This is a genomic window from Streptomyces sp. NPDC048483 (assembly GCF_040651455.1).
Classification (GTDB): domain Bacteria; phylum Actinomycetota; class Actinomycetes; order Streptomycetales; family Streptomycetaceae; genus Streptomyces.
The window spans coordinates 1-49,919 of sequence record NZ_JBEZJZ010000061.1; the positions used below are offsets into that span (position 1 = coordinate 1).

Annotated in this window: 50 protein-coding genes and 5 pseudogenes; 32 read left to right on the forward strand and 23 right to left on the reverse strand. The window is 71.3% G+C overall.

Annotated features, from left to right (window positions below):
• Window positions 1–247: 247 nt before the first annotated feature.
• Entirely contained in the window at window positions 248–925 is a 678-nt protein-coding gene (locus AB0D04_RS26625) for a GntR family transcriptional regulator (RefSeq protein WP_362708006.1), read from the reverse strand.
• 190 nt (window positions 926–1,115) lie between these two features.
• On the opposite strand from AB0D04_RS26625, the gene AB0D04_RS26630 reads away from it, so the two are divergent.
• The 6 genes and pseudogenes from AB0D04_RS26630 (at window position 1,116) to fdhD (ending at window position 3,019) form a co-directional block, all read left to right on the forward strand.
• On the forward strand, window positions 1,116–1,256 hold the full coding sequence (locus AB0D04_RS26630) for a hypothetical protein (RefSeq protein WP_362708008.1): 141 nt from the start codon (window positions 1,116–1,118) through the stop codon (window positions 1,254–1,256).
• Entirely contained in the window at window positions 1,231–1,443 is a 213-nt protein-coding gene (locus tag AB0D04_RS26635; protein WP_362708011.1) for a hypothetical protein, read from the forward strand. Before AB0D04_RS26630 ends, AB0D04_RS26635 begins: the two co-directional genes overlap by 26 nt.
• A 29-nt stretch (window positions 1,444–1,472) precedes the next feature.
• A pseudogene (locus AB0D04_RS26640) lies at window positions 1,473–1,610 on the forward strand (FAD-dependent monooxygenase); the annotation flags it as partial.
• A gap of 22 nt (window positions 1,611–1,632) precedes the next feature.
• Entirely contained in the window at window positions 1,633–1,830 is a 198-nt protein-coding gene (locus AB0D04_RS26645) for a hypothetical protein (RefSeq protein ID WP_362708118.1), read from the forward strand.
• 123 nt (window positions 1,831–1,953) lie between these two features.
• A pseudogene (locus tag AB0D04_RS26650) lies at window positions 1,954–2,127 on the forward strand (Fe-S-binding domain-containing protein); the annotation flags it as partial.
• A gap of 37 nt (window positions 2,128–2,164) precedes the next feature.
• Window positions 2,165–3,019: a formate dehydrogenase accessory sulfurtransferase FdhD gene (gene fdhD, locus AB0D04_RS26655; RefSeq protein ID WP_362708013.1), complete on the forward strand. Its 855-nt coding sequence runs from the start codon at window positions 2,165–2,167 to the stop codon at window positions 3,017–3,019.
• 19 nt (window positions 3,020–3,038) lie between these two features.
• On the opposite strand, the gene AB0D04_RS26660 is transcribed toward fdhD, so the two are convergent.
• The gene (locus AB0D04_RS26660; RefSeq protein ID WP_362708015.1) at window positions 3,039–3,482 is read right to left on the reverse strand and encodes a MarR family winged helix-turn-helix transcriptional regulator; all 444 of its coding nucleotides are present in this window, start codon (window positions 3,480–3,482) and stop codon (window positions 3,039–3,041) included.
• A gap of 164 nt (window positions 3,483–3,646) precedes the next feature.
• Here AB0D04_RS26660 and AB0D04_RS26665 point away from each other — a divergent pair, with 164 nt between their 5' ends.
• From AB0D04_RS26665 to AB0D04_RS26675, 3 genes are all read left to right on the forward strand, one after another.
• Window positions 3,647–4,588 (forward strand): zinc-binding dehydrogenase, encoded by a 942-nt coding sequence (locus tag AB0D04_RS26665; RefSeq protein WP_362708017.1) that lies wholly within the window; start codon window positions 3,647–3,649, stop codon window positions 4,586–4,588.
• Between the two features lie 265 nt (window positions 4,589–4,853).
• A complete protein-coding gene (locus AB0D04_RS26670) occupies window positions 4,854–6,830 on the forward strand; it encodes a sialidase family protein (RefSeq protein WP_362708019.1) in 1,977 nt (658 codons plus the stop codon).
• A 48-nt stretch (window positions 6,831–6,878) separates the two neighbouring features.
• Window positions 6,879–7,499: an SMI1/KNR4 family protein gene (locus tag AB0D04_RS26675; RefSeq protein ID WP_362708021.1), complete on the forward strand. Its 621-nt coding sequence runs from the start codon at window positions 6,879–6,881 to the stop codon at window positions 7,497–7,499.
• Window positions 7,500–7,526: 27 nt separating this feature from the next.
• On the opposite strand, the gene AB0D04_RS26680 is transcribed toward AB0D04_RS26675, so the two are convergent.
• Entirely contained in the window at window positions 7,527–8,606 is a 1,080-nt protein-coding gene (locus AB0D04_RS26680) for a bile acid:sodium symporter family protein (RefSeq protein ID WP_362708024.1), read from the reverse strand.
• 260 nt (window positions 8,607–8,866) lie between these two features.
• Here AB0D04_RS26680 and AB0D04_RS26685 point away from each other — a divergent pair, with 260 nt between their 5' ends.
• From AB0D04_RS26685 to AB0D04_RS26695, 3 genes and pseudogenes are all read left to right on the forward strand, one after another.
• Window positions 8,867–9,730, forward strand: coding sequence for a LysR substrate-binding domain-containing protein (locus AB0D04_RS26685; protein WP_362708026.1), 864 nt, complete (start codon window positions 8,867–8,869; stop codon window positions 9,728–9,730).
• A gap of 234 nt (window positions 9,731–9,964) precedes the next feature.
• Entirely contained in the window at window positions 9,965–11,791 is a 1,827-nt protein-coding gene (locus AB0D04_RS26690; protein WP_362708029.1) for an AMP-binding protein, read from the forward strand.
• A gap of 222 nt (window positions 11,792–12,013) precedes the next feature.
• Window positions 12,014–12,952 (forward strand): annotated as a pseudogene (locus AB0D04_RS26695) (IS110 family transposase); the annotation flags it as partial.
• Window positions 12,953–12,972: 20 nt separating this feature from the next.
• Here AB0D04_RS26695 and AB0D04_RS26700 read toward each other — a convergent pair.
• The 9 genes and pseudogenes from AB0D04_RS26700 to tgmA all read right to left on the reverse strand — a co-directional run.
• Window positions 12,973–13,331, reverse strand: a pseudogene (locus tag AB0D04_RS26700) (transposase); the annotation flags it as partial.
• A gap of 97 nt (window positions 13,332–13,428) precedes the next feature.
• The gene (locus AB0D04_RS26705; RefSeq protein WP_362708032.1) at window positions 13,429–15,639 is read right to left on the reverse strand and encodes a WD40 repeat domain-containing protein; all 2,211 of its coding nucleotides are present in this window, start codon (window positions 15,637–15,639) and stop codon (window positions 13,429–13,431) included.
• A 497-nt stretch (window positions 15,640–16,136) separates the two neighbouring features.
• Entirely contained in the window at window positions 16,137–16,757 is a 621-nt protein-coding gene (locus tag AB0D04_RS26710; RefSeq protein WP_362708034.1) for a DDE-type integrase/transposase/recombinase, read from the reverse strand.
• Window positions 16,758–16,848: 91 nt separating this feature from the next.
• The gene (locus AB0D04_RS26715; RefSeq protein WP_362708036.1) at window positions 16,849–17,976 is read right to left on the reverse strand and encodes a tetratricopeptide repeat protein; all 1,128 of its coding nucleotides are present in this window, start codon (window positions 17,974–17,976) and stop codon (window positions 16,849–16,851) included.
• Window positions 17,973–19,367 carry a tetratricopeptide repeat protein gene (locus AB0D04_RS26720; protein ID WP_362708039.1) on the reverse strand — a complete coding sequence of 465 codons (1,395 nt, stop codon included), beginning with the start codon at window positions 19,365–19,367 and terminating at the stop codon, window positions 17,973–17,975. The genes AB0D04_RS26715 and AB0D04_RS26720 overlap by 4 nt, the downstream gene beginning before the upstream one ends.
• 137 nt (window positions 19,368–19,504) lie before the next feature.
• A complete protein-coding gene (locus AB0D04_RS26725) occupies window positions 19,505–20,263 on the reverse strand; it encodes a hypothetical protein (RefSeq protein WP_362708041.1) in 759 nt (252 codons plus the stop codon).
• The gene (locus AB0D04_RS26730; RefSeq protein ID WP_362708043.1) at window positions 20,247–20,633 is read right to left on the reverse strand and encodes a helix-turn-helix domain-containing protein; all 387 of its coding nucleotides are present in this window, start codon (window positions 20,631–20,633) and stop codon (window positions 20,247–20,249) included. The genes AB0D04_RS26725 and AB0D04_RS26730 overlap by 17 nt, the downstream gene beginning before the upstream one ends.
• Before the next feature lie 465 nt (window positions 20,634–21,098).
• Window positions 21,099–22,049 carry an ATP-grasp ribosomal peptide maturase gene (tgmB, locus tag AB0D04_RS26735; RefSeq protein WP_362708045.1) on the reverse strand — a complete coding sequence of 317 codons (951 nt, stop codon included), beginning with the start codon at window positions 22,047–22,049 and terminating at the stop codon, window positions 21,099–21,101.
• A gap of 25 nt (window positions 22,050–22,074) precedes the next feature.
• The gene (gene tgmA, locus AB0D04_RS26740; RefSeq protein ID WP_362708047.1) at window positions 22,075–22,329 is read right to left on the reverse strand and encodes a putative ATP-grasp-modified RiPP; all 255 of its coding nucleotides are present in this window, start codon (window positions 22,327–22,329) and stop codon (window positions 22,075–22,077) included.
• Window positions 22,330–23,335: 1,006 nt separating this feature from the next.
• On the opposite strand from tgmA, the gene AB0D04_RS26745 reads away from it, so the two are divergent.
• The 5 genes from AB0D04_RS26745 (at window position 23,336) to AB0D04_RS26765 (ending at window position 25,261) form a co-directional block, all read left to right on the forward strand.
• Window positions 23,336–23,518 (forward strand): hypothetical protein, encoded by a 183-nt coding sequence (locus AB0D04_RS26745; RefSeq protein WP_362708049.1) that lies wholly within the window; start codon window positions 23,336–23,338, stop codon window positions 23,516–23,518.
• Window positions 23,519–23,597: 79 nt separating this feature from the next.
• Complete coding sequence (locus AB0D04_RS26750) at window positions 23,598–24,023, forward strand: major capsid protein (protein WP_362708115.1); 426 nt, start codon at window positions 23,598–23,600, stop codon at window positions 24,021–24,023.
• 82 nt (window positions 24,024–24,105) lie between these two features.
• Window positions 24,106–24,570: a major capsid protein gene (locus AB0D04_RS26755; RefSeq protein ID WP_362708051.1), complete on the forward strand. Its 465-nt coding sequence runs from the start codon at window positions 24,106–24,108 to the stop codon at window positions 24,568–24,570.
• Between the two features lie 72 nt (window positions 24,571–24,642).
• Entirely contained in the window at window positions 24,643–24,783 is a 141-nt protein-coding gene (locus AB0D04_RS26760; RefSeq protein ID WP_362708053.1) for a hypothetical protein, read from the forward strand.
• Window positions 24,784–24,853: 70 nt separating this feature from the next.
• Window positions 24,854–25,261, forward strand: coding sequence for a hypothetical protein (locus tag AB0D04_RS26765; protein WP_362708055.1), 408 nt, complete (start codon window positions 24,854–24,856; stop codon window positions 25,259–25,261).
• A gap of 42 nt (window positions 25,262–25,303) precedes the next feature.
• Here AB0D04_RS26765 and AB0D04_RS26770 read toward each other — a convergent pair whose 3' ends face one another.
• On the reverse strand, window positions 25,304–26,329 hold the full coding sequence (locus AB0D04_RS26770) for a hypothetical protein (RefSeq protein WP_362708058.1): 1,026 nt from the start codon (window positions 26,327–26,329) through the stop codon (window positions 25,304–25,306).
• 138 nt (window positions 26,330–26,467) lie between these two features.
• Window positions 26,468–26,722, reverse strand: coding sequence for a hypothetical protein (locus tag AB0D04_RS26775; RefSeq protein ID WP_362708061.1), 255 nt, complete (start codon window positions 26,720–26,722; stop codon window positions 26,468–26,470).
• Window positions 26,723–27,050: 328 nt separating this feature from the next.
• On the opposite strand from AB0D04_RS26775, the gene AB0D04_RS26780 reads away from it, so the two are divergent.
• The 6 genes and pseudogenes from AB0D04_RS26780 (at window position 27,051) to AB0D04_RS26805 (ending at window position 31,845) form a co-directional block, all read left to right on the forward strand.
• Complete coding sequence (locus tag AB0D04_RS26780) at window positions 27,051–28,112, forward strand: ALF repeat-containing protein (protein ID WP_362708063.1); 1,062 nt, start codon at window positions 27,051–27,053, stop codon at window positions 28,110–28,112.
• Window positions 28,113–28,252: 140 nt separating this feature from the next.
• On the forward strand, window positions 28,253–28,678 hold the full coding sequence (locus AB0D04_RS26785; protein ID WP_362708065.1) for a hypothetical protein: 426 nt from the start codon (window positions 28,253–28,255) through the stop codon (window positions 28,676–28,678).
• A gap of 312 nt (window positions 28,679–28,990) precedes the next feature.
• Complete coding sequence (locus tag AB0D04_RS26790) at window positions 28,991–29,143, forward strand: hypothetical protein (RefSeq protein WP_362708068.1); 153 nt, start codon at window positions 28,991–28,993, stop codon at window positions 29,141–29,143.
• Between the two features lie 51 nt (window positions 29,144–29,194).
• Entirely contained in the window at window positions 29,195–30,427 is a 1,233-nt protein-coding gene (locus AB0D04_RS26795) for a hypothetical protein (RefSeq protein WP_362708071.1), read from the forward strand.
• 366 nt (window positions 30,428–30,793) lie between these two features.
• A pseudogene (locus AB0D04_RS26800) lies at window positions 30,794–30,934 on the forward strand (aldo/keto reductase); the annotation flags it as partial.
• 113 nt (window positions 30,935–31,047) lie between these two features.
• A complete protein-coding gene (locus tag AB0D04_RS26805) occupies window positions 31,048–31,845 on the forward strand; it encodes a VOC family protein (protein WP_362708073.1) in 798 nt (265 codons plus the stop codon).
• Window positions 31,846–31,923: 78 nt separating this feature from the next.
• Here the strand turns inward: AB0D04_RS26805 and AB0D04_RS26810 are convergent, their stop codons facing one another.
• Complete coding sequence (locus tag AB0D04_RS26810) at window positions 31,924–32,523, reverse strand: TetR/AcrR family transcriptional regulator (RefSeq protein WP_362708076.1); 600 nt, start codon at window positions 32,521–32,523, stop codon at window positions 31,924–31,926.
• Window positions 32,524–32,693: 170 nt separating this feature from the next.
• On the opposite strand from AB0D04_RS26810, the gene AB0D04_RS26815 reads away from it, so the two are divergent.
• A complete protein-coding gene (locus AB0D04_RS26815) occupies window positions 32,694–33,539 on the forward strand; it encodes a class I SAM-dependent methyltransferase (protein ID WP_362708078.1) in 846 nt (281 codons plus the stop codon).
• Window positions 33,540–33,593: 54 nt separating this feature from the next.
• On the opposite strand, the gene AB0D04_RS26820 is transcribed toward AB0D04_RS26815, so the two are convergent.
• On the reverse strand, window positions 33,594–34,553 hold the full coding sequence (locus AB0D04_RS26820; RefSeq protein ID WP_362708080.1) for a methyltransferase domain-containing protein: 960 nt from the start codon (window positions 34,551–34,553) through the stop codon (window positions 33,594–33,596).
• A gap of 102 nt (window positions 34,554–34,655) precedes the next feature.
• Here AB0D04_RS26820 and AB0D04_RS26825 point away from each other — a divergent pair, with 102 nt between their 5' ends.
• Together AB0D04_RS26825 and AB0D04_RS26830 are read left to right on the forward strand one after the other, a co-directional pair.
• Entirely contained in the window at window positions 34,656–35,558 is a 903-nt protein-coding gene (locus AB0D04_RS26825) for a DUF1266 domain-containing protein (RefSeq protein ID WP_362708082.1), read from the forward strand.
• Window positions 35,559–35,678: 120 nt separating this feature from the next.
• On the forward strand, window positions 35,679–36,602 hold the full coding sequence (locus tag AB0D04_RS26830; protein ID WP_362708085.1) for a YihY/virulence factor BrkB family protein: 924 nt from the start codon (window positions 35,679–35,681) through the stop codon (window positions 36,600–36,602).
• 21 nt (window positions 36,603–36,623) lie between these two features.
• Here the strand turns inward: AB0D04_RS26830 and AB0D04_RS26835 are convergent, their stop codons facing one another.
• Window positions 36,624–36,935: a 4a-hydroxytetrahydrobiopterin dehydratase gene (locus AB0D04_RS26835; RefSeq protein WP_362708087.1), complete on the reverse strand. Its 312-nt coding sequence runs from the start codon at window positions 36,933–36,935 to the stop codon at window positions 36,624–36,626.
• Window positions 36,936–37,127: 192 nt separating this feature from the next.
• Here AB0D04_RS26835 and AB0D04_RS26840 point away from each other — a divergent pair, with 192 nt between their 5' ends.
• Window positions 37,128–37,940, forward strand: a complete 813-nt coding sequence (locus AB0D04_RS26840; RefSeq protein ID WP_362708089.1) for a helix-turn-helix transcriptional regulator — start codon at window positions 37,128–37,130, stop codon at window positions 37,938–37,940.
• 4 nt (window positions 37,941–37,944) lie between these two features.
• Here AB0D04_RS26840 and AB0D04_RS26845 read toward each other — a convergent pair whose 3' ends face one another.
• Complete coding sequence (locus tag AB0D04_RS26845) at window positions 37,945–38,553, reverse strand: XRE family transcriptional regulator (RefSeq protein ID WP_362708092.1); 609 nt, start codon at window positions 38,551–38,553, stop codon at window positions 37,945–37,947.
• A gap of 172 nt (window positions 38,554–38,725) precedes the next feature.
• Complete coding sequence (locus tag AB0D04_RS26850) at window positions 38,726–39,592, reverse strand: oxidoreductase (protein ID WP_362708095.1); 867 nt, start codon at window positions 39,590–39,592, stop codon at window positions 38,726–38,728.
• A 198-nt stretch (window positions 39,593–39,790) separates the two neighbouring features.
• On the opposite strand from AB0D04_RS26850, the gene AB0D04_RS26855 reads away from it, so the two are divergent.
• The 3 genes from AB0D04_RS26855 to AB0D04_RS26865 all read left to right on the forward strand — a co-directional run bounded on the left by AB0D04_RS26855 (window position 39,791) and on the right by AB0D04_RS26865 (window position 42,107).
• The gene (locus tag AB0D04_RS26855) at window positions 39,791–40,705 is read left to right on the forward strand and encodes a LysR family transcriptional regulator (RefSeq protein WP_362708097.1); all 915 of its coding nucleotides are present in this window, start codon (window positions 39,791–39,793) and stop codon (window positions 40,703–40,705) included.
• Window positions 40,698–40,952 carry a hypothetical protein gene (locus tag AB0D04_RS26860; protein ID WP_362708099.1) on the forward strand — a complete coding sequence of 85 codons (255 nt, stop codon included), beginning with the start codon at window positions 40,698–40,700 and terminating at the stop codon, window positions 40,950–40,952. Before AB0D04_RS26855 ends, AB0D04_RS26860 begins: the two co-directional genes overlap by 8 nt.
• Window positions 40,953–41,051: 99 nt before the next feature.
• The gene (locus AB0D04_RS26865) at window positions 41,052–42,107 is read left to right on the forward strand and encodes an acyl-CoA desaturase (RefSeq protein ID WP_362708101.1); all 1,056 of its coding nucleotides are present in this window, start codon (window positions 41,052–41,054) and stop codon (window positions 42,105–42,107) included.
• A gap of 38 nt (window positions 42,108–42,145) precedes the next feature.
• On the opposite strand, the gene AB0D04_RS26870 is transcribed toward AB0D04_RS26865, so the two are convergent.
• Both AB0D04_RS26870 and AB0D04_RS26875 read right to left on the reverse strand, forming a co-directional pair.
• On the reverse strand, window positions 42,146–43,522 hold the full coding sequence (locus AB0D04_RS26870) for an amino acid permease (protein WP_362708103.1): 1,377 nt from the start codon (window positions 43,520–43,522) through the stop codon (window positions 42,146–42,148).
• Between the two features lie 86 nt (window positions 43,523–43,608).
• A complete protein-coding gene (locus AB0D04_RS26875) occupies window positions 43,609–45,714 on the reverse strand; it encodes a phage holin family protein (protein WP_362708105.1) in 2,106 nt (701 codons plus the stop codon).
• A 90-nt stretch (window positions 45,715–45,804) separates the two neighbouring features.
• Here AB0D04_RS26875 and AB0D04_RS26880 point away from each other — a divergent pair, with 90 nt between their 5' ends.
• Window positions 45,805–46,581: an MBL fold metallo-hydrolase gene (locus AB0D04_RS26880; protein ID WP_362708107.1), complete on the forward strand. Its 777-nt coding sequence runs from the start codon at window positions 45,805–45,807 to the stop codon at window positions 46,579–46,581.
• On the forward strand, window positions 46,578–47,243 hold the full coding sequence (locus tag AB0D04_RS26885; protein ID WP_362708109.1) for a VTT domain-containing protein: 666 nt from the start codon (window positions 46,578–46,580) through the stop codon (window positions 47,241–47,243). The genes AB0D04_RS26880 and AB0D04_RS26885 overlap by 4 nt, the downstream gene beginning before the upstream one ends.
• A gap of 11 nt (window positions 47,244–47,254) precedes the next feature.
• Here the strand turns inward: AB0D04_RS26885 and AB0D04_RS26890 are convergent, their stop codons facing one another.
• Window positions 47,255–48,376, reverse strand: a complete 1,122-nt coding sequence (locus AB0D04_RS26890; RefSeq protein WP_362708111.1) for an MBL fold metallo-hydrolase — start codon at window positions 48,374–48,376, stop codon at window positions 47,255–47,257.
• 85 nt (window positions 48,377–48,461) lie between these two features.
• Window positions 48,462–49,664, reverse strand: coding sequence for an aminotransferase class I/II-fold pyridoxal phosphate-dependent enzyme (locus AB0D04_RS26895; RefSeq protein WP_362708114.1), 1,203 nt, complete (start codon window positions 49,662–49,664; stop codon window positions 48,462–48,464).
• Between the last annotated feature and the right edge of the window lie 255 nt (window positions 49,665–49,919).

The window sequence follows — 49,919 nt, forward strand, 5'->3', positions numbered from 1 at the left end:
GGCGACCGCGGCCGCCTCGGCCGCGGTCGGTGCTGTCCCCTCGCTCATGTACGTCTCGCCATTCGTGATCGGTGCGGTGGTGGTGTGGTGCGGTGATCCCGTGGTGCGGTGATCCGGTGCGTGGTCGCCCCGGTGCTGCGTACGTGATCAGGTGCACATTACCGGGGTGGGCGTACGGGGCCGGGCCGGTCTCGCGGATCGGAACGGAGGGCGTGCGCCGGGGCCGCTGCGCCTGCGCCGGCGCGCCTCAGGAACGCTCCCGCTCATGGTACGTACGGCGTGTGTGCTCGGTGTGCGCCCGCATCACCTCGGTGGCGCGCGACTCGTCCCGGTCGGCGATCGCGGCGATCAGCTGGCGGTGCTCGATCCACGACTGCTTGCCGCGCTGCCGGGCCACCGGCGTGTAGTACCAGCGCACCCGCCGTCCGACCTGCGCGGCAAGCTCCGCGAGCACCGCATTGCCGGCCAGCTCCATCACCTTCGCGTGGAATGCGGCATTGGTCGCCACCGCTTCGTCCACATCGTCGTCCGCCACCGCGCGCTCGCCCTGGGCGCACAGCTGCTCCAGCTCCGCGATACCCGCCAACCCGGCGTTCGCCGCCGCGAGCCGGGCGGCCTCGGCCTCCAGGAGCGTACGGACCGTCAGTAGCTGGTCCGCCTCCTCCTCGGTCGGCTCGTGCACAAAGGCGCCCTGCGCAGGGCGCAGATCGACCCAGCCGTCGGTGTTGAGCCGCTGCAGCGCCTCGCGGACGGGCTGCCGGGAGACCCCGAGATGACCGGCGAGCTCGCTCTCGACCAGATGCTGGCCCGGGCGCAGCGCGCGGGTGGTGATCAGTTCGAGCAGTGCTTCATAGACGCGCTCGCGCAGGGGACCGGGCCGTTCGAGCTTGGGCACGGCTCCCTGCGGTAGCCCTGTGGACAGCATCGAGTCCCCCTCCGGCGATTGGTTATCGTCTACAGTCTACCGAATGTGCCCCGTACCACACAGGACGGCCCGGTGACGTGCATCACCGGCCCGATCGCGTCGGCCGCCAACTGCTGTGGGGAGAAAGCCTGTTGGACCGGCCGACCGACCATCGGCCGCCGACGGGACGAGGGACAGGGGACGTGGCCGCATGCGGGGCAGCGGGGGCGGTTCGCGGGGCGCGGGCGGCATCCGGATGGACGGCGCCGAGATCGCCGTCGTCGGCGGCACCATCGCCGGCTGCGCCACGGCGCTCGCGCTGCCCGGTGGCGAGCCGGATCACCATCCATGAACGCACCGCAGGCCACCTCGCCGACCGCGGCGTCGGCCTCGCCGTCCACAATGCCCGCTCCGCCGAGCCGGCGGCCGCGGGCTGTCTGGACGCGGCGATGCCGTGGGCGCAGCTGACCACCCGGCGCCGGTACGTACGCGACGGGGCCGCGTACTGCCGCCCTACTGGGGCGGGCTGCTACGGCTGACGACTCCTCAGCAGCTGTTCATCCAGCCGATGTACGACTTCACGGCGCCGCGCTACACCGCCGGGCGGCTGGTGCTGGTGGGCGATGCGGCGACCGTCGCCCGTCCGCATACGGGTGCCGGCGCGGTCAAGGCACTGCAGGACGCGGCCGCCTTTGAGGCCGTACTGCGGGCCACGTCCGGGCGGCCGGATGCACTCGAGGCGTACGGCGCGGAGCGCGGAGCGGCCGGCCGGCCGGACGCTGGTCGAGCTGAGGCGGCGGCTGGGCCGGATGCTCGTCCAACAGACCCCGGACTGGCGGACGTTGGACCAGGCGGGGCTGGACGCGGCGTGGGCAGCGGCCGATGGTTCGGGGGCGTTCGGCGGGAGTGAGCTGACGGGACGATAGCCGCCCCCTCCCCCGCAGCCCTGGCCGCAACCCTTGCCATGGCCCTTGTCGCGGCTGGGCGAATACTGTAGACAATATTTTGTCGATGCTCGATGGCGAAGATGAGCAAACGTCGGACGTTGCACCGCGCAGGCGCCGACGACCACCGTGTGCGCGTACTGCGGCGTCGGCTGCAACCTCACCCGGCATGTGCAGGAGAATGAGATCGCCAAGGTCACCTCGCCGCACGACAGCCCGGTGACCCACGGCAACCTCTGCATCAAGGGCCGCTTCGGCCACCAGCACATACAGAACCGGGGCCGAGCACCACCGGTGAGGACGGGACTGATCGGACATGGGACGGGTTACCGAACGACGCCGCGTCATCCGGATCCGCGACGGTGCGGTGAGCACCCGCCCGGACACCCTCGTCGCCGAGGAGCCGCTGGAGATACGCCTGGGCGGCAAGCCGCTGGCGATCACCATGCGGACCCCTGGTGACGACTTCGCGCTGGCCGCGGGGTTCCTCGTCAGCGAGGGCGTGCTGGCGAGCGCCGATGACCTGGCGAACATCGTGTACTGCGCGGGGGCCACAGAGGACGGCTCGAATACGTACAACGTGGTGGATGTGCGGCTGGCTGCCGGCGTCCCCGTCCCCGAGATCACCCTGGAGCGCAATGTCTATACGACGTCCTCGTGCGGGCTGTGCGGCAAGGCCAGCCTGGACGCGGTGCGCACCCAGGCCCGCTGGGCGCTGGACACCTCCCCCGACACCCCGGTCCGTATCGAACCGGCGACGCTGACCGCCCTCCCCGACCGGCTCCGGGCCGCGCAGCGCGTCTTCGACCGCACCGGGGGTCTGCATGCGGCCGCGCTGTTCAGCACGGACGGGGAACTGCTCGACATCAGGGAGGACGTAGGACGTCATAACGCGGTCGACAAAATCGTCGGTCGCGCGGTGCAGCTAGGGCTGTTGCCGCTGTCTTCCTATGTGCTGATGGTCTCCGGGCGGGCGTCCTTCGAGCTGGCCCAGAAGGCGGTGATGGCGGGCATCCCGGTGCTCGCGGCGGTCTCCGCGCCGTCCTCGCTGGCCGTCGATCTGGCCGCCGAGACCGGGCTGACCCTCGTCGGGTTCCTGCGCGGCAACTCCATGAACGTGTACGCGGGCGAGCACCGCCTCGCCCTGCGCGCAGCGGCCGCCACGGGCTGAGGCCGCGCCCGCGGTTCCGCTACTCCGGCAGCGCGATCCGGGTCAGCAGGGCGATCAGCTGCTCACGCTCGGCCGGGGTCAGGGCCGCGGTCAGCTCCGCGTTGGCCGCGTCGCCGAGCTTTTGGGTACGGCGCAGCCGGCGCGCGCCGTCGGCGGAGATCTCGATGGCGTTCTTGCGCCGGTCCTTGGGGTCGGGGGTGCGGGTGACCAGCCCGTCCTTCTGCAGGTCGTTGACGATCGCGACCATGTCCTTGGGGTCGATGCCCAGTGTCCGGCCGAGTTCGGCCTGCGACACGGGGCCGAGCTCGGCGACCGCGGACAGTACGGCGTGGTGCATCATCCGCATGCCCTCGGCGGCGAGGGCGTCGGCGACCAGGCGGTGGCCGCGGGCGGCGGCGCGGCCCAGCAGCCAGCTGGGGAGCGCGCGGATGCGGGAGGGGGCGTAGGGGTGGTGGTCGGACATGGGGCCACCGTATCGGGACATCCGTGGGGTCCACCAACGAAAAGCCCATTCCAGAAACCATTGGCTCACCCAATGGTTTGTGGGCTATCGTTGGGACACCCAATGAATTCCGGCGGTGTGCGGGACACCCGTGCGCCGATCGACAGCCCCGGAGGTGCCGGCCCATGCGCCGAGTCCGATTCCATTCCTACGGCGGCCCCGACGTCCTGCGCGTCGAGGAGGCCGAGCCCCCGGTGCCCGGCCCCGGCGAGCTGCTGGTGCGGACCGAGGCGATCGGCGTCACGCTGCCGTGCGTGCGCCGGGTACGCGGGGACGGCAAGGGCGGTGGCGATCCCCTGCCGAGCATGCCCGGCGGCGAGATCGCCGGGGAGATCGTCGCCCTCGGCCCGGACGTCACCGATTTCACGGTGGGCGACCGCGTCACCTCGCTGACCTTCAAGGGCTCGTACACCGAACTCGCCCTCGCCCCCGCCACCCTGGCCAGGCGGATCCCCGACGGGGCGAGTGCCGTGCAGGCGGTCGCCCTGGTACGCGGTGGGCAGGTCGCGCTGGCCGCGCTCAGCACCGCCGCCCCGTCCGGCACCGAATCCGTGCTGATCACCGGGGCGGCCAGCGCCACCGGGCATCTCGCCGTCCAACTGGCCAAGCTCCAGGGGGTGCCGCGGGTGGTGGCCGCCGTCAGCTCCGCGGCCAAGGCGGAGTTCCTGTACGGGCTCGGGGCCGACGAGGTCGTGACGTACGACCAGGACTCCTGGGGCGAGCCGGTCGACATCGTGCTGGACGGCGTGGGCGGCGAGCTGCTGCCGCGGGCCCTGGCGGCGCTCGCCGAGGGCGGCCGGCTGATCTTCTTCAACTCCGGTGGCGGCACGGTCCCTGCGTATGAGCTGCTGGCGGGCTCGAAGACCGTCACCGGGCTGACGATGCGGCGCTTCGCCACCGTCCACCGGGAGCGGTACGAGCGGCACCACGCGCAGCTGTGGGAGCTGGCCGGATCCGGGCGGCTGCACGCCGCCGTCCATGCCGAACTGCCGCTGGCCGACGCCGCAAAGGCGCACGCGATCATCGAGGCGCGGGCCAATCTGGGCAAGGTGGTGCTGCGGCCATGAGGAGTGACGGGGAGGCGGCACAGACGCACCGCGCGGCCCGCCCGGCCCTTCCCGCACGCCCTGCGCACGCGACGCACTCGGCGCACTCGGCGCACTCGGCGCATTGCCTGCGGGCCGGGCGAGTGAAATCCGGGCCCCGCGCGGCGAACTGACGCAGGCTCCTTGTCGCGGTCCGCACGCGGCAGTAGCTTCCGTCGCGGATGCACATAGGACGTTGGATGTCCTGATGACCCGTCGCCGAACCCTCGAAAGGGCAGGCCGGACCATGACGTCAGTTCTCCGCGCACACCCCGTTCCCCGCAGCAGACCACGGCGGCGCCGCGCCGCGGCCGGTCTCGCCGCGCTGACCGCCGCAGTCCTCGCCCTCCTCCCGGTCACTCCCGCACAGGCCGCGCCGCTCCCGGCGCCGGGAGCGGCCGCCTCGGCCTCCGCCCCCGCGGACGGCTTCGACCAGCAGGTTCTCTTCAAGGCCGCCCAGGAACAGGGCTATTCCTGCTTCCGGATACCGGCCATCGTGCGGTCCACCAGCGGTACCCTCCTCGCCTTCGCGGAGGGCCGGGTGCACGACTGCGGCGACTCGGGCGACATCGACCTCGTCGTCAAGCGCTCCACCGACGGCGGCCGCACCTGGGGCCCGCTGCAGATCATCAACCACGGCGACGGCGACACCCACGGCAATCCGGCGCCGATCGTGGACCGCCGCACCGGCCGCATCCTGATCGCCGAGACCTACAACAAGGGCCGCACCGACGGCCTCAGCTGCGATGTGCCCTGCGACCGCATGCCGCACCTCCAGTACAGCGACGACGACGGCGCCACGTGGTCCGCACCCCGCGACCTGACCCCCACCATCCGCCCGCCCCAGTGGAACTCCTGGTACGCCACCGGGCCCGTCCACGGCCTTCAGCTCACCCGGGGCCGGCACGCGGGCCGACTGGTCTTCGGCGTCAACGCGGAGAGCTACGCACAGGGCAGGGTCACTGCCAACCACGCGGCCCTGGTGCACAGCGACGACGGCGGCCGCACCTGGAAGGCCGGTGCGCTGGACACCTGGCCGATCGCCACCGACGGAACGTTCCGTCAGAAGCCCTCCGAGGTGACGCTGCTGGAGCGCACCGACGGCTCGATCTACGTGAACGGCCGCGAACAGGACGGTACGGACCTGGGCCACCGCGATGCCGCCGTCAGCCGCGATGGCGGCGACTCCTTCGCCGCCCCGTTCCGCGCGATCCCCGACTTCTACTCCCCCATGGTGCAGGCCTCGGCGCTGCGTCTGCCCCGGTCCCGCGCCGCCGGCAGCGGTCGCACCCGTACCCTCTTCGCCGCGCCCGCCGACCCCGACCGGCGCCGGACGATGACCATCCGTTCCTCCTGGGACGAGGGCCGCACCTGGGAAGGCGTCGACCGGGGCGCACGGGTCACCACCGACTGGTCCGGCTACTCCGACATGGTCGCCGTCTCCCGCGACGTCACCGGCCTGCTCTACGAGGGCGGCAAGGTGGACGCCCGCGACGAGATCCGCTTCGTCCGCTTCACCGAGGACTGGCTCGGCCCGCGCCGCGCCCCCGACCCCACGACCCGCGACGACGCCCGCGGCGCCCGCCCGGCGCTCGTCCTGGGCGGCGCCCGGAACACCGACGGCGTCTTCGGCGACGCGCTGGCCTTCGACGGCCGGGACGACGCCGTACGCCTCCCCTACCGGGACTCGCTCCCCCTCGGCACCCACGACTTCACCTGCAGCCTCTTCTTCCGCTACGACGCCACCACCGGTGAACAGCCGATGCTCTGGATGGGAGGTGTGGGCAGCAGATCACCCCAGGTCGCGGTGAGCGCCGACCCCGCGCACGACCGGATCACCGCCCATCTGACCGCCGTCGACGGTGCCCGGCCTGCCGCCACCGCGCAGGTCGCGTCCCAGGGCGCGTACAACGACGGCCGCTGGCACCATCTCGCACTGCGCCGCAGCGGCGGACGGCTGCTGCTCACCGTGGATCTCACCGAGACCACGGGCGTCCCGGACGTCCCGGGATCGGTCAGCCGCGGCTCGGTCTTCGGCGTCCACCTCGGCCAAAAGCTCGACAGCCGCGCCCAGTTCACCGGGGCGCTGGACGAGGTACGCGTCTACCGGCGGGCGCTGACCGATGCGGAGCTGTCCGGCGTACGCACCTCCGACGCGTCCGCCACGGGGCCGCTGGTGCTGCGGCTGGCGCTCGATCAGGTGCGCGGCGGCGGGCGGGACTGAGCCCGCCGGCCCGAGCCCGTTGTCAGTGGGCGGTGCTACCACTGAGTCATGGCACTCGCACAGCCCGACCAGCCCGACCAGCCCAATCGGCCCGGTCAGCCCAATCAGCCCGATCAGCCCGGTCGGTTCCCCATCGATTCCCTCGAGGCGCTGCGTGCCGCCTTCGCGCCCGGCAGGGGTTCGCCCCCGCTGGGCCCGGCGGGGGTGCGCGCCTTCGAGACCGAGCACCGCCTCACGCTCCCCGAGCCGTACCGCACCTTCGTCGCGGAGATCGCCGACGGCTGCCGGGACGGCCCGCCGGACTACGGCCTGGTGCCTCTGGCCGCCCTCCCCGACTGCTGGCGCGGCGAGCCGGGCGACCGCTCCCTCGCCGCGCCGTTCCCGCTGACCGGGGCCTGGGTGTGGGAGGACGACCCACGGCCTGCCGAAGAGATCGATCCGCTGGTGGCCACCGTCTTCGACCACGGTTCGGTGGTGCTCGGGACGGACGGCTGCGGCATGTACTGGCATCTGATCGTCAGCGGCGAACACCGCGGCCACATCTGGCAGATATCCGGCGAGGGGGCCATCCCCTTCGGTGCGCCGTTCGGCCACACCACCGGGGAGCCGGGCTTCGCGGGCTGGGTACGGCACTGGGCGGCGGGCAAGCCCTGGTACGACGCTTCCTGAGGCGAGGGCAGGGCCGCCGGACACCCCCTAGCGCGGCGCACCGCTCACCACGGCGTCGGCACGCTCGGCGAGGGCCCCCTCGGCGCGGGGAGCGGCCTCGCGAGGCGCCGACTCGTCCGTGGCCGCCCGCGCTGCATACCGCTTCGCCAGTACCGCGCACACCATCAACTGCATCTGGTGGAACAGCATCAGGGGCAGCACCGCCAGCCCGGCCTGCGCGCCGAACAGCACACTGGCCATCGGCAGACCGGCCGCCAGGCTCTTCTTCGACCCGGCGAAGGTGATCGCGATCCGGTCCTCTCGGGGGAAGCCGAGTTTCTTGGCGCCGTACGAGGTGCCGGTCAGCATCAGCGCCAGCAGTACGGCCTCCACGCCCAGCAGGCACAGCAGGCGCAGCGGCGAGACCTGGTGCCAGATGCCCTGGACCATGCCGGCACTGAAGGCGGTGTAGACGACGAGCAGTATCGAGCCGCGGTCCACAGAGCGGAGAACCTTCTGGTGCCGGGTGAGGATCGGGCCGACCCATCGGCGCAGCAACTGCCCGACGGCGAACGGGAGCAGCAGCTGGCAGACGATGGAGAGCAGCGAGTCGGCCGAGAAGCCGCCGCCGCCGTCGCCGTCGCCGCCGGGCAGGATGAGTCCGGCCAGCAGCGGGGTGACGACGATGCCGACGATGCTGGAGAAGGATCCGGCGCAGATCGCCGCCGCCACATTGCCGCGGGCAAGGGAGGTGAAGGCGATGGAGGACTGGACCGTGGAGGGCACCAGGCACAGGAACAGCAGCCCGGTGTAGAGGGTCGGCGGCAGGACGAAGGGGACCAGCGCGCGGGCGGCCAGGCCGAGCAGCGGGAAGATCGCGAAGGTGCACACCAGCACGGTGAGATGGAGCCGCCAGTGGCGCAGCCCGGCCATCGCCTCCCGGGTGGAGAGCCGAACGCCGTAGAGGAAGAAGAGCAGCGCGATGGCTCCGGTGGAGGCGCCGTCCGCGACGCCGGCGGCCGGGCCGCTCGCGGGCAGCAGTGCCGCCAGGCCGACGGTCCCCACCAGAGCCAGGATGTAGCCGTCCACGGGCAGCCAGGAGGGCAGGGCGGACAAAGGGCGGCGCATGGTCTCTCTTCGGGTCGTTCTGCGGTGCGTGGGGGCGGTGCGTATGCGGCGCGTGGGAAGGCTCGGGCGGTGGCATGGGCGGTGCCCTCCCCAGCGTGCCGTTCCGGGCGGCAATCGGGAACCCCTCTTACCGTGGTGACTGCCATCATGAATCATGATGGACCGATCCCGAGGGACCGATCCCGGTGGACGGATCACGACGGACGAATCACGACGGACGCATCCGACCGAGCGACGGGAGCCGACGCACTATGAAGGCCATGTTCGATCCCGCACAGCTGCGCACCTTTCTCACCGTGGCGCAGACGCTGAGCTTCACCCAGGCCGCGCACCGCCTCGGGCTGCGGCAGTCGACGGTGAGCCAGCACGTACGGAAGCTGGAGGAGGCCGCCGGCCGGCGGCTGTTCGTCCGGGACACGCACGCCGTGGAGCTGACCGAGGACGGCGAGGCGATGCTCGGGTTCGCGCGCACGATTTTGGAGGCGAACGAGCGGGCCGCGAGCTTCTTCGCGGGGACGCGGCTGCGCGGCCGGCTGCGGTTCGGCGCCTCGGAGGACTTTGTGCTGACCAGGATGCCGGAGGTGCTCGAAGGGTTCCGGCGGGAGCATCCCGAGGTCGATCTGGAGCTGACGGTCGAGCTGTCGGAGACGCTGCACGAGCGGCTGGCGGCAGGCCGACTCGATCTCGTCCTGGCCAAGCGGGGCCCCAAGGAGTCACGCGGGCGGCTGGTCTGGCGCGACCGGCTGGTGTGGGTGGGCACCGAGCGGCTGCGGCTCGATCCCCAGCAGCCGGTTCCGCTGGTCGTCTATCCGCCGCCCGCGGTGACCCGCGCCCGCGCGCTGGAGGCGCTGGAGCGCCAGGGCCGCGAGTGGCGTATCGCCTGCACCAGCGGAAGCCTGAACGGTCTTATCGCCGCAACTCGGGCCGGACTGGGCGTTATGGCCCACACCATGGGCATGATCCCGCCAGGCCTAATCCGGATTCCGTCCCGCGCCGGACTGCCGGAGCTGGGCGGGGTGGACTTCGTCCTGCTCCACGGGGAGCGCTCACGCGCGGCGCAGGGCCCGGCCGAGGCGTTGGCCGACGCGATCCTGGCCGGCGGCGACCGGCTGCACATGCCATAGGCACAGGGGACACGGACGCCGCATGCAGAGATTTGGTGCAGAAACAGTCCCGGCATGGTGATAGTCCGGAGACGAATCGGCCGGATCATGTCCGCGCTTACCCGAAGTAACCCGAATTCTGACCTTGGCTATTTCCCGTGCACGCCCGTCCGGGCCGTGGTACGGCTCTCCCGGACATCGTCGCCTTGGGGTACGGTCTCGGCCCTGTGAGGAGCACCACGAAGGGCTGGGTCATTGCGCGAGTTCACCGTCCCCCCTTTGGCAACCGCACCGCAGGTTGGCGGGCTGGCGGATTCCGTCTACGACAATGCCGCTGCTGATCCCGGACGCGTGGCGCTGACACGCAAGGACCACGAAGGACACTGGCAGAACGTCAGCGCAGGTCAGTTCCGGGACGAGGTCATGGCGCTCGCCAAGGGCCTGCTGGCACAGGGCGTCCGTTTCGGCGACCGGGTCGGCATCATGTCGCGTACGCGCTATGAGTGGACCCTGTTCGACTTTGCGCTGTGGTCCGTCGGCGCCCAGTCCGTACCGCTGTATCCGACATCGTCGGCCGAGCAGGTCTTCTGGATGCTGTACAACGCCGACGTCACGGCCTGCCTGGTCGAGCACGAGGACCATGCGATGACCATCGGTTCGGTCATCGACCGGCTGCCGCATCTGCGCAAGTTGTGGCAGCTGGACGCCAACCCGGTGGCCGAGCTGACCGCGGCCGGTGCGCATATCGAGGACGATGTCGTGCACCGCCACCGGATGGCCGTCACGCCGGACGCCACCGCGACGATCATCTACACCTCGGGCACGACGGGCCGCCCCAAGGGCTGTGTGATCACGCACGCCAACTTCATGGCCGAGTCCGACAACATCGTGCTGCGCTATGAGCGGGTCTTCAAATCCAAGGCGGGCGAAGAGGCGGCCACGCTGCTCTTCCTCCCCCTCGCCCATGTCTTCGGGCGGATGGTGCAGGTCGCGGCCGTCCGCGGCCGGGTCAAGCTGGCCCACCAGCCCGAGCTAGCGGCCCGCGCGCTCCTGCCCGACCTGCAGACCTTCCGGCCGACGTTCATCCTCGCGGTGCCGTACATCTTCGAGAAGGTCTTCGCCGCGGCCCGGCGCAAGGCCGAGGCGGACGGCAAGGTCGGAGCGTTCGACAAGGCCGTCGAGATCGCGGTCCGCTATGCCGAGGCGCAGGAGAACAAGGCGTTCGGCACCGGCTCCGGGCCCAGCGCCGCGCTGCGGATGCAGCACCAGATCTTCGACAAGCTCGTCTACAGCAAGGTCCGGGACGCCATGGGCGGCCGGGTGCGGCACGCGATGTCGGGCGGCTCGGCGATGGAGCGCCGGCTCGGGCTGTTCTTCGCCGGCGCGGGAGTGATCATCTACGAGGGCTACGGCCTGACGGAGAGCACCGCCGCCTCCACCGCGAACCCGCCCGAGCGGACCCGCTTCGGCACCGTCGGCACGCCCGTGCCCGGCACAACCGTGCACATCGCGGAGGACGGCGAGATCTGGCTGTACGGCGGCCAGATCTTCCAGGGGTACCACAACGACCCCAAGGCAACCGATGCGGTGCTGCACGACGGCTGGTTCGCCACCGGTGACCTGGGCGCCGTGGACGAGGACGGCTATCTGACGATCACCGGCCGCAAGAAGGAAATCCTGGTCACCTCCGGCGGCAAGACGGTCTCGCCGGTGCCCCTGGAGGAGCGGGTGCGGGCGCATCCGCTGGTCGCGCAGTGCATCGTGGTCGGCAACGACCGGCCGTTCATCGCCGCCCTGGTGACGCTGGACCCGGAGGCGGTCGCCCACTGGCTCACCATGCGCGGCAAGCCGGAGATGCCGCCGGGCGACCTGGTGCGCGACCCGGACCTGGAGACCGAGATCCGGCGCGCGGTGGTCGCCGCCAACACTCTGGTCTCGCAGGCCGAGTCGATCCGTACGTTCCGGATACTGGCCAACCAGTTCAGCGAGGAGCACGGGCTGCTGACACCGTCGCTCAAGCTCAAGCGCAAGGCGATCGAGACGGCGTACGGGGCCGAGGTGGACGCGCTGTACCGGGCGTGACGGGACGGGCGGGCGCCGCTGCCTGCCGCCGCCGAAGCAGCGGATCCCGGCCACCGACCGCCGCAGTCGGCGTCGGCGGGCTCCGGTCGTCGACGCCACCTCCGACTGCGTGCAGGGCCTGCTCGCGCCGGCCGACGCCTTCTCGGCGGGCGTGTCTCCGGCGACAGGCGGGACGCCCGGGCGAGCCGAAATCACCCGATCCGGTACCCCTCGGCGGGAATGGTCCAGATGCGCCGGATCGCCGACCTCTACCCGGGCGAGGCCAAGACCGACGCTCGCGATGCCCAGGTCATCGCGGACGCCGCTCGGACCATGCCGCACACGCTGCGGGCCATCGAGCTCGCCGACGAGACCGTCGCCGAAATGGAGATGATCGTCGGGTTCGACGACGGCCTCGGCACCGAGTTGACGAGGACCAAGAACCGCCTGCGGGGCGTACTGACGCAGATCCACACCTCACTGGAGAAGGTCCTCGGCCCCCGCCTGGACCACCCCTCCGTGCTCACACTGCTCGAACGGTTCGGTTCCCCGGCCCAGATCAGGAAGGCGGGGCGGCGACGACTGGTCACGCTGCTGCGGCCCAAGGCACCGCGGATGGTTGAGCGCCTGGTCGACGACATCTTCGCCGCACTCGACGAGCAGACCGTTGTCGTTCCCGGCACGGATGCCGCGGCCCTGATCATCCCCAGCCTCGCCGCCTCCCTGGCTTCCGCCCTCGATCAGCGCAGGCTCCTCGCCGCGCGGATCGAGGAACTGCTGGAGGCCCACCCTCTTTCCCAGGTCCTGACCTCCATGCCCGGCATCGGGGTCAGGACCGCAGCCCGCATCCTCATCGACGTCGGCGACGGCACTGCCTTCCCCACAGCCGGGCATCTGGCCGCCGACGCCGGCCTCGCGCCGGTCACTCGCCGCTCCGGATCATCCATTCGCGGCGAGCAGCCCTCTCAGCGCGGCAACAAACAGCTCACACGCGGCTACTGCCTCGCCGCTTTCGCCTCGCTCCCGCAACCGGAATCACGCGCCTACTACGACAGGAAGCGCCGCGAAGGGAAACACCACGTCGCGGCCCTCATCGCACTCGCCCTACGACGCATCGACGTGCTCTTCGCCATGCTCCGAGACGGCACCTTCTACGAACCACCAATCACTACAGCAGCTTGACCCAACCCATAGGGGCACCGTTTCAGGGCCCGCATATTCACCGAGCCGATCGCACACCGGAACCAGTCCAACTCACCGCGGGAGCCGAGCTCGTCCAGCACCAAGCGGTGCAGCTTGGCCCACACTCTGGCCTTCGTCCACTCGGAGAAGCGGCGGTGGGCCCTCGCCCCGACGGCCCGAACGACGCTGACGGCAACTGCTGTCACGTGCAGCCTGACGTGGCCACGAACACGATCGCAGCCAGCACCTCCCGGTCACCATGTCGGCGTCGCCCACCACCCTGGGGTCGCGACGGCGCATCCGGCACCACCCGCTGGAACAGCTCCCACAGCTCGTCCGGTACCAGCCGCTCAACGATCCTCACCACGAGCAACGGCATACTCAAAAGACCAAATGAGATGACCTCTTGGTCCCATGGAGGTGCTCCGTGCGTAGCTGGGCGGAGCGCAACCGCTCCGCCCAGCTGCCCCGGTGAGTCACAGGCGGCTGAGTACGGCTATGTCACGGTCGAAGCCGACCACGAGCCGCCCGTCCGGGGCCACCGCGACCGCGAAGACCTTCCACGGGAACTGCAGCTCAGGGCCTACCTGCTGACCGCTCGCGAGATCCCACACCCGCACCGTCCCATCGTCGCCGCCGGTCACCACGTGGGGCCGACCATCGATCACTGCAGTGGCCATCGCTCCGACCTCGTAGTCGTGGCCGGCCAGCGGGTCACCGACGCGCTGCCCGGTGGCCAGGTCCCATAGCAGCACCGTCCCGCCGTTATCGCCGGTGACCGCGTGGGGGCGGCCGTCGATCACCGTCGTGACCGCCACTGTCACCCCGTGTTCGTGGCCGGTCAGCGGGTCGCCAATCTGCTTGCCGGTGGCCAGATTCCACAACCGCACCGACCCATCGATGATGTCGCCGCTGACCGCATGGAGCTGTTCGTCCATCATCAGCGTGGCCACCGCTTGCACGCCATGTGCATGGCCGGTCAGCGGGTCGCCAATCTGCTTGCCGGTGGTCAGGTCCCACAGCCGCACCGTGTTGTCACTGCCACCGGTCACTGCGTGGGGCCGACCGCCGATCGCTGTCGTGGCTATCACTCCCACCCCGTACTCGTGGCCTGGCAGCGGGTCACCGACGCGCCGACCGGTGGCCAGGTCCCACACCCGCACCGAACCGTCGATCCCGCCGGTCACCGCGTGGCGCGAGCCGTCGATCACCGTCGTGGCCAGTGCTTCCAGCCCGTACTCGTGATCGGTCTGCAGCTCGCTGACCTGCTGGCTGGTGGCCAAGTCCCACACCCGCACCGAACCGTCGCTGCCGCCCGTGACCGCATGGAGCCGACCGCCGATCACCGCTGTCGCCGCAATCCGCACCATGCCGTCGTGGCCGGTAAGCGGCCCACCGACGTGTCCATCGGCCGTGAAGTCCCACACCCGAACCGTCCCGTCACGGCCGGTGGAGACGGCGTGCGGGCGGCCGTCGATCACCACTGTGGCCACGGCGTTCACGCCGGTGTGGCCGGTCAGCGGCTCGCCCACTTGCCGGCCAGTGGTGAGGTCCCATACCCGCATGCTCGCGTCACTGCAGCCGGTAATGGCGTGGGGGCGTCCGTCGATGGTCAGCGTGGCCACCGCCATGGGCCGCACGCCGTTGCCAACGGTCAGCGGCTTGCCCACCCGCTGGCCCGCGGTGAGGTCCCACAGCCGCACCGTCCCATCGTCGCCGCCGGTCACCGCGTGGGGACGGCCGCCGATCGCCACTGTCGCCACCGCCCGCACCAGGTCTTTGTGGCCGGTCAGCGGCCCGCAGGTCTGCTTTCCGGTGACCGCGTCCCACGCGCCCACCGTCCCATCCTCGCCGCCGATGACGACGTGGGGTCGTTCACCGATCGCCACCACCGTGGCTACCGAGCCATGGCCCTCGTAGCTGGTCAGCGGCGTGCGGGTGGTCAGGTCCCACACCGTCACCGTCCGCTCCTGGCTGCCGCAGGTGACGACGTGGGGGCGGCCGTCGATCATCAGCGCGGCCAGCGCGTCCACCCCGTCCTCATGGCCGGTGTCCAGCTCACCGACCTGCTCGCCGGTGGTCAGATCCCATATGAGCACTATCTCGTCCCACGTAGCGGTGACGAGATGCAGCCGGCCTTCGATGTCCAGCGGGGCTACCGCCCTCACCCACTTGCCCTCGTCGTTCTCGTCGTTCTCGTCGTTCTCATCAATGGTCAGCGGCTCGCCCACCTGCTGGCCAGTGGTGAGGTCCCACAGCAGTACCTTCCCGTTCTCGCAGCCGGTGACGGCATGGGGCCGTTCGTCGATCACCAGCGTGGCGAGGGCGTCCACCGTGCCTTGGTGATCGGCGAGCGTTCGGCGCAGGCGGGGATCGAGCCGGGAGCCGGTGGCCCAGTCCGTCTTCCACTGAGCGGCGGGCTCCCCCGCGACGGGTGTCGCGGTGATCCGGGCCGACAGCTCCCGGTCCCCGTACCGCGCCGCGTCCAGCGCCAGTAGCTGCCGCCGTACTCCTGCGCTCACATCACGGTGGAAGTGCTGCGAAGCCCGGTACACCGCCGCCGTCAACCGCGCCGCAGGACTGGAACCACCGTCCAGCAGACCTCCGACTCGCTCCGGGTCTGCACTGATCAGCCACCCGAGATCGCCCAACTTCGTGTCGTCCATGGCTACTTCATCACTTGTCATGAGTGACACCGTAACCAGCGCCACTGACAAGAGAGCCGTCCTGCGACGCTCGCGCGCGGAACGGCCCTCCGGAGTGTCCCGAAGGAACTAAAAGACTCGCGACATCCGCCAGGGCAACACCAAGCACGGCAACTGGAAGGACGCCCTGGCCGGACTGCGCCCGAGAAGGAACTCGCCAACAGGTCGTCAAGCTCGTCGACGGGCTGACCACCGCGGAAGTCCCGGTCGCAAATGGCGTGGGAGCTGGTCCGGCACCAGCACCCGTCGACTGACCGATCCCCTTACCGACGACGGCGAGCCACAGCCCCCAGACGCACCAGGTCTGCCCAAGGCATGCCGCGTGCATTGACCCGAGCGAGGCGGAAGCGACCTGGTGCGCACGAGCAAGGTCGTGACGATCTCACTGGGGGAGGTTCGGCGGTGAAGTTCCCCCGTGCGCTTGGACACTCCATGTCTGTGCCGCGAGGGCGTGGCCTTGTTCGTGTCGCCGGCGTGTCTCAAGGGGGGGTGAGGTAGCCCCGCTCGGGGTGCTTGCGCAGGCGCCGGCGGTTATAGAAGGTCTCGATGAAGGAGAAGATCTCCGCTCGGGCGGTGGCCCGGTCGGGCCATATTCGGGTTCCGCTCTCTTCCTTCAGCACGGCAAAGAAACTCTCCGCTGCCGCGTTGTCGTCACAGGAGCCTGTCCGTCCCATGCTCTGCCGCATGTTCAACGTGCCTATTTCTCGGCGGAGTTCATCCGAGGTGTCTTGGCTGCCGCGGTCCGAGTGCGCGATGCAGCCAGGCTTTAGCCGGCCGCGGCCCGCTGTCATTCTCAGTGCGTCGACGACCAGGGTGGCGCGGTGGTGGTCGGCCATGGGGTAGCCGACGATTTCGCGGGTGGCCAGGTCTCGGCACCGTCTTCCCGCAGGAGTCGACCAGCGCGACTGCGTCCCGCCTGGACTCCGCCGAGTACCGCTTTGTGCAGTTACTTCCCACCTGGCACTGCTTTCCCTGGGCTCACACGTCCCAGTGTCCAGGTGTCCAGGTGTCCAAGCCGAGGGGAGAACTTCAAGGGGACTTCCTCGCGAACACGTGGATGGCAATGGGCTCGGGGCGGGGCGGGTGATTCCGCCGTTCACGGTGGGGATGTCACGAGCGAACAATCCGCGAGGGACAGCCGCTATGCACGTGCGGGACCGGAGTCCGGACCTCTGTGGCTCAGACCGTTCTTCAGCGGGTCTTTTTCCGGTCGAACCAGACCGTGGCGAACGTCGGCGCGAGCCCTGCCCAGAACAGCACCTGCGGCAACGGCCTTTCCGTCCAGGGGATTTCGGCGATCAGCAGGGCGCACACCATGGCCCAGGCCGCCTGGCCCAGCACGATACGGGCCCACAGGCGGCGGCGTATCAGTGACTGCACGTTGAGCCGGACGCCGGCGCGCCGCCGCCGGTAGCGCAGCAGGGCGCCGACGAGCCAGATGGCGGTCGTCACCACGAGGAACCACAGACGCTGGCCGAGTGGGACCGGCAACTCCCGCTGTACCTTGCCCTCGACGGCGAACAGGTCCATCCCCGACCCGGCGAAGCCGACACAGAGCAGGGCGAGCCACCGCACGCCGCGCAGCATGCGGTAGGTGGCCTGGTCGAGGCCGCGCTGCAGCTCGGTGGAGTCCGGTGCGGCGGCAAGCCCGGTGGCGTAGAGGTCGGCGGCTCGGGCGGCCTTGATGCCCGGGGCGTTGGCGGCCTTCTGAGTCTGCCGGGCCAGGGCCTCGGCGTGAGTGGGGTCGAGGCGGAGGATGGCGAGGTCGAACTGGTCGGCGAGGGTGGTGTTGCCCGACCAGTCGGCGATCCGCCCGGCGACTACGTGAGCGTAGACCTCCTCGGGGCCCAGCCGCAGCGCCTCCGTGGCCAGGTCGGACGCCTCGCGCAGGACGTGGCTGAGGTCATGGTTCCGGAGATCGGTGATGCCGGTTGTCTGAACGTATCGGAGCACCGAAGTACGGGACACGGCGTCGGCAAGCTTCGCATAGCCGTACCAGTGATGCGGGTCGACGCGGACCGCTTCGCGCACTACAGACTCGACCTCGAACCAATCTCTGCTGGGCACTTCGTGCAAGGCCTGACCGCGCAGGATGAGTGCGAAGTAGTCCTCGGGGTCGAGTTTGAGAGCCTCGTCCGCCGCCGCCAATGCCTGCTCCGGCTGCTGCGTGTTCAGATGGCAGTAGCCGATCTTGACCCAGGCGCGTAGGTCGTGAGGGTCTTCGGCAAGATGCTGCGACAGCAAGGCCCGGGCCTGTTCGTATCGATCGAAATCGATGAGGGCCTCGGCCTGTTCGACGGCCGGGTTCAGTTCGGTCACAGCTTCCGCTTCTTCTTCAGATAGGCCACCAGGTCGTCGTACATCCCGCCGTCGTTGGCGTACATCGCGACATTGCGGGCGGCCGCGAACCATGGCTCCGTCGAGGGCGCGATCTGCCCCGCCGCGGCCAGCAGGTCCTTCATCCCGATCAGGCGTACGGTCCCCGTACGGGCCGAGTCCAGCAACGCGTACTCGGCCGCGGCCTCGCACACATGGGCCAGATCGGCGCCGGACAGGCCGTCGGTGGCCTTGACGAGCTTGCCGAGGTCGACGTTCTCGATGGGCCGTTCCCGCAGGTGGTAGCGGAGAATCGCTTCCCGGGCCGGTCCGTCGGGCGGCAGCACCAGCAAAGTCCGGTCCAGCCGGCCGGGGCGGCGCAGGGCGATGTCCACGTCCCAGGGCACATTGGTGGCCGCGAGCACGAACACGCCCTCGTTCGCCGCCGCCTCGACGCCGTCCAGCTCGGTCAGCAACTGGTTGACGGTGTTACGCATACCCGCGCTCTGGGTGCGACTGCGCTTCCCGCCGAGCGCGTCCAGTTCGTCCAGGAAGACCACGCACGGAGCCTGGCGCCGGGCCGTTTGAAAGAGCTCGTGCATATTGCGCTCGGAGTTGCCGATCCACATGTCGAGCACGTCGTTGACCGACACGGACAGGAAGCTGGCCCCGAGTTCACCGGCGACGGCCCGCGCGATGAAGGTCTTGCCGCAGCCGGGCGGCCCGTACAGCAGCAGGCCGCCGCGCAAGCTCTTGCCGTACAGGCGGCGCAGCTCCGGATTGCGCAACGGCGCCAGAAAGGCGGCCTCCAGCCGCTCCTTGACCTCCTGCATACCGCCCACATCGGCGAGGCGGACGGCGCCGGGCCGCTCCACCTCCCAGGCGGCGGCGTCCCCGGGATCGCCGCTGCCGTCCACGGTGACCGGCGCCTGAACGAACCGGGGTGGCACGGCATCGCCGACCTGGTCTTCGGCTGCCTTCCAGTCGAAGCCCGGGCGCGAGGCGGGGGTCGGCGCCGGAGCGTGCCCGGCCGCGGGGTCCTGCGGCGGTTCTGCCGCAGAGGCCGGTGGCTGCTCCGGCACCGGGGCCGGTGATGGCACGGCGGCAGGGGCGGGAGCGGAAGATTGGCCGGGCACTGGTGCCTGCAGTGACGCGGGCGGAGCGGCTTCGCCGGGCGTGATTGCCGGGGTACCTGTCAGGGCTCGGACCATCAACTCGCGTGCCTGGACATCACCGGGCGCGTGCTGCAACGCCACGGAGACCTCCCCCACCGCGGCATCACCGTGCCCCGCAGCCAGCAGCAACTCGGCCAGGTGCAGCCGCAGGGGCACGTCATCGGGCGCCGCCGCAACGGCCGCACGCATGCTCTGTATAAGAGGGGAATCCGCCGACATAGCCCACACTTTACGGAGCCGACGCAGGTGACTCGTGGGGGCCCTCGATGTGTTCGTGAGGAAGTCACGCGGCCCGCCTACTGCAAGGACGGGAGTACGGGGGAGGTAATCACGCCCATCCCCCCGCCGGGCCACCGTCACCTCAGCCCAGCCCGCTCAGCCGGACTCCGCATCGCCGTGGCCTGGCCTGTATCACTGGTCCGGGCGGCAAGCACAGCGATCGCCTCCCGGGCGAAGGGGTCCAGCCGCAGCCGCAGCGGTGCCGCGGCCTCGGCCTCGACCAGGTGGGCGGCAGCCTGAGTGATGCGGCCCTGGCGGGCCTCCGTCGTGGCAGCGAACGTCAGCGGATGGGAACGGGCGGCCGGCGGCAGCACGGCCCGGTCCGCCGCGCGTGCGTGGTCAGCGGCCTCCTCGAAAGCACTGTCTTCAATGGCGACCGCGGCCCGGGCCACTGACAACCGCGCCTGAGTTTGCTCATCAGCAGCCTGCTGGTCGGCCACTGCCGGCAAGTCCTCGGCCTGGCGGCGACGTCCGGCCATCGCATGGGCGACAGCAGCCGGCGTCGGCAGGTCCGGGTGGTCTCCGGCATCCTGGGCGCGGGCCGCACGGGCCAGAGCGTACTCCGGCAGCACCAGGTCGATCAGCAGCCGCACCTCCTCGACGAGGACCGGCAGCGGCTCACGGGCTCCAGGGCGAGCCCGGTGCAGCAGCATCCAGGCCAGATCCTTGTAGCCGGTGCGCCTCAGCAGTCCGGCGGCGAGGACGTGCGCGTCCACCCGCAGCCGTACGGCCTCCTCTTGCTCGGTCGCCGAGGCAGTGGTGACCATCCAGTCCGTTGCCCCCACCAATTCCGGTAGCGCGAGCGCGAGGGCATGCTCATCACCGGCCTCTGCCACGGCCCGCGCTTCCGCGGTGCGGGCGTCCAGGTCGTCGATCGAAATGGCCGGCCCCCTGCTGCCGGGCGCCCGCGGCCAGCTGACGCCGCAGGTGGAAGGCGACCGCGCGCACCGTCGCGTGCTCGTCCCGACTCGGCGGGTAGGGCTGACCGGTCAGCTCGCTGATGTCCAGGCGTAGGGCAGTGGCCAACGTAGCCAGCAGACCGCGGCGGTCGCCCCAGTCCCGGCCCGTCTCCAGATCCGCCAGGACCGCAGCATCGAGTCGGGTACGGGCAGCGAGCGCGTCTCTGGTCACTCCCCGGCGCCGCCGCCAACTGGCCAGATGCGCTCCGATGGGGCCGCCGACCACGGCGTCGTCATGCTCGCGCATCACCAGATTGCTCGCATACCACTCGCCCGGACTCCGTGCTCTTCAGGACAACGCCCGCTCGTCTCCCTCAGCGGGACCCCGTGTTGAGCTCGCCTGCCCTTCGCGCGACACATTGGTCACACCAGCGAAGGCCGCGCGATCCGGCGGGTAAGGCATCTCGTCAGGCACGTATGGGCGGTCAGAGTGAGGGCCCCGGGCGAAGAACCGGCCCGGCCCCCCAAGAGCTAATGATCACGAGCCCTACGCAGTGAGTGTGCGTAACTGGTCCGGACACTGCTACACCGTCATTTCTCGCAAACATCCGACTGCTCATGGATCGTCATCCGCTGCCGCCACTCGTCGACAAACGCTCCGCCTGAAGGGTCAGCGCCCTGGAAACGGAACGTGACCGAGCCCGCTGCCGGCCTCCGAGGCCCGCGGACAGCGGACAGCGGACAGCGGACAGCGGACAGCGGACGGTTCGGTCTACCGGGCGGCGCCTTGTTGAAGGTGGTCGGCGAGTGCGGTGGCAATCGCCCGGCATGTCGGCTCATCGACGAAGGCCCACTGTCCGTTCGGATTGGTCTCCAGCCAGATCCACCGCCCGTCGTCACGCACAGCGAAGTCGAACGCTCCAAAGACGAGACCAAAGGCGTCGAGGTAGGCGCGGACGGCACTCCGCATGGCAGGGGGCGTCTCGACGGGTGAATACGTCAGGACGTTGTAGTCCTGACGCCAGTCGAGATGATCGCCGTCGATGTCGATGCGGGTGGCGAAGAGCTGATCGCCGACGGCGGCGAGTCGGACGTCCGCAACCTTGGGGACGCATGCCTGGAAGAGGTGAGGGCAGGCAGCCACGCCGTCGTCGATCTCACCGGGGTCGACGGTGCGTACCCAGATGGTCCGAGCGGGGGCACCGGCGCTGTCCGGGCTGACGTGCACCGCGTATACGGGCTTGTAGACGGCCGGGGCGTGCCGAGCAACAAAGCGTTTGGCCGCGTCGGGGTCGTTGGTGATGAGGGTGGGGGGCAGGTCGAGCCCGACGTGTGCGGCAGTGGCGAGCTGTGCGGGTTTGTACTCGGCATCGCGGTTGCGCCAGGGGTGGTTGATGTAGAGGGCGCCGGGGAGTGCGGCGAGGGTTCCGCCGTATCCGGCTCGGGCCTGGGAGTTGACGAAACGGGCCTCGGCGGATGCGGTCGCCGGTTGTGCACCGCCATATGGCGTGGGCCGGCGCCAGTAGACGGAGCGTACGGCTGACAGGTCGAGGTGGCGGCTAGGGGTGCGCAGCGGGCCGCTCGGGCCTTCGTTGTCGAAGTGGGCGGCCATGGCGGTTCCAGTGGTGAAATCGGTGCCCGGATCGAGCCGTACGACCGGGACTCCCCGGCCGTACAGCTCCTCCAGCACCAGATCCGAGGTGACGTCATCGAGCGAGGTCACGGCAAGGACTGGAGGGAATTCCACGTCAGTAGGTGCCCTGGTCGCCGTCGGACACGGTGTCGTCCGAGGAGACGTCAGGTGCGGTTCCCGACCGGGTGGCGGGTGCACCGCATCGGCCAGCACTCTGCGGGTCGATCTCCGCTGGCTTGCCCGTCGCGTCGAGATACCGAGCAGTCTGTGAGGTGGGGTCCAGCTCGGCAGTTACTTCGGGGAGCTCCTCTGCTGGCGAGGACGGGGCGAGTCGCGATAAGCCCCAGGGGGCGGTCGGGTTCTGGTCCATCGGGCAGATCCCTTCGGTTGTCAGTCCTTCCGGGGCCAGAGTCGCGATATCAGAACGGATGGCTCGCGGCCGCGGAATGCGCACCGCCAAAATGGGCGGGGCACGGCGAAGCTAGTGCCCTGGCGGAAGGCCAGCAAGGGAGCTTCTGGCCATCGCAGCCTGGGTCTCGTTCCTGGCCGGCGCCGGTGCCCAGGCCGTACTCGCCGGCCGTGCCGGTTCGGGTACCCCTGTCCCTTCGCGGATGGCACAGGGCCACGGCTTTCCGCACTTGGCTCAGCGGCATCCCTCGAGGGAACACACCGTGTCTGCCAGGGACTCATCCCGGCCCCGCAGGGACCATGGCCACGGAGAGGTGTCGCCAGTCGCTGGCTCGCCTACGCTGAAGATGGCGCGGGGCTGGCGAAGGGATCCATCCTCCGTGGGCCTGCGTACCTTCCTCACGGATGCCTGGTCGTGGCTGAACTACAAGCCCGCGATGGCCACCACGCTCGACGGCCGCCCGCACTGTTCTCCGCGGCCGCACGGCAGGCCCCGCCTGCTCCTGGGGGTGCGCCCGCTTCCGTGCCGCCACCGCGTCCGACGTCGGCCGACCGTAAGCCGGGAGCGGCGGGCGCTGAGATGGCGCGACGGCGTGGACTGATCCCGACAGCGTAACTCCACGCCCCGCTGGGCTGCTTGGGGACCACGCCCCTGTCTTCTCGTGGACCGCGCCACCGCCCGGTGAGTGTGCGACCGCCCCAGCATCACCAGGAGCAGTGGCGTTGATCCAGCCGTACACCACCTCCGTCACGGTGACCGCCAACCGGGACTGGCTCGCCTCCCGGCATGGCACCGACTCCACGGAATCCATCACCCTCGACCTTTCGAAGCTCGCCAAGGACACCCACTACGTGGAGCCGTCCGCGGTCCAGCCACACGGCTATGTGCGTTCCGGCGTCCCGGTCGGCGGCATCAGCGCCTCCGGCCTGTACGGCCCGTACGACCGGCAGCGGAGGACGGGCGCGAGGTGTTCGCCGGCCTCGTATATGCCGAGGCGCCGTTCACGCCCGGTGTCACCAAGGTGCCGGCCGCCCTGTTCTGGCACGGCACCGTCAACACAGCCAAGACCCCCGGCGGCATCAACCCGGCGATGATCGCGCCCCATCCCGCCGGTGCGCAGTTCCGGTTCCTCGGGGTGGTGAGCGAGTGAGCATCGCCGACCTCCTGACGACGTCAGCGTCGCCGACCTGACTGTCTACGCCCGCGCGATTCCCTCCCAGCAGGACTTCCTGCTCACTCAGTCGGTGTTCCCCGAGACGCAGGTCCACGACATCAAGTGGCGGGTACGGCAGACCAAGCGCCGCGTGAATGCCGCCTCCTTCCGCGCCTACTCGACGAGCGTGCCGTTCGCGAAGCGGCACGCCGAGTCCACGCAGACCGAGGGCACCCTGCCCGCGCTCGGCCAGAAGCTCCTCATCGACGAGATGGAGCAGCTGTTCCTCGACGCGTCCCGCGGCGCCGACGAGGACCGTCTCGTGGAACTCCTCTACGACGACGTTGAGCGCCACGTCGCGGCCATTCGGTCCCGGCTGGAGCTGGCCGCGGGCGACGTCCTCCTCGACGGAAGGTTCTCGCTCCAGGACGAGAACGGCCTGACCGTCGAGGTCGACCACGGCGTACCGCAGGCCAACATGCCGACCGCGCCGAAGCCGTGATCCTCACCCGACGCCGACCCGATCGCGGACGAGTTGCGCTGGATCGACTACCTGGACTCCATCGGCGCTCCAGCCCCGGGAGATGGTGCTCACCAGCCGCAAGGCCTGGTCTCACCTCGCGTCCAACGGCGCCTATCGGGCGGCGTATTACGGCACTCCGGCCGGCGGGCAGACGCCGACGGCGACGGCGACGCTGAACCCGCAGCAGGTCAACTCCGTCCGCGGCACATACGACCTGCCGCCGGTGACCTTCTACAAGGCGCAGGTGTGGCAGGACGACGTGGCCAAGCGGGTACTGCCCGAGGACCGGTGGATCATGCTGCCGCCCGACCGGGCAAAGTGGGGCCAGACCCAGTACGCCACCACCACGGAGTCCCTGGCCCTGTCGCGCGGTACGACCCCGCAGATCGAACGGGAGGACGCGCCCGGCATCGTCATCACTCGAGATGTCGAAGACGACCCCGTTCAGATCTGGACCAAGGGCGCGGCGATGGCGATGCCTGTCCTGTACTCGCCGGACTGCCACATCACGGCGACCGTCCTGTGAGCCCCGCGGCGCAATCCCTCGGCACCTTGGGCCGCCGCCGTCCACGCCCTCGATCCGAGGGAGCGCGTCCCTGTGGTGCTGCTCCCGGGTGAGCAGGTCACGGATCCGTTGATCGCCGAGCAGATCACCAACCCGCGCTGCGGGGAGGACGGACAGCCGCCCGCCCAGGTATCGGCCCCCAGTAAGCCCGCCCGGAAGGCGAAGCCCGCCTAAGGCCGGCCCGCGCGGCGGGTAGGAGCGAATTCCCTCGCTTCTTCCCGCCGCCTACTTGACCAGGAATCATGTGAACAGCGATGTACTGCGCTGGCTTCAGGCCCAGCTCGGCCCGGACCTCAACTCCGATGACCTCGCGGCCCGATACGAGCGTCTGCACTCAGCCAGAGCCGTCGCCCTTGAAGTGCTGCACGAACGCGTCGCTGCGCTCGTCGCCTTGCCGCTGAAGGTCACGGTCAACGGAGTCGCCACCATCGACAACTCCGCCAATGTCGCGGCCCTGGAACGTCGGATCGCCCAGCTCGACAGTGAAGCGACGCCAGACGACACGCCAGCGGCGCTCCACGACCTGCTGACCACGGTGCAACTGCACGCCCGTCGCCGTCGAGAGGACACTTCACGCCGTAGCAGACCGGCTGACAAGCCGCCAATCCACGGCCCCACAACCAGCGGACCACCCGGCACTTCACACGCATGAGGCGTGACGACCGGCGTCACGCCGCTGTAGGCGTCCGCCGTATCAGCGACAGCCCATGGTGGCGGCGACCTTGTTCAGGACGGCGCGCTTGATCGCCGCATACTGGGCATCCGTACCCGAGGCGAATACGTGCACATACCGGCTCCCGCGGCCTTTGGCGCACAGCAGAGCCGTGACGGCATCGCGGTCAAAGCGCAGATCCTCGCCGGTCAGCTTCAGGGACCTGCCGGGTGACACCAGCACTTCGGCCCGGATGCCGGTCGGCGAGAAGGCGTCCAGCGTCGCCCTGTCACGCAGGACGACCGCCGAGAAGAGTCCGAGGCCGTGCTCCTCCTCGCCATGCTCAAGAGCCGTGCACCTGCTGGCCGGGACATCATCCAAGGCGCCGAGCTGGGACACCTCTCCGCGGGCCCACCTCCGTACGGTCTTGGCGTCTGCCACGCCGCAGGGCGACTCTCCTCGGGGTAGATGGACGGGCTTCAGCGCGGGCCAGTCGAAACTCCTGGGCACAGGGAAGGGCTTGCCGCCGCATTTCGCGATCTGGGAGTTGCCGACGGCGAGCAGAGTCCTGGCAGCGAGGTCCGCGGCGGCGCGCCGGTCCGCTTCCGCGCCGGGGACGTTGACGTTCACCAGCTTTTTGCGGCACTGCGGCAGACGGAGCCAGCCGTCCACGCGATCGCCGTTCACTTTGATCATCCCGGGCAGGTCATGGGGCAGCGAGATCCTGCCGAGGGTCCACCACAGATGCGCCTTGAGAGGTGTCTTCATCACGGTGGCCTTTAACCGCCACTCGCCCCTCTGCACCGTGCACTCCGGGTCGCCCCACTCGTCCTTCATCTCCTCGACCTCCCAGGACCCGTCGCCGGGCGGTGCCGCCTTTGTCAGCAGCGACCGGTCGATGGAGCTCCAGCACGCCCGGTCGGGCAGGCCGCTCCACAGCCACTTGTCGTTCACCGTGGCCCAGGCAGCGACAAGCAGCGCGGCCGTTCCCAGCGCGACAACTGCCCAGAGCCGCTTGGTGCGAAGGGCACTGCTGCCCGTCTTCCCCGTATGTTCGAATTCCCCCATGACTGCTGAACCTAAGGCTTGATCCGCTGATACGCCAACCGCCTCCAAGGCCGCTCCCTCAGCTGCGACTGCCGGACGAAGTGCCGGTCAGCGCCACCGGTTCCCCACCGGCATCCGGTGGTGATGAGAGAGACGTGGCTAGTCGAGATGCAGCAGGGCAAGTAGGGCTCCCACGATGAGGAGGGGAAGCCCAAGGGCACGGATGAACGCAGGCCGTACGGACAACATCGGAATGTACGGAGTCTCAAGGCGTCCATGGCTCCACTGCATCTCGCGGTGTCGGTCGGCTGCTTTGCGCTGCACCTGGCCACACCTGCGTCTTATGAACCCTCCGATATCGAACAGCACGCAGGCGCCGATCACCACAAACAGAACCGCAAGGCCAATGCTCATAGCGGGATCCTATGAAGCTGGGCTCGTGCGTTGGCACCGTGTTCGTAACGGTCACAGGAGTGAACGATCAACACTGGGCCAGTCGCGAGTGCTCCGCCCCTCGCGGTGTGGAGGGGCGGAGCGGATTCGAGAAGCAGCCAGCAGCTCGAAGGGATGGATGTTCGCCGCCGTACGCAGCCAAGAAGACAGCGGCTGGATCCGCGTCCCCATCGAGGCGGTTACGGCATCCGTCTTGGCGCGGGCCTCCAGGCGCCGGGCCGGTGACCAACGCGCTCCATGTCTGATTTACCCTGGGGTGTCATTTTTTGGATCTTTCTTAGAAAAATCGGTGTACTACGTGAATTTCCCTCGTGTTTCGGCCGTCGTTGCCGCTGCCGCGATAGCCCCGACCGTCCTGTTCGCCTCCCCGGCGGTTGCCGCCAGCGGTACCCCTTCGGCCGCCACCTCGGCACCCGACAAGGCATCGGACGTGAAGCCGAACGAGTCGGCGGACGCCGCTTCGGCGGAAGAGGACCGGATCGCGATCCTCAGGATTCTGGCCGACGAGAACATCGGCAAGGGGCTCCGGACCGCGGCGCAGAAGGCGCTCAACGGCACCGCGCAGGACATGCGTCACTTCCTCGAAACCGGCCAGTACAAGGCACGCGACGAGGACAACCGCTTTGCGATCTTGAAGATCCTTGCGCAAAAGGACACGGGCCGGGGAGTCCGCGAGGCCGCAGAGAAGGCGATGAACGGCACCCCTGAGGACCGCGTGCGCTTCCTGAAATCGGGCTGGCGTCGAGCCAAGGATGAGGATGACCGGGTTCGCGTCGCCCAGATCATCCACTCTGGTGGTCCGTCGGTGAAGGCAGCCGGCCGCAAGGCCCTGGACGGCACAGCGGAAGACATCCGGCACTTTCTGGAAGTCGGCCAGTACGAGGCCCGTGCGGCCGACGATCGGGTACGTGCCGTCCAGATCTACAGCGTTGGCGGCCCCGCGGTGAAGGCCGCCGCCAAGAAGGCGTTGCGCGGCACCCCCGAAGACATCCGGCACTTCCTGGAGGTTGGCCAGTACGAGGCCCGCGCCGAGGACAAGGCGGCTGAGGACGCCGCCAAGAAGAAGCCCGCGCCGGAGACAGCGGACGACGCCAACGCCAAGCCCGACAACGACGGTAAGGCCACCAAGGTGACTACCGACGACCGGCCGAAGCAGGTCAGCGGTGAGGTCGCTAAGCCCGCCGCTGTGTCTTCCCGGAGCAGCATCACTCCGCCCGGTGGCAGCGGTGAACTGGCCAGCACGGGAGCCGGGTCGGTTACCTCGTGGGCGGTCGGTGGTACTGCCATCGCCCTCGGCGCGGGTGCCGGCTTGATTGTCGCGAGCCGGCGCCGCACCTCCGTCGAGCACTGAACGTGCGATGGCCGGGGCGGCTGCCTTCGTCGGGCGGCTACCCCGGCCACCGTGCCGACGGGCGAGCGTGGCCCGCGAAACGCTGATGGTGGCGACGCCGGGCTGACGGCTTCCTCGCCGCCCGTAGGTAGCAACTGCGCGTGCTGGTGCAGGTCGGACGCATGCTCGGCACACCGAGGCTCCGCATCATGAGCACGTATCTGGAGCAGGAGCCACGCCGTGTCCGGCTTGCCACGAGCCCACACAAGCCCACGGTCATCGAGATCGACGGCCAGGATGTGACTTCCGCTGTGGAGACGTACCGGATCACGCAGACTCTCGACGAGGGCCCGGAGGTCACGCTGTATGTGCAGCAGGGCTGGAAGGGCATGCAGTTCGAGGGCCTGGCTGAAGTGCTGGCGGAGCCGGCCGACGTGCGGCATGTGGTGATCGGGTTCCTCGACAGCGTGGACTGGCGACAGCTCAACGAGGCAGTGCTCGACCGCAGCGACCTGGATGGGGAGCCGGGTGAGCTGACTCGCGGTGTGCTGGCGCAGCTGAGGGAGTGGGCTGCGGGTGCTGCTTGATCAGGCTGGCATAGCCCAGTTCGCGGAGGGTCATCTGCCCCGGGCCGATGGGCGCCCGCCGAATCGATGACGGCTTCACCACAGCCTCAGGAGCCAGGCGCCAGGCATCAGGAGCCAGGCATCAATGACAGGCCCATCGCCCGGAGTTGCGCCGCTGATGTGATCCAGATCATCCCCGCGTGGCCGGTGCATCGGTCCAGCGGGTGCGTGACCCATGGCACGATCATGCCCATCGTTACCTGCGAGTAATGACTCGGCCGTAGTGCCAACTCCCTTCGGCCGTCCCCACGTCACGCTCCCAAGGATTCAACTGTGCGCAAGACCACCAGGTATGCCGTGATACCGGCGCTGGCCGCCGTCTCCCTGCTCGCCACCGGATGTTCGGCGGGGTCCTCCGGGCCCTCCGCCGCCGGGCCGGCCGACCCCAAGGAACCGGTGGCCGCCACCGGGGCCGCCACCACCTAGCCGCCGCTTGCCGTGGCAGCAAGGCCCGCAGGGGACGGTGCGCCCAGTGCCGTGGCGACCCCTGACGCGGGAGGGAAGCCCGCGGCCAAGTCGTCGCTGAAGGTCGCCGAGTTCGACAAGCGGAGCGGACGGGCCGTCATTTCCGGGCCCGACGCCGGCACTCCGCCGAAGGGCAAGGAAGCGACGACAAAGCCGGCGGCGCCCGTTGCCGTCGGGGACGTCATCGCCAGTGCCCCCGCTCCCGGCGCGCCCCACGGCGTACTGGCCAAGGTCACCAAGGTGGTGGGAAAGACCGGGAAGGGCACCGAGGTCAAGACCGCCCCGGCCTCGCTGGGCGCCCTGCTGGGCGGCTCCACGGCAAAGGGGCAGGTGCCCGTCGACCCCTCCGCGGTGAAGGTCGAGCCGCTCGCCCCGAAGGTGAAGGTCTCCTGGGCGAAGACCGGCAAGATGCACTTCGGGCCCAAGGGCGCGCAGCTGCCGCTGGGCAGTCTGCGGATCGACGTCAGCGCCGCGCTCCCCACGGTGAAGGGCTCCGCCGGCTCCGTCGACGCCTCCGCCTCGGGCTTCGTCCAGCTCGCCCCCGAGGTCGACTTCTCCTACGACGGCAAGGGGATCACCTCCGGCACGCCGGGCACGGCGTCGCTGAGCCTGTCCGGCGACTGGTCCTCGCGGTGGGAACTCAAGGGGCAGGCGGCCGCCTCCACCGCGGACGGCAAGCCGCTGCGGATACCGTTCGCCAAGCTGCACGCCGACCCTGTCATCCAGGTCGGCCCGGTGCCCGTCGTGGTCAACCTCGACCTCACCTGCTACCTCCAGGTCGATGCGGACGGAAAGGCGAGCGTCGACGTCGAGCAGAAGGTCAAGGGCGGCTTCCGGATCGGCGGTTCGTACAACCGCGCCAAGGGCTGGACGCCGATCGCGAAGGCGCACATGAACGGGACGCCGGTGACGGCGACCGCGACCGCGGCCGGCAAGGTCAAGGCCGCGCTCGGCGCCGACGCAAGTGTCGGCCTCTACGGCAGCGTGGGCGTGACCGGCACGGTGGCCCCGTATCTGCGAGCCGAGGTGAAGGGCACGGCGACGGGTGACTCGAACGGTACGGGTGCACTCGCCGGCAAGTGGGCAGCGTTCGGCGGGGTCGATCTGTCCGGGGCCCTCTGGGCCCATCTGGACGTCTTCGGCACGCCGGTCTTCGAACGGAGGATTCCGCTCGGCCCGTGGAACCGCGAATGGAAGCTCGCGAGCGGGGAGGGCGCGGTACGCACTCCCACGAAGCGGTCGTGAGCACGCAGCGAGCGGGGAAGGCCACCGGTCACGCGCCGTATCGCTCGTGATCGTTGCTTTTCCCCGGAAGCCTCCTCCGAGCATTGCGTCTCGCTGAGCGCCGACCAGCCCCGTCTTGCCCTCCCAGCGGAAGCAAGACGGACGGCTACGGCCTGTCGCGAAGAGTTCACACCGATGCCGCCGTGCCCGGATGGCCGTCATGGAGAGGCCGACGGCGAGGCTGACGGATGCCGCGCAGCGGGGCCGAGTCGAACGCCCCGTCCTGCAAGACTCCGGAATCACCGCCCGGGGCCCTGTTCCCCCGCCCTTCGCGGCCGCCGCGCCCCGTCAGGCTCCGTTGGCGCTGGTTGACCGCCGGGACGACGGAGGTCTTGCCCCCCGTCCCGGATCCGGGAGAACATCGACGTCTTCGGCTTCGCGCTGGACGACGCCGGTCTGCGCACTCTCGCCGGCCTCGACGCGGGCAACCGCCTCGGCCCGGACCCGGCCACCTTCGAGGTGGCCTGAGGCGACGGGGTCCACCGCCCTGTACGGGGCGGCGGACCGGCTGCCGAGTGGCGGGGCGGGAGGGCGGCGGCAAGTGTGGAGAGAGCGGGTGGTCCCCCATCGAGGAGGCAACGATGCCTGAAGTCACCGCTCCCTACGCGCCCGGAACCCCCTGCTGGGTCGATCTCGCAGCCCCTGACCAGCAGGCCGCCCTTGATTTCTACTCCGGCCTGTTCGGCTGGACCGGAGAGATCGGACCGTCGGAGACCGGCGGATACGCCGTGTGCGAGCTCAAGGGCAAACCGGTGGCCGGCATCATGGCCGCGGTCGCGATGGGCGGCCAGCCCGCGCCGCCGACGGTATGGACCACGTATCTGACGTCGGACGACGCGGAGGCCACCGAGCAGGCGGTCAATTCCGCGGGCGGCACGGTGCTGATGCCCGTCATGGACGTGATGACCATCGGCCGGATGTGCATCGCGGCCGACCCCACCGGAGCCGTCTTCGGCGTCTGGCAGCCCCGCGACTTCCCCGGCGCCGGAATCGTCAACGAGAGCGGCGCCGTGATCTGGAACGAGCTCAACACCACCGACCGGGATGCCGCGGGCGCCTTCTACGAGACGGCGCTCGGCATACAGTCCGCCCCCATGGACATGGAAGGCGCCGAGGGCTACTTCTCGCTCAGCGTGGGCGGACGCCCGGTGGGCGGAATGCAGGCGATGCCCGAAGGAATTCCCGAGGGCACTCCCTCCCACTGGCTGACGTACTTCTCGGTGCCGGACACCGACGCGACCGTCGCCGCACTGCAGGAGGCCGGCGGGACGGTGCTCAAGTCGCCGTTCCACATGGTCGCCGGACGGATGGCCGTCGTGAAGGACCCGCAGGGCGCCCCCTTCGCCCTGATCAACCCGAAGCCGATGAACGAGAGTTGACGCAGGAGCAGACAGCGGGGCGAGCTCGTTCCGGACCGGCCGGCTCCGCGGTCGGCCTCGTCCCGTATCCGAAGGGAGTCAGCGCACGGGCCCCACAGCCCCGGCCAGCATCGCCACCAGCCGCTCCGCCTGGGTGCGCGGGTCCGGGGCGCCGGACCAGCCGGTCATGAGGAGATGGTGGACGGTGCCGACGAGGGCGAGGGCGATCGCGCCGGTGTCGGCGTCCGGTGCAAGGCGGCCCAGTCGCTGTTCGGCCCGCAGATAGGCGGCGACCGCCTCCTCGACCGCCGCGAAGCCCGGCGCACCCCCTTCCAGCGCCTCGCGTACGCGCAGGAAGGCGGCGGGCCGGGTGAGCGCGAGGCTCGCGGCGGCGGGGCCCGCGGAGTCCAGCAGGACGAGCGCGACGGAGAGAAGGTTCTCCGCGATCGTGTCCTTGCCTGCCCGCGCGGGGAGTTCCCCGGCCGCGCGGGCGGTGCGTGCGAACCGGTCCAGGCAGAGCTCGGCGATGAACTCGTCCAGCCCGGCGAAGTGCGTGTTCAGCAGCCCCTTGGCGCAGCCCGCCTCGGTGGTGATCGCCCGCCCCGTCAGCCCCCCTGGGCCCTCCCGCGCGAGCACCTGCTCGGCGGCGGCGAACAGCCGCTCGCGGACGTCGGGGATGGCCACGCCACGCGGAGACATCGGACCTGGGACCTCTTTTCCTTCGTACGGGGCCGGTGGCCGATACCGCACCGTTGCCCGCAGGCCAGCTTATGCGCGGCGGGGGTTGCCAGTATGGGCGCGCGCCCATACCGTATGGGCACGTGCCCATACTAGGCGTGGACAGCCCACGCCCCAGGAGGTCCGCCGGCATGCAGCAGAGCGTCAACACCGCGCAGGAGACGGCATGGAACGGTTACGAGGGCACCCACTGGGCCCGCAATCAGGACCGCTGGGATGCGGTCAACGCGGGCTTCAACGAGGCACTGTTCGCCGCCGCGGCGATCGGCGCGCGGGACCATGTGCTCGATGTGGGCTGCGGCGCGGGCTGCACGACCCGGCTGGCCGGGCGCCGGGCGGCCGGCGGGCGGGCCATGGGGCTCGATCTGTCCGGCCCGATGCTGGAGCGCGCCCGCGCGTCCACGGCGCAGGAGCGGCTCGCGAACGTGACCTTCGAGCAGGGCGACGCACAGACCCACCCCCTCCCGACGGCCGGCTTCGACGTCGTGATCAGCCGCTTCGGCGTGATGTTCTTCGCCGACCCGGTCGCCGCCTTCGGCAATCTCCGCCGCGCTCTGCGCCCCGGTGGCCGGATGGCGTTCGTCTGCGGTGCGGGCCCCGAGGGCAATGAATGGCTGCAGGCCGTGACGGCGCTGCGCACATACCTGCCCGTCGGGGACTTCGGCGTACCGGGCACCCCGGGCATGTTCTCCCTGGCCGACCCGGAGCGCATCCGCGAGGTGCTGTCCGCGGCCGGCTTCACGGACATCACCGCGAACCGTGCGACGGGGTACGGCACCTGGGGCCGGGACGCCGGCGACGCGGCCGCGCTGCTGCTGGACTCCGGCCCAGGCCGCCACCTGACCGGCCAGGTCGCACCCGAGGTCCAGGACCGCGCCCGTACCGCCCTGACGGACGCCCTGCGCGGGCACGAGGACGGCGACGGGGTGCGGCTGCGCGGCACGGGGTGGCTGGTCACCGCCGGCCGCGCGGCCTGAGCACATCCCCGGCAGAACCTAAGGTCTCGGGAAAGCGCCCTCCGACCGCAACCGTCAACGGCCCCTGCCCCGGCCCACCACGCCGCGGGCCACATGCACCGTCTGGACCGCCAGCAGGAAGGCGTCCGGGCGGCGGGCGAGGCCAACCGCGTCGTGCGGGTCGGTCAGGCGGGCGAGGGTGGTCAGATCGTCCGCGTCCAGCTGGTCGCCGTACGCCTCGACGATGCGGGTGAGGGTGGCGGCGACATAGTCGCGGGCGGCGGTGGACAGCGGGGCCGGCAGGTCCAGGAGGAAACTGCGGGTGCACGGGGTGCGCAGGCCGGCGTCGGCGAGGAAGGCGGGCCAGTCCTCGACGGCGTCCACGGCACCCGGCAGCGCCGTACGCATCTGTGTGAACCACTCCTCGCCGGCCGCATCGAGGCGGGACTGCAGCCCCGGGCGGCCGATGCCGATGTCGCGCGGCAGAAAGCGGGGGGCCAGGCCGCCCTCGGCGATGGCGAGCAGACCGCCGGGCCGCAGATGTCCGGCGAGGGCGGCCACCGCACCCCGCTGGTCACCGATGTGGTGCAGCGCCTTGCTGGACCAGATGAGGTCGGCGCCGTCGAGCGCGTCCAGCCCGTCCGGGACCTCGGCGACATGGGTGCGGACGCGGTCGCCGAGGCCGAGGCGGGCGGCGCGGTCGCGGGCCCGTTCCAGGAGGGCCTCGGTCGGATCCACGGCCACCACCTCGGCCGCGGGGAAGGCACGGGCCAACAGGCAGGTGGCGACGCCCGGTCCGCTGCCGATGTCGAGCACCCGGCGTACCGCGTCGGGGCCGGGGCCGCCGGCGGCGGTGAGCAGCTCGCGCAGCCACGCCGTCACCTGCTCGTGGACCGGCGTGTGCACCTCGGCGCCCCGCTCGAGGTCCGGGCCGAGCAGCGCCCAGTCCGGGTGCGTGGCGTCCTGGCCGTGCGTGGGGTGGTGCCCGTGTCCGGTGCGGTCCTGGCCGGTTGCTGGGTGATCGTGATGGGTCATGCGGTCGAGCCTCCGCTACGGATCATTCCCGGGCAACCTTTGTTGCCGGTGCGGCAAACCCGGACTCCCGCCGGGGCGCCGGCCCACCGTAGGGTCTGGCCTGTGGCCACTGCGGGATGGGGGCCGCCGACCGACACGGAGCGGCGGCGCTGCGAAGCGACGGCGCGCGGCGACGGGGACGGACAGGTCGCGGCGATCGCCGGCGAGGATCTGTATCTGGCGGTGCCACAGGAGGGCCAGGACCCGCTGCCCGTCCACCCCGACCCCACGACGGGCGGTAAGTGCCTCCCCGTCCTGACGCACGGCATGCTCCCGCCCTGGCAGCCCCAGCAGTTCCTCGACCGGGTCACGGTCGAGGAGCTGGCGCAGGACTGGCCGAACGACACAGGGCAGCCGGCGGTCAACCCGGGAACGCCGGCCGCCGCCCGTCTGTCCGCGACGCCCGACCACCGCGCCGCCTGGCTGCGCATCCGCGCCCACTTCGGCGTACGGCCCGGCGGGCTGCTCGCCACGCACGACGGCGGCCCGCTGCACGGCCCGCTCGCGCAGGGGCCGGCCTGCGGCGCCCCTCTCGCGGTGCACCACAGCGTCCCGTGGAACGAACTCGGCACCACCTTCCTCGACCACGCCACGGATGCCGCGACGCTGCGCGAACAGTGGTCGGTGACCGACCCGGCGAGCCGGCGGCAGCGCCTCGACCAGCTGCTCGGCGGGCAGTTCGTACCGGCCGGCACGCAGACGGCGCTGCGCGAGCGGGCCGGTGCAGGCAAGGGGGACGCGGACGGTTGCGCACCGCCGCAGGCCGAACAGGCCGTGCTGCGGGCCGGTGCGCGGGCCGCCGAGGTGTACGACTCGTGGGAGGAGTTCGCGGCGGGCCATGCGCTGGGCCGCATGCCGGCGTACGACAACGGCAGGTTCGGGCAGCAGTACGCCGAGACCCTGCACATCCATCGCACCCTCACCCAGGATCCGGCGTCGCCGTGGCGGGGCCTTCCCTTGGGATGATGAGGCCGCGACATCCGGCCGCCCTGGGCCGGACCGGCAGAGAGGACGGAAGCGACATGTGCGGGAGCGCTGTGCGCCGCGCGCGGACACGGATCGTGACACCGGAACCGGGAGACCGCCATGGGCGCTGATGCCTCTCCGCCCGTCACCTCCACGCCACCCGCCACCCCGCCGACCCGTACCGCGCTGCCGACCTGGGCCCAGTGCCGTACCGCGCTGCGCCGTACCCCGGTCTCCGTCTGGCACGACGATGTCACCGACTGGGCCGCCAGCCTGACGTACTACTCGGTGCTCGCGCTGCTCCCGTCGATCATCGTCACGGTGTCGCTGATCGGCCTCGCCGACCCCTCGGCCACCGAGCAGCTCATCAACCAGATCGGCGCCCTCGCCCCGGCCGGCTCCGGCGCGGCCGTGCGTCATGCGCTGATCGTCATGGCCCGTCAGCGCACCGCCGCCTGGATCGTGGTGGGCGGCGCGCTGGTCAGTGCGCTGTGGTCCTCGTGCAGCTACCTCGCGGTCTTCCGGCGGGCACTGCACGCCATGCACCGTACGAAGGACGACCGGCCGCCGTGGCGCAAGGCGCCGCGCATCCTCGTGACCGCGCTGGTGCTGATGGCGTTGCTGATCAGCAGTGCGGTGGTGCTGCTGGTGAGCGGCCCGATCGCGCGCGCCGCCGGGCGTGCGCTCGGGCTGGGCGAGGCGGGCGAGGCCACCTGGAACCTGCTGAAGTGGCCGCTGCTGTTGCTGCTGGCCGCCGTCCTCGCGATGGTGCTGTTCCGCTCCGGGCCGCCGAGTTCGCGCGGTGTACGGCGCGCGGCGCCCGGCGGGATCGTGGCGGTCCTGCTGTGGCTGGTGTCCTCGGCGGGCTTCTCGGCCTATGTGTCATACGTGGGGACCTTCAACCGCCTCTACGGCTCGCTCGCCGGCCCGCTGGTCTTCCTCATCTGGCTGTGGTTCTCGCATCTGTCGCTGCTGTCCGGCGCCCAGTTCAATGTGGAGCTGGTCCGCGCGGGCCGCTTCGTCAAGGTGCCCAAGCACACCTGACCCTGGCGCGGCGCCCGGCGCTCAGCGCGCGCCGTGGGCGGGGGCGATCTCCTCGATCCGGTGCGCGAGACGGAAGTCGAGTGCGGTGATCCGGCCGCCGATGCTGTGGGTGTTGACCGAGACGCCGAGCCGGTTGTAGCCCAGGGCCAGATCGGCATGATGACCCAACTCCTCCTGGATCTGGGCGATATGGATGACCATGACGGCGGCCGGAAGGTGCCCGTCGAAGGCGTAGCGGCGGTGCAGCAGCTCCCCCTCGGCGGACCAGCCGGGCAGATCCGCGAGGCGGTCCTCGATCTCCTTGTTGCTGAGCGGTTCCACCTGGGCGCTCATACGCTCACCTCTTCCCGGATGCGCTGCTCGGTTGCCACTGTGACAGTCCCAGCGTGGCACGGTGCAGAGGCATTCGCGCCGACGTACGAAGGGGCGGACCGGCATTGGCCCGGCATGGACCATTACCGGCGGGTAGTACGGGTGCGGGGCCGCCGCACTCCGTCCCGGCGCAGGTCGGCTACCGTCCCTCCCATGACGACTGCCGCGGCGTCCGCGCCGGAGACCACGGGGGTGGGGGCGCTGCTGCGCGAATGGCGCGGCCGCCGCAGGATCAGCCAGCTGGAACTGGCCCTGCGCGCCGACTCCTCCGCCCGGCACATCAGCTTCATCGAGACCGGCCGCGCCCGCCCCAGCCAGGAGATGGTGCTGCGGCTCGCCGAGCACCTCGATGTCCCCGTACGGGAGCGCAACGCCCTGCTGGTCGCGGCGGGTTATGCACCGGCCTTTCCGGAGACGCCGATGGACGACCCGGCGATGGCGGCCCTGCGCGCGGGCATGGAACGGCTACTGACCGGCTACGAGCCGTACCCCGCGCTGGTGGTGGACGGGATGTACAACGTCCAGGCGGCCAACCGGGGCACCACCATGCTGCTGGAAGGCATCGACGCGTCCCTGCTGCGGCCCCCGCTCAACGCCATGCGGATCACCCTGCACCCGGGCGGCCTGGCGCCCCGTATCCGCAATTTCCTCGAGTGGCGCGGCCATCTCTTCGCCCAGATGGAACGGCAGTTGGCGCTGCTGCGGTCCGCTCCGCTGCGGGCCCTGTACGAGGAGGTACGGAACTATCCGCTGCCCGAGGGCGGGCGGCAGGTGGCGTCGTTCGGCGAGCACCCGCCCTTCGCACTGCCCATGATGATCGAACACGACGGCACCGTGCTGTCCTTCGTCTCCACCATCGCCACTTTCAACACCCCCATGGATGTGACCGTCTCCGAACTGGCGGTGGAGACCTTGCTCCCCGCCGACCCGGAGACGGCCGCCCGGCTACGGAAGACGGCCCGGTAGCAGGTCACTTGCCGGGCTTGTCCCGGGGGCGGGGCTTGGCGCGTACGTGGATGCGTTCGCCCTGGCGGCCGAAGAGGCTGAGGAGCTCGACCGGGCCGTCGCCGGTGGTGCCGAACCAGTGCGGCAGCCGGGTGTCGAACTCGGCGGCCTCGCCCGCATCCAGGACCAGGTCGTGGTCGGCCAGGATCAGGCGCAGGCGCCCGGAGAGGACGTAGAGCCATTCGTAGCCCTCGTGGGTGCAGGGCTCCGGTGTGCTGCGGGTGGCCGGGAGCACCATTTTGAAGGTCTGCAGCGGGCCGGGCTGCCGGGTCAGGGGCAGCACGGTGGCGCCGTTCACGCGCTGGGGCGTGAGGCGGATGCGGGGGTCGCCGACTTCGGGGGCGCCGACCAGTTCGTCCAGCGGGACCTGGTGGGCCTGGGCGATGGGAAGCAGAAGTTCCAGGCTGGGGCGGCGCCCGCCGGATTCCAGGCGGGAGAGGGTGCTCGTGGAAATACCGGTGGCCTCGGAGAGCGCCGCCAGCGTCACGGCGCGCTGTGTACGCAGCCGCTTGAGGCGGGGGCCGACTTCGGTCAGGGCTCGGGTGATGGCGGGTGAGTGCTCCACGCCGCCCATTGCACACTGTGCGTCCCGGAAGTGGCAACAAAGGTTGCCGGATCGGGACGGTGGGGAGGGCGAAGTGGCGGGCGACGGCGCTGAGTTGGCCCGGCCCCGTGGGCGTCGTGGCGACCGCGGCCGCCGCCGGGTGATCCCCGCGGGGCGGCCTTCTCGACGTCCGGCCTGCGGCTCAGTCCTCGTAATCGGTGCCGCGGCTGACGGCCCCCCACTCCGACGTCTCGTCGAGGGACGCGCGAAGGTGGGCAAGGACCGCGTCGGCGGCGTCGTTGCCGAGCGGCAGCCGCAGCGGGGTCTCCTTGGCCTCCAGTGCCGACAGGATGGCCGCGGCGGCCTTGGCCGGGTCGCCGGGCTGCTTGCCGTCGGTGCCCGGGAGGCCCGTACGGACCGGGCCGACCGTGTCCTCGTACGCGGGGAGGGCGGTGGACTGCTGGAGGGCGCCGCCGCCCGCGAAGCCGGTCCGGAAGGCGCCGGGTTCGACGACCAGCACCTTGATCCCGAACGGGGCGACCTCGAGGGCGAGGGCCTCGGACAGTCCCTCCAGGGCGAACTTGGTCGCCGAGTACGCGCCGACGCCCGGGAACGAGAACCGGCCGCCCATGCTGCTCATCTGGACGATGGCGCCGGAACCCTGGCGCCGCATCTGCGGCAGCACCGCCCGGGTGAGCGCGGCGGGTCCGAAGAAGTGCAGGTCCATCAGGTCGCGCAGCTCGCGGTCGGTGGACTCCTCGACGGCGCCGATCAGGCCGCGGCCGGCGTTGTTGACCAGCACGTCGATGCGGCCGTACCAGAGCAGGACCTCGGCGACCACGTCGGTGATACGGGCGTGGTCCGTGACGTCCAGCGCCACCGGGACCACGCGGTCGGGGTGTGCGGCGGCGAGGTCGTCGAGGAACGCGGGGCGGCGGACGGCCGCCACGACGGTGTCGCCGGCGGCGAGGGCGGCATCGGTGAGCGCCCGGCCGAATCCGGAGGACGCGCCCGTGATCAGCCAGACCTTCCCGGTTGCCTGGCGGGTGGCGGTGTGAGCGGTGGTCATCTGCGTCTCCGGAGTTCGGGACCGACACGTGAGGTCGGCCGATTCGGCGGGCGGGCGGGGCGACTTGAGCGGTGCCGGTTCTGCTGTGCCGGTTCTGCTGCGCCCGTTCTGCTGTGCCCGTTCTTTATGCCAGCCGGCGTTCCTGGACGTCCAAGACAGACAATCGACCACCCGATAAAGACGCCTTATGATCGCTGGATGGAGCTGCGTCAGCTGCACTACCTCGTGGCGATTGCCGAGGAGGGGCATCTCGGCCGGGCCGCGGCACGGTTGTATGTGAGCCAGCCCGCCGTGTCGTACGCCCTGAAGAACCTGGAGTCCGCACTCGGGGTGCGGCTCTTCGACCGGCATTCCGGGGGTGTGACCGCGACACCGGCCGGGTGCGACGTGGTGGCCGAGGCCCGCCGTACGCTGCGCCAGGCGGAGCGGATACGTACCGCCGCCGAACGGCATCGGCAAGGCGAGATGGGCGTGTTGCGGGTGGGCTTCGAGGCCAGTGGGGCCGGTGAGCTCACCACCCGGGCGCGGGCCCGGTTCGCCCGTGACCGTCCCGGCGTCCGGGTGGAGCCCAAGCGCTTCGACTGGGGCCAGGAGGCCGCCGCGCTGCGTGACGGCCGGGTCGATGTCGCCTTCGTCTGGCTGCCCGCCGACCTCACCGGCCTGCACGCCGAAGTGGTGCACACCGAACCCCGCGTCGTCGGCCTGCCAACAGGCCACCCACTGGCCGACCGTGACGGCATCTCCGTACTCGAGGTCAACGACGAACCCCTGATGTGGACCGAGCGGGCACCTCGCGAATGGGTCGACTGGTGGGCGGTCAACCCCAGGCCCGACGGATCGGCTCCCCGCTGGGGCCCCACCAACGACAACGTCGAGGAAATGCTGGAGCATGTGGCCGAGGGAGCCGCCATCTGCTTCGCCCCGTCCAGCATGGCGCAGTACTACTCCCGCCCCGATCTCTCCTGGGTCCCGCTCACCGACGTCGAGCCGCTACGGGTCGCGCTCGCCTGGGCCGAGGGGACGGGGGACCCCCTTGTCCTGGGATTCGCCGAGGTGGTGTTCGCGCTCGCGGAGGGCCGGGGCCGACGCAGTAAGGGTGCTGAGCATGCCTGATCCGCCGGCTTTGTGCCCGCGATGTGAACAGGACCTGATCCGGCCGTACCGCTTCAAGGATGACGGGACGGCCTTCTGTCTGTGCGCCGAGTGCGACTCCCTCTGGTGGCCGCACGAGGCGAAGCAGGTCGCCACCGCGCGCTTCCTCGACGACGTGGTGGCGGCGCGGCTCGGCGACAGCAATCCCTGTTCGGCCCGGGTCTGGGCCGATGTCATCGAGCCCGTCTGCGCAGGTCACCGCCCCTGACGGTGCACCCAACCCCCCGGCGCACCTCCGGTGGACCCCCCACCCGCCCGGGGGCGGACCGGCTGTTGGCGCCCGTTCCCCGCCAGAAGACTCGCCCGTATGACGACGAGTCTCCACTCCCCCGTTCCGCCCGCCGGGCCCGCCGCAGCCCCCGGCAGCGACTTCGCGCGGCTGTCCCAGCGCATCGCGGCGGCCGGGCTGTTCCGGCGCCGGCCCCGCTACTACGCCGTCCGGCTCTCGCTGGTGAGCATGGCGTTCGTCGGGGGCTGGGCGGTGTTCCTCGCGCTCGGCGACAGGTGGTGGCAGCTGGGTGTGGCCGTCGTGATGGCCGTGGTCTTCGGGCAGATCGCGCTGGTGACGCACGACGTGGCGCACCGGCAGGTGTTCCGCGGGCGCCGCGCGAGTGAGATCGGCGGCCGGCTGTTCGGCAACCTCGGCATCGGGATGTCGTACGGCTGGTGGATGACCAAGCACACCCGGCACCACGCCAACCCCAACCACGAGGAGCTGGACCCGGACGTCGCGCCCGACATCCTGGTGTGGTCCCAGGACCAGGCGCGGGCCGCCACGGGAGTGCCCCGCTTCATGGGCCGCCATCAGGCCTGGCTGTTCTTTCCCCTGCTCACACTGGAGGGATTCAACCTCCATGTGAGCAGCGTCCGGGCGCTGCGGTCGGCCACGATGAAGCGGCGGGGGGCGGAGGCCGGGCTGCTGACGGCGCACCTGGCGCTGTATCTCGGGGCGCTGTTCCTGGTCCTGTCCCCCGGTAAGGCGCTGGCGTTTCTCTTTGTCCATCAGGCCGTGTTCGGCGTCTATCTGGGCTGCACCTTCGCGCCCAACCACAAGGGCATGCCGACGCTGACCGGCGACGCGCGTCCGGACTTTCTGCGTCGGCAGGTGCTGACCTCGCGCAATGTCCGCGGCGGCCGGGTCACCGATGTGCTGCTCGGCGGCCTCAACTACCAGATCGAGCACCACCTCTTCCCGCATCTGCCGACCCCGCATCTGCGCCGCGCCCAGGTGATCGTGCGCGCGTACTGCGCCGAGATCGGCGTCCCGTATCACGAGACGGGGCTCGTCGCCTCGTACGGGGAGGCGCTGCGCCATCTGCACCGGGTCGGCGAGCCGTTGCGTGCGGCGCGGCGGCGGCCGTAGCGGCGGCCGCAGCCAGGCGGCCGCCCGGCCGGGAGCGGCTACTTCACGTCCGCCGCAGAGAGGACCGCGTCGGCCCCCTCGCCGTCCGTCTCCCCGCCCCGCTCGCGCCCGGCCTTTCGCGCCGCCATCACCGCGTACACCAGGATCCCCGCGAACAGGAACAGCACGCCCTGATAGATCGCGGCGTACCCGGCCCCCGCCACCAGCCAGAACGTGAACCCGAACGCCACCAGGGCGAGGGTCAGATCGCGGGCGAAGCGGGCCGGGCGGATCTTGTCGCGGCGGCCGGTCAGCAGGAAGTAGATCTGGGCGCCGGCGGCGAGGAGGTAGGGGACGGTGGCCGAGAAAGTGGTGATCAGGACCAGCATCTCGAAGACACCGTCGGCGCCGATCAGATAGTTGATCACGGTCAGGGCGCTGGCCAGCAGCGCGGCGGCAAGCACGCCGAAGGTCGGTACGCCGCGCCGCTTGGTCAGGAAGGGCGCGGGGAAGAGGCCGTCCTTGGCCGCGGCGTACGGGGACTGGGCGCTCATCAGGGTCCAGCCGTTGAGGGCGCCGATGATGGAGATCACGGCGGCGCCGGCGACGAGCGTGCCGCCCCAGTGGCCGCCGAACATCGCGTTCACCGCGTCCGAGAACGGCGCCGTGGAGTGCACCAGCTTGTTGTGCGCGACGGTGCCGAAGACCGCGACGGTGCCCAGGAGGTAGACGACGGCGGCGCCGACGGTGCCCAGCACGGTGGCCCGGCCGACATTGCGTTCCGGGTCGCGGACCTCGCCCGCGCTCATCGCCGCGGACTCCACGCCCACGTAGCTGTAGAGGAGGATCGCGGCCGCCGCGGACAGCCCGCCGACCGCGCTGCCGCCGCCCTCGTGGAATGCGCCGAGGTTGTCCGGGTCGAAGAAGAACAGCCCGACGACGGCGATGAAGAGGAGGGGGACGAACTTGAGGACGGTGGAGACCAGCTGGACGGCGCCCACATAGCGGGTGCCGGCGAAGTTGGCGAGGGCCGGCAGCCACAGCGAGCCGAGCGCGACGGCAAGATCGGTACCGGCGGACGCGTGGCCGGGGACAAGGACATGCACATAGCCGACGGCGGCGACCGCGAGCGCCGCGTTGCTGACCCAGGTCATGGTCCAGTACGACCAGGCGGACAGGAATCCGGCGAAGTCGCCGAACGCCTCGCGGGCGTAGACGTAGGGGCCTCCGGTGTCCGGGTGGCGCTGGGCCAGCCGGCCGAAGACCAGGGCGAGGGCGACGGCTCCGACGGTCAGTACGCCGAAGGCCAGCAGGCTGACGGTGCCGAACGGGGCGACCGAGGCCGGCAGCAGAAAAATGCCGCCGCCGATGATGTTGCCCATCACCAGGGCGGTGGCGGTTCCGAGACCGAAACGGCGGGTGTGCCGGTCGTTCATGGCGTGGTGGGGCCTCTCGTCGTGCGCTGTGCACCCGGGATTGCCGGGCCGGAACATCGTCGGCGATCTCGGTCCCCGTACCAAAATCAGCGATTTTTGTCCGGCCGGGTGCGGGTGTCCGGCGAAGAACCTGCGGGGCGACCCGTCTCGCGCCGGAGTTCCTGCACCGCGCCCTCATGGGTCCCGCCGGCCGCCTCCGCCAGCCACCCCCGCAGCACGCCGTGCAGCCGCTCCGCCCCGGTCAGCACCTCGCCGTCCTCCGTCGGCGCGCTCAGCTCGGCCGGCCACAGCAGGAACGGACGGCTCTGTGCGCCGCCCAGCCCCCCGTGCGAGCCGATCTGCTCCTCGAAGGCGTGGACCGCGCCGGTCGCCGGATCGTAAGCGGAATTGATCATGATGTCGGCGACATGGGGGAAGCGGTTGCTGCGGCGCACGGCATCGGCCGCGCCGTCGCCGAAGGCGGCGAGCGGATCGGCGCCGATGACCCGGCCGCTGTCCAGGTGGTGCTCGGTGCCCGCCGGGCCGAGCACCACCGGGCCATCGGCCTCGGAGCGGACGAGAAGGAAGCCGATGCCGGGGTGGTTGGCGAGGGTGCCGAGCAGCGCGGGGTGTTTGCGGTCCAGGGCCTCGCGGGTGATCCGGCCGGCTACGTCGGGGAACGACACCAGGCCGAGGTTGCCGGAGGCCAGCACGATGGGCTGGGAGGTGTGGCGGCCCGGCGCCTCCTCCGGCCGGCGCAGCGCGGCGCGGGCCGCCTGTCTGGCCTCGGCGCCGCTGCGGGTGCGCCCGGCGCGGCGCGGCACCGGCAGCCCGCAGCCGGCCCGTACGAGATCGCCCAGGCTCAGCCCGTACCGCTCCAGAAAGGACACACCGGGGCTCTGGCCGTGGTCGGAGAGCAGCACGATGCGGTAGCGGCGGGGCGCATGCCGGGCCGCCTTGGAGATCAGCGCGACACAGCGGTCGAGGCCGCGCAGCACCTGGTGGGTGTCGCGGTGGCCGGGCCCGGAGTGGTGGGCCACTTCGTCGTACGCGACGAGGTCGGCGTAGACGGCGGTGCGGCCGGCGAGCATGTCGCCGATGACGGCGGCGACCACCACATCGCGTTCGACGACGGTGGCGAAGGCCCGGATGACGGGGTAGAGGCCGCCGCGTTTGACCCGCGGCGCTTCCTTGCGCAGGCGGGTGCGCAGCGACTGGACGATCTCGCGGAGGACCTCGGCGACGAAGGAGACGGCGGTACGGGTGGCGTTGGCCGGGTCGGAGAAGTACGCGAAGTAGCCCGCGCGGGAGCGGTTGTGCCGGCCGCGGCGGGCGGCCACCGACATCACCAGGGCGAGCTGGTCGGCGCCGCCGCTGAAGAGGTTGCCCCGGCTGGCGCCGTCGTCGGCGAGCAGCCCGCCGTCGCCGGTGCGCGCGACGGCGCGGCGCTGGAGTTCGGCGGCGCTGGTGGGCCGGTTGCTGACGACGGTTTCGCCGGTCTCCTTCTCGTACCAGCGGAAGGCGGGCAGGTCCTCGTTGCTGCCGTGCAGGATGCCGAGCTGGCTGGCGCCGGTCTGGCTGGACCAGTCGGTGTGCCAGGGGGTGAGGCGGTGGCTGGTGGCGGCCCAGTGGGCGACGGTCGCCATCAGTGGCCGCTCGCCCCGGGTGGCGTCGTACAGCAGGTCGTGGCCGAGGCCGTCGAGCTGAAGGAAGAGGGTGCCGGGTGCCGGCTCCGGGCCGCGGACGGCCGGTCGCCGGCGGCGCCCGGCGAGCCGTACGAGTCTGCGGTGGTAGGCCTCGTCGTTGCGTACGGCGAGGAAGGCGGAGGTCGCCGAGGAGGCCGCGGACATCGCGGCCGCGACGATGACGGCGGTCTCCGGGGCGGCCTGCCCGCGGTCCTCGGGGATCAGGTCCAGGGCGAGCAGCAGCAGGGACCCGTTGAGGAAGAACACCAGCAGGCCGAGGACGAGCGCGGGGACCAGCAGCAGGGCGCGGACGAGCACGGGCCAGACCAGGGCGCTGAGCAGGCCGAATGCGCCGGCGCCGAGGGCGGCGGTGACGGCGGTACGGGTGATGCTGTCGCCGCCCGGCGACTGGATACGGAAGTCGGGCAGCAGGGCGGCGAGGGCGAGCAGCGTCAGGCTGGACACCGCCCAGACCGCGAGGACGCGCAGCGCGGCGCCGCTCAGGGTCTTCCATCGCGGGGTCCGCACGCGTCCCACCTTATGCCCGGTATGCGGCAAACCTTCCGTCAGCGGGCATCCCGGCCACCGCATTCCGTCCGGAGGGTGGAAGATCGGAGGATGGAGGTCACCTGGTGGGGCCATGCCACGGTCACGGTCGAGGACTCCGGCGTACGGGTGCTGACCGACCCGTTGTTCGTGCGGCGGCTGGCACATCTGCGGCGCCGGCGGGGCGCGCTGCCGCCGGCCGCGGCCGCGCGGGCCGATGTCGTCCTGGTCTCGCATCTGCACGCGGATCATCTGCATCTCGCCTCGCTGGCCCGGCTTGCGCCCGGGACCCGGCTGGTGGTGCCGAGCGGGGCCACCGCCGCGGTGCCGGGGCTGCGCCGGGTGGCCGCCGCCCGGGGGCTGCGGGTCATCGAGGTGCGGCCGGGCGGGTCGGTGGCGGTCGGCCCGGTGTCCGTACGGGCGGTGCATGCGGCGCACGACGGGCGTCGGCTGCCCTTCGGGCCGCACCGGGTGCCCGCGCTCGGCTATGTGGTGCACGGCGCGGCGCGGACGTACTTCGCGGGCGACACCGGGCTGTTCCCGCAGATGGCCGACGAGGTCGGGCCGTGCGAGGTGGCGCTGCTGCCGGTGGGCGGCTGGGGGCCGTTCCTCGGGCACAGCCATCTGGACGCGCGGCGGGCGGCCGAGGCGGCGGTGCGGCTGGCGCCGTGCAGCGTGGTGCCGGTGCACTACGGCACGTACTGGCCGATCGGTCTGGACGCCGTGCGCCCGCACGAATTCCACGCTCCCGGCGAGGAGTTCGAGCGCCAGGTGGCACTGCTGGCGCCGGAGGTGACGGTGCACCGGCTCGGGCACGGTGAGTCGGTACGGCCGGTGGTCGTCCGATGAGTGGGGCGGTGGGTGCGGTGGGTGGGGTGGTGGCACTGGCCGGTGTGCTGGTACGGAGCGCGCCCCCGGAGTCGACGCAGCAGGCGGTCGGCTATCCGTCGCTGTTTCTGCTGGTGGTGGTCGGGTCGTTGGTGCCCGTGGTGCCGACCGGGGCGGTGGTCAGCTCGGCGGCGGTGGTGGCGTTCCATCAGAGCTCGCCGTTCGCGCTGCTGATGGTCTTCGCCATCTCGGCGGCCGCCGCCTTTCTCGGCGATGTGGGGCTGTACGTACTGGGGCAGCGCGGCAGTCACTCCCGCAGCGGCACGCGGTGGCTGGCGCGGCTGCGGGCCCGCGTCGCGCCGGAGCGGCTGGCGCTCGCCCGGCGGAAGCTGCGGGCACACGGCGTGCTGGTGCTGGTGCTGTCGCGGCTGGTGCCGGCCGGGCGGATTCCGGTCATGCTGGCGTGCCTGCTGGCGGCGATGCCGCTGCGGCGGTTCGTCCGGGGCGATGTCCCGGCGTGTCTGGCGTGGGCCGCGATGTACCAGCTCATCGGGCTGCTGAGCGGTTCGCTGTTCCCCGAGCCGTGGCAGGGCGTGGCCGCGGCGGTCGGTCTCACGCTGCTGATCAGCGCCGCGCCGGCCGTGTGGCGGCGCGTCCGGCCGGCCGGCGACGAGGGGGCGTAGCCCGCCGGCGTTCAGCCCTCGCCGAGTACCCGCGACGCGCCGACCGGCAGATCCCACAGGTCCGCGCGCGGGCGGCCGGTGGCGGCCCAGGCGGCGCGGACGCGGTGCAGCGGTTCCAGGGGCCGTTCGGCGGAGAGCAGGAAGGTGGACCAGTGCATCGGCGCCAGCGCCCGCGCGCCCAGGTCCCGGCAGGCCCGTACGGCCTCTTCCGGGTCGGTGTGCACCGGGCGCAGCATCCAGCGCGGGTCGTAGGCGCCGATGGGCAGCATCGCCAGGTCGATGCCGGGGTAGCGGCGGCCGATCTCCTCGAACCAGTGGCCGTAGCCGGTGTCCCCCGCGAAGTGCAGCCGCCGCCCGTCGGGCGCGGTGAGCATCCAGCCGCCCCAGAGGGTGCGGCAGGTGTCGGTCAGGGTGCGCTTGCTCCAGTGGTGCGCGGGGACGAAGTCGAAGCGTACGGGTCCGCCGGGGGCGGGCAGTTCGACGGCCTCCCACCAGTCGAGGTCGGTGACGTGGGTGAAGCCTCGGCGGCGGGCCCAGGGCGCCAGGCCGGCGGGGAGCAGCAGCGGGGTCTCGAGCGGCAGCCGCTTGAGGGTCGGGGCGTCGAGGTGGTCGTAGTGGTTGTGGCTGATGACCACGGCGTCGACGGGCGGGAGGTCCTCCCAGCGGACGCCCACGGGGGTGACCCGGGGCGGGGTACCGAGGATCTTGCGGGACCAGACCGGGTCGGTCAGTACCGTCAGCCCGCCGATCCGGATCACCCAACTGGCGTGCCCGGCCCAGGTCAGGGCGATGGTCGCGGGTCCGGCGGCGGGCAGCGGCCCCGGTTCGAAGGGGAGTTCCTGGATTTCCTGCAGCGACTCGGGGACCGGGCGCAGTTTGCCCTCGCGGGCGATCCGGGCCAGCGCCCGGACGCCGGGCAGCGGTGCGGTCAGCCGGTCGGTGAAGTCCCTGGGCCAGGTCCGGGGCTCCGTCAGGGGGCGCGGCTCGGCGAGCGGGGGCGGGGTGGCATGCGGGAGGACGGGGGTGGCGCCGGGGCGGCCGGGCGGGGTGTCGGGTCCGGCAGGTGGGGCGGCCGGCGCGGGCGGGGTGGCGGCGTGGGCTTCGGCGACCGAGCGCTCGGTCTGTTCGGTCATCGAGGGGCTCCATTCGGGGGACGCGTGGCGGACGCATCAATGGACGGCATCGGGGACGGCGCGGGGCGACCGGGGCCGGGGCGGATCAGCCGTCCGCCGGGGCCGTGAGCGCGGCCAGCGCCCGCGACAGTGCGGTCAACGAGTCTGCTACGGACGGGAGTTGCAGCGGGTCAAAGGCGTCCAGGGCGCGCCCGCGCAGCTCCAGGTCGGCGCCGAGCAGCGCCTCGGAGCCCAGCCGCACCCGCAACGCCCCCGGATCGTCCCCGAAACGGTGTCCACCCCGGGCCGACCAGGGCGCCAACTCCCTTTCCAGTGCGGCCGGTTCACTGATTCCGCGGGCCTCGAGGGCACGCCGCAGCGGCTCGAAATCGGCGTACAGATGGCTGCCGGAGTGCGGCGGGCGGCAGACGGCACCGGCCGCGGTGAGGGCCCGGTGGAGGGCGGCGGCGAGCGTGCCGTACAGCCGGGCGGCCGCGGCTGTTCTGGTGCGTACGGTGTCGGATTCGCCGAGGGCGTGGGTGACGGCGCAGGCGACGGGTCCGGCGAGCGGGGTGCGCAGCGCGGTCAGCGCATCGAGGGCCGCGGTGCGCAGCGCGTCGCCCCGTTCCGTATCCGGGAAACGGGCGATCGCCGCCGGCCAGGAGGCGGGGACGACGGTGGCGCGCAGGTCGGTCAGCACCACGACCTCGTCGGGCAGCATCTCGGCGGGGCTGAGGACCACCGTGTCGTGCGGATCGTGCAGCAGATCGCGGTGCGACTCGTCGCTGATGACCCACAGGCCCGCCTCCGCCGCCGCCTCGCACACCTCGTGCAGCTGCTCGGGCGCCGGACAGGTACCGGTCGGGTCGTCGGCGACGGACAGCACCAGGACCCCCGGCGCCTCGCCGTGCATCCGGGCCCGGCGCACGGTCTCCAGCAGCACGAACGGGTCGGGCATCCCGCCCGATTCGGCCGGTACGGGCGCGTGGTGCACCGGCCGGCCGAGCAGCCGGGCGGGCGGTGCGTACCACTCGGAGCAGGGCCGCGGCAGCACCACCGCCCCGCCGGCCGCGGCGTACAGCGCGAGGAGCAGGGCGGGCGCGCCGGGGGCGGCGAGCGTGTGGATGGGGTCGGTCTCGAGGCCGCGGCGTTCCCAGTAGCCGCAGGCGGCGGTGCGCAGCGGCCAGGAGCCGCCCGGGGGTTCCGGTTCGCTGCGGCCGGCGGCCGCGGAGAGATGTGCGGCAAGGGCCGGGAGCACGGGGAGGCCCACCGGCGGGTCCGGAGCCGGATCCGGGGCGGTCCGCTGCATCCGTACCTCCACCCTCCGCGTCGGCAGGCGTTCGTGGGCCCATCACATGATTGTCGGCTCCGACCACCTTGGCAGATGGGGCGGGTGGCGGCCGGGGCGACACGTCAGCGGGGAGGGGGAGGGGGCGGGGCGGAGTGCGGCCGTATGGGGCACCGGCTCACTCGTCCGTACGAGCCGGGGGGCCGGCCCCTGGGGGGTGTGGTCTGCGGTGGTGCGGGGATGTGCGCGCTGAACGCTCCTGACATGTTCGACCAG

Bases quoted from the DNA above. Each gene is read 5' to 3' on its own strand.
- AB0D04_RS26810 (WP_362708076.1), bottom strand. From the start codon at position 32,523: ATGTCTCCGCGTGGCGTGGCCATCCCCGACGTCCGCGAGCGGCTGTTC.
- AB0D04_RS26720 (WP_362708039.1), bottom strand. From the start codon at position 19,367: ATGTCGGCGGATTCCCCTCTTATACAGAGCATGCGTGCGGCCGTTGCG.
- AB0D04_RS26660 (WP_362708015.1), bottom strand. From the start codon at position 3,482: ATGTCCGACCACCACCCCTACGCCCCCTCCCGCATCCGCGCGCTCCCC.
- AB0D04_RS26855 (WP_362708097.1), top strand. From the start codon at position 39,791: ATGGAGCTGCGTCAGCTGCACTACCTCGTGGCGATTGCCGAGGAGGGG.
- AB0D04_RS26885 (WP_362708109.1), top strand. From the start codon at position 46,578: ATGAGTGGGGCGGTGGGTGCGGTGGGTGGGGTGGTGGCACTGGCCGGT.
- AB0D04_RS26645 (WP_362708118.1), top strand. From the start codon at position 1,633: ATGCACTCGAGGCGTACGGCGCGGAGCGCGGAGCGGCCGGCCGGCCGG.
- AB0D04_RS26680 (WP_362708024.1), bottom strand. From the start codon at position 8,606: ATGCGCCGCCCTTTGTCCGCCCTGCCCTCCTGGCTGCCCGTGGACGGC.
- AB0D04_RS26845 (WP_362708092.1), bottom strand. From the start codon at position 38,553: ATGGGCGGCGTGGAGCACTCACCCGCCATCACCCGAGCCCTGACCGAA.
- AB0D04_RS26890 (WP_362708111.1), bottom strand. From the start codon at position 48,376: ATGACCGAACAGACCGAGCGCTCGGTCGCCGAAGCCCACGCCGCCACC.
- AB0D04_RS26625 (WP_362708006.1), bottom strand. From the start codon at position 925: ATGCTGTCCACAGGGCTACCGCAGGGAGCCGTGCCCAAGCTCGAACGG.
- AB0D04_RS26880 (WP_362708107.1), top strand. From the start codon at position 45,805: ATGGAGGTCACCTGGTGGGGCCATGCCACGGTCACGGTCGAGGACTCC.
- AB0D04_RS26895 (WP_362708114.1), bottom strand. From the start codon at position 49,664: ATGCAGCGGACCGCCCCGGATCCGGCTCCGGACCCGCCGGTGGGCCTC.
- AB0D04_RS26840 (WP_362708089.1), top strand. From the start codon at position 37,128: ATGACGACTGCCGCGGCGTCCGCGCCGGAGACCACGGGGGTGGGGGCG.
- AB0D04_RS26820 (WP_362708080.1), bottom strand. From the start codon at position 34,553: ATGACCCATCACGATCACCCAGCAACCGGCCAGGACCGCACCGGACAC.
- AB0D04_RS26830 (WP_362708085.1), top strand. From the start codon at position 35,679: ATGGGCGCTGATGCCTCTCCGCCCGTCACCTCCACGCCACCCGCCACC.
- AB0D04_RS26805 (WP_362708073.1), top strand. From the start codon at position 31,048: ATGCCTGAAGTCACCGCTCCCTACGCGCCCGGAACCCCCTGCTGGGTC.
- AB0D04_RS26630 (WP_362708008.1), top strand. From the start codon at position 1,116: ATGCGGGGCAGCGGGGGCGGTTCGCGGGGCGCGGGCGGCATCCGGATG.
- AB0D04_RS26675 (WP_362708021.1), top strand. From the start codon at position 6,879: ATGGCACTCGCACAGCCCGACCAGCCCGACCAGCCCAATCGGCCCGGT.
- AB0D04_RS26665 (WP_362708017.1), top strand. From the start codon at position 3,647: ATGCGCCGAGTCCGATTCCATTCCTACGGCGGCCCCGACGTCCTGCGC.
- AB0D04_RS26755 (WP_362708051.1), top strand. From the start codon at position 24,106: ATGGTGCTCACCAGCCGCAAGGCCTGGTCTCACCTCGCGTCCAACGGC.
- AB0D04_RS26870 (WP_362708103.1), bottom strand. From the start codon at position 43,522: ATGAACGACCGGCACACCCGCCGTTTCGGTCTCGGAACCGCCACCGCC.
- tgmA (WP_362708047.1), bottom strand. From the start codon at position 22,329: ATGGACCAGAACCCGACCGCCCCCTGGGGCTTATCGCGACTCGCCCCG.
- AB0D04_RS26705 (WP_362708032.1), bottom strand. From the start codon at position 15,639: ATGACAAGTGATGAAGTAGCCATGGACGACACGAAGTTGGGCGATCTC.
- AB0D04_RS26770 (WP_362708058.1), bottom strand. From the start codon at position 26,329: ATGGGGGAATTCGAACATACGGGGAAGACGGGCAGCAGTGCCCTTCGC.
- AB0D04_RS26815 (WP_362708078.1), top strand. From the start codon at position 32,694: ATGCAGCAGAGCGTCAACACCGCGCAGGAGACGGCATGGAACGGTTAC.
- fdhD (WP_362708013.1), top strand. From the start codon at position 2,165: ATGGGACGGGTTACCGAACGACGCCGCGTCATCCGGATCCGCGACGGT.
- AB0D04_RS26685 (WP_362708026.1), top strand. From the start codon at position 8,867: ATGTTCGATCCCGCACAGCTGCGCACCTTTCTCACCGTGGCGCAGACG.
- AB0D04_RS26775 (WP_362708061.1), bottom strand. From the start codon at position 26,722: ATGAGCATTGGCCTTGCGGTTCTGTTTGTGGTGATCGGCGCCTGCGTG.
- AB0D04_RS26835 (WP_362708087.1), bottom strand. From the start codon at position 36,935: ATGAGCGCCCAGGTGGAACCGCTCAGCAACAAGGAGATCGAGGACCGC.
- AB0D04_RS26860 (WP_362708099.1), top strand. From the start codon at position 40,698: ATGCCTGATCCGCCGGCTTTGTGCCCGCGATGTGAACAGGACCTGATC.
- AB0D04_RS26730 (WP_362708043.1), bottom strand. From the start codon at position 20,633: ATGCGCGAGCATGACGACGCCGTGGTCGGCGGCCCCATCGGAGCGCAT.
- AB0D04_RS26670 (WP_362708019.1), top strand. From the start codon at position 4,854: ATGACGTCAGTTCTCCGCGCACACCCCGTTCCCCGCAGCAGACCACGG.
- AB0D04_RS26865 (WP_362708101.1), top strand. From the start codon at position 41,052: ATGACGACGAGTCTCCACTCCCCCGTTCCGCCCGCCGGGCCCGCCGCA.
- AB0D04_RS26850 (WP_362708095.1), bottom strand. From the start codon at position 39,592: ATGACCACCGCTCACACCGCCACCCGCCAGGCAACCGGGAAGGTCTGG.